Source organism: Nitrospinaceae bacterium (genome assembly GCA_018669005.1).
In the GTDB taxonomy this organism is placed as follows: Bacteria; UBA8248; UBA8248; order UBA8248; family UBA8248; genus UBA8248.
In genome coordinates this window covers 1-57671 of the sequence record JABJAL010000078.1, presented here as the reverse complement: position 1 = coordinate 57671, position 57671 = coordinate 1, and the positions used below count along the sequence as shown (strand labels likewise).

The following is a 57671-nucleotide window of genomic DNA, read 5'->3' as shown; positions in this document are numbered from 1 at the left end:
ATCACGCCCTCCAGGCATGTCATCACACTTGAGGTTTACCACACAACATATTGATATAAATAGACTCAACGTTACGTGCGACATGTTGCACTCTAGAGGGCCTCGACGATGAGCGAAAGGCCCATGCCGCCTCCAATACATGCACCGGCGAGACCATACTTGCCCCCCCTGCGCTTGAGTTCGAGCAGCGTCGTCAGCGTGAGGCGCGCACCACTTGCTCCCACCGGATGGCCCAGGGCTATGGCCCCGCCATTGACGTTGGTCTTCTCTCTGTCGAGGCCAAGTTCTTTTTCGACGGCCAGATACTGCGCCGAGAAGGCCTCGTTAATTTCAATCAAATCCATATCATCAAGCTCGAGCCCTGCCTTTTTAAGTGCAATTCGACTGCTCTCGGCAGGACCGATACCCATGATTTTGGGGTCACAACCCGATACCCCCCATGAGACGAGGCGCCCGATGGGCTTGAGCCCATGTTTATCGGCAGCCTCCCTCGAGGAGACAACCATCGCAGCAGCGCCATCGTTGATGCCGCTAGAGTTGCCAGCTGTGACAACGCCTCCCTCCTTAAAAACTGGGCGCAAACCAGAGAGTTTCTCTGCCGTGGAATCGGACCGAATATGCTCGTCGCGCTCAAAGCTGATGACCTTTTTTCGCTGCTTGACCTCAACGGGCACACATTCCTCAGCGAGGCGACCGCTATCCCAGGCCTCGGTGGCCCGCGCTTGGCTTAACGCGGCGAATTCATCCACCACCTCTCTGTGTAAATCGTATTTTTCCGCCAGATTCTCGGCCGTGATACCCATGGCAATATTGGCTTGCTTGTCACTCAAAGCATTCTGGAGAGCATCTTCCATCGTGTTTTGAAACAACCCGATGCCGGTTCGAGAGTTCCTAATAATGTGAGGCGTGAGGCTCATATTCTCGGCCCCTACGGCGAGGACAAAATCAGCGTCTCCAGTCAAAATCTCCTTGGCTCCACTCAAGACTGCCTGAAAGCCCGAGGCACACATTCGATTGACACAATAGCCCGGCTTATCCTGAGGAACACCCGCCGCAAGCGCCACATGGCGACCGATATAGACCCCATCCGAGGCAGATTGAATCACGTTTCCCACAATTGTGTGATCGATCATCCCGGGCTCAACTCCCGAGCGCTCCATCGCTGCCTTAGCGGCAATTGTTCCCAACTCGGTAGCCGTCAGGTCCTTAAGTGTTCCAAGAAAAGTTCCAAACGGAGTACGCGCCCCGCCGAGAATAACTATCTCCTGATCAGGCATAGAAAACGCTCCTTTCACCCCGTGAATCTATAATTAAGGTCAAATAGCTTCAAAATAAAAAGAGGTACGACCTATCGCTAGCCCCGTTTACATCCAACTAAGCGGTGTTTTCGCATCTCCGGCAAGCCGCCGAGCCGCATCTTTCGCGAAATAGGTAAGAATCAGATCGGCCCCCGCCCGACGGATCGAGGTTAGAACTTCCATAAAGGCCCTTTCTGCGTCAATCCAACCCTGCTGGGAGGCGCCCACCACCATAGCGAACTCGCCCGAGGTATTGTAGGCGGCAACCGGCACGTTCACACGGTCCCTCGTCCGAGCAATCAAGTCAAGATAGGTGAGTGCCGGCTTCACCATTACAATATCTGCGCCCTCCTCGAGGTCAAAATCCACTTCGCGCATAGCCTCTCTAGCGTTTGCCGGGTCCATTTGATAAGAACTTCGGTCGCCAAAAGACGGAGCACTCTCTGCCGCCAATCGAAAGGGTCCATAAAAACAGCTCGCGAATTTGGCCGAATACGCCATGATAGGTATCTGCTGGAACCCTGCCTGATCGAGAGCGCCTCTAATCGCACCGATGCGCCCGTCCATCATGTCCGAGGGAGCAATCATGTCGGCTCCGGCCTCTGCATGGCTCACCGCCGTCCGCTCAAGAAGCTCAAGGCTTGGATCATTGAGAATTTTGTCGCCCTCAACAATTCCGCAATGACCATGGTCCATGTACTCACACAGGCAGACGTCTGTGATTACACACAATTCGGGATATGCCGACTTAAGGGCTCGCACGGCTTCCTGAACGACTCCATTACTATGGTAGGCCTCGGAGGCGACATCGTCCTTTTTGTCAGGAATTCCGAAAAGTATGACGCCCGGAATTTTCAGCGCCACCACCTCAGCACACTCTTTCACCAATTCATCCACTGAAAACTGGTACTGGCCAGGCATTGAGGATATCTCTAGCTTCACACCATTGCCTTCGACCACGAACATAGGATAAATCAAATTATCAACGGTGAAATGGGTCTCTCTGACCATCCGCCGAAGCGTTGCCGTCTCACGCGTACGCCTCGTGCGGCGAGAGACTTCTTCGCGCACACCTGCGAGAAGGGAGTTGGAATCTGCCAATGTTTTGCCTCCTCCTAATGAATTCCCACCCAGGGGGCGGGGTTACTCCAGTCCACAGACGGATTGAATCGGTAAAAATCCACTATTGCACGGGCCAACCCCGGAATAGTCGAAACCTCGGCCTCGACATGGGGCTCAAGCCCCACCTCACGAGCCGTTTCGCTTGTGACTGGACCGATAGAGGCGATCAACACACGCCCCATCGATGCCTCGATAAAATCCTCACCGAGCATTTCGGCAAAATTGCGTACAGTTGAAGAACTTGTGAACGTCACCATTTCAATTCGACCCGAAGCAATTGCCTCACGGATACGCTCGACATCAGAGACATCTGCTAAAAGGGTCTGGTAGGCAGGTGGCACATTAACCACGGCACCCCGCTCGGAGAGGGTATCGGGCAAAATTTCCCTTGCCTCCAGCGCTCTAGGAATAAGCACCCGTTTACCAGAAAGCGCCTCGTTCGACATCATCTCCAAAATTCCTTCCGCAACATAGGTTTCTGGAACCCCATCCGCCTTGAGGCGGAGAACATCCTCAAGCGCGTGTGCAGTTGCGGGGCCTATGGCTAGGATCTTCACACCTTTTGCAAACGACCTCGAATCCAGACCCGACGACAGAAGTCGCTCTGCAAAGAATCGCACACCGTTCGCACTCGTAAAAATCACCCAATCATAAGAATCGAGTTCGCTAATCGCAGCGTCAAGAGGACCCCAATCATCAGGGGGCATGATTCGAATCGTCGGTGCAACAATCGAATCGACCCCCAATTCGTCCAGCACTCGGGCGAAACGATCCGCCTGCTCCCTCGGACGAGTAATTAGAATGCGTCGCCCGTGCAAAGGCCTTCCCTCAAACCAGTTGAGTTCCCACCGGAGACGAGCCACCTCCCCCACTATGACAACACAAGGTGCTGCAGGAATACCCACTTCGCTGGCATCCGGCACAGACCCAAGAACAGATTCGATCACACGCTGCGAGGGCGCACCTCCCCCCTCAACAATAGCAACAGGAACAGAGGCTGAAACACCTCCCGCAATCAGTTCAGATCTAAGACCAACAATTGAATCAGAATTCGTCATAAAGACAAGGGTGCCGCCCTCACTCGCCAATTGACAACAAGCGCTATCTCGCAAACGGACACCATCGAGCAGCGGATATCTTAAAACGGTGATCCCGCCAGCCTCCGAATTTGCTTTAAGTGGTATACCTGCAAAAGTGGCAGCGGCTAGAGGAGGCATCATTCCCGGAACAACCTCGAAAGGGATTCCTTCGCGGGTCAACGCCTTAGCCTCATCAACGCTCCCCCCCCAATTATAGGGATCACCCCAATAAAGTCGCACAACTGACTTGCCTTCCTCGGCGCGATCCACAAGAACGCTGCTCGCACTGCCGTCTCCTGGCTCAAGGGAGATGCGCTCACAACCAACGGGGAAGAGTTCCTGAATGTCGTCAGATAGACTGGATTCGAAAATTATTACTTCGGCACGCTCCAGCACTTCTAGACAGCGAACGGTGAGCATGGACGGATCACCGATGCCGGTACCCGCCAAATAAACAACACCGGTCTCATACATTCCGAATCTCCTGGAGAATTTTTCCTCCGCCCAACTCTAAAAGCTGGCGAGCCAACATCTCTCCCGCGACAATACCTTCCTCTGGTGCACACTCTTGTTCGGCTTGAATCACTCGTTGACCATCAAGGCTCGCAACAATACCTCTTAGGTGCAATACATCGCCCCTGAATTCGGCGAATGCGGCTAGTGGCACCTGGCACCCCCCTTCAAGATACGCCATGACACTACGCTCCGCTGCCACTGCCTGGCGAGTGGGCTCATGGTCAAGCCCCGCAAGCGCCGCCATTGTACCCGAATCGCCCTCTCTCACCTCAAGGCCAAGAGCACCTTGTCCGACAGCGGGAAGCATCAACTCGGGCGCGAGGCGTTCAGTCACACGCTCTCCATGCCCTAGCCGATTCAAACCCGCCGCTGCAAGAATAGCTCCAGCAACCTCACCCTCGGACACCTTACGAAGACGGGTATCGACATTCCCCCTAAGATCGACCACATCAAGGTCATTTCGATATCGCTTGAGTTGCGCCTGGCGGCGAAGGCTACTCGTTCCAACACGGCTCCCAGGGGGCAGACCACGTATAGACTCGCCACCACGGGAGACAAGCACATCCCAAGGCTCCTCTCGCTCAGGAACTGCTCCGAGTTTCAAACCGGCAGGAAGATCACCAGGAAGATCCTTCAAGCTGTGGACGGCAAGATCAATTCGGCCATCGAGAAGCTGCTCTTCTATTTCCGTGACAAACAATCCTTTACCGCCAACCTCATGAAGTGCAGCATCGAGGATTTCATCTCCCCGTGTACGGATGATAATCTCCTCTACTTCAAGACCTGGATTTTCATTCTTAATTCGAGCGGCCATTTGCCTCGATTGGGCGAGTGCAAGAGCACTTCCACGAGTACCGAGGCGAAGCTTTTCTATCATTTACCACCATCCTTTTCAGAGTCCGACTCGTCATCTTCGGGCTCCACACCAAAAAGGCGCTGAACGATCGACAAAGAATCGTCACCCATCTCCTCGTCCGCCATTTTCTTCAAAACATCAAATGGGCGATGAAGTAACTTATTCACGATGGCACGCGACATGGCCTCAATGGCCTGATGCTCCTTCTCACCCATATCCGGAAAACGAGAAAGGGTTTTTGAGACTTCCCCTGCTCGCTGAGCCTCGGCCTCAATGCGGATAGCCGAGAAGGTTTGAGAAAGTGACTCCATTTGAATACGGCGCACATATGACTCAACTTCCTTTTCGATGATGGAGTTTGCTTGAAGGGCCTCCTCTTCCCGGCCTTTCATGTTGGATGCCACTACCGATTGCAGATCGTCGATATCGTAAAGATAAGCATTTTCTAAATCACCCACGGCAGGATCAATGTCACGCGGTACAGCGATATCGATCAAGAACATGGGGGCATCGCGCCTGACTTCCAGCGCTGTTGTCACCATCTTTGGATCAACAACTGTGTGAGGGGCACCGGTTGATGAAATAATAATATCAGCACGAGCCAATTGGCCGGCAAGATTATTAAAGTCCACCGCACTGCCACCGAGATCGGCCGCTAGCGCCTCGGCCCTGGAATATGTGCGATTTGCGACGAGAAGCGTTTTCGCGCCATGGCCTACAAGATGCCTTGCCGCCAGTTCAGCCATCTCACCTGCCCCGAGAAGAAGAACAGATTTATCCTCTAGCGTTCCGAAGATTCGGCCCGCCAGTTCAGCTGCTACAGAACTGACGGAAACCGCTTTTTTACCAAGAGCTGTTTGGTCGCGAACTTTTTTCGCCACCCTGAAAGCCCGCGAGAAAAGACCTGTCAGCGTCTTGCCGGCGTGACCCGCCTCCTGGGCAACTCGGTAGGCCTCTTTTACCTGACCAAGGATCTGCGGCTCACCTAGAACCATCGATTCAAGGCTCGATGCGACACGGAAAAGATGTCGAGTCGCCTCCTCGTCACGCTGAATGTAGAGATGATCGACAAGTTCATCTTGCCGAAGGCCACGCGACTCCTTTAAAAAATCATAAATTGCATCAACACCCTGCTCATAGCTCTCGGCCCAACCATAGAGCTCAACCCGGTTGCAGGTCGATAAAATCACGCGCTCGCTCACCGATGGGAATCGCGACATATGGTCGAGCCACTCTGGCATGTCGCCCTCAGGAAAATAGAAACGCTCGCGCACCTCTAGCGGAGTGGTATGGTGACTAACTCCCGCTAAGATTATCGACACGATTCAGGGTCTCCTGACTTAAATATGAACAGCGATGGCCAAAATCACCGCAACAAAGGAAATCATCGAAAATACGGCCGAGCGATGCCCTTTCCAACTACGCGTTAAGCGACACACCAACAAAACTCCGTACGCCCCCCACACAAGTACAAGGGGCCAAGTTTTCATCGGATCAAGACTCCAGTAAGCCCCATGCCGGGCCTTGGCCCACATGGAGCCAATCAGCATGCTCGCCGTGAGAAATGTAAACCCGAAATAGAGTATTTTGTGGTTAAGATCGTCAAGCACACCAAGGGAGGGAAGACGATGGAGCCAAGCGCTTGGGCGCTTGGATTTAAGTTGTCTAGATTGGGCAACAAACATTAAGGAGAAGCCGAACAGAAAAAAGAATGAGGCACCGCTCAACAAAGCAAGCACCGCATGACCCACGAGAAGGTATCCCTGAACCTCAGTGGAACCAGCTCCCCAAACACCCGGGAACGCTGAAGCGTAGCCCTCAAGGACAAATCCAAATGGCACAGCAAAGCCACCAAGAGTCATATCTTTGTATCTAAAAAACACGCCCAGATAGAGGAATACTATCACCCAGGCAAGAGCGCTCAACCACACTCCCCAGCCCCTGGTGGCTGGACTCGAAAATGAAACACCCAGCATGGCTGTGTGGAGAAGAAAACCACCGATGAGCGAACCAATCCCCAAGGCAGAAACCACAAAATGTTTTTTGAGTAGGTAATAGAGGTGGGCAATAGTTGATATCAGGTAAAGCCCAACAAGTACGGCAACCACGTCGCTCCCCTCATCTTTCATCCGCCAGACTTAGTTCAAAAGCGGATATAATTCATAACAATTTACATATCAATAAATTAAACGAAAAAACCTAAACCAACATATCAAAAAAACAACACCCAAGCCCTTAATTTTAACCAATTCTCTGTTTTTTGGGAAGATAGAGCAATAAAAAAGGACAAGGACACTAATCCCATCCATTCCTACCCTACCAGAAATGTAGCATTTTGACGAAAATGTCTGTAAAAATTGCTTTTCCCGCATTTTAGGTTAATTATACCCCTGCTTAGGGGATAATCAGGATATAGAGACAGCTTAAATTCTCCACCACCGGAGCAAATTGGATTGAAAAACATTCCCGAAATAAATCCTCCGCTAATCAATGCGAGCGGAATTTTAAGTTATCCAGAAGTTTTCCTGGCATTCGAAAAAGCTGACGCTGCCTTGGGTGGATACGTCACTAAATCCGTCGGACCCGATGAGAAACCTGGAAATGAAAATCCCGTAGTGGTCTGCCCCGAAACGAGTGCCCAGCCAGTCCTAAATTCTCTTGCACTTCCGACCCAGAGCCCCTCCGACTGGGAGGCCGACCTTGGAGAGACAAATCTTAGCCACTCTAAACTCATCGTTTCTGTCTACGGCGGAACCCCAGATGATTTCGCCAAGATGGCCCAGAGAATGACCCCTTTTGCAGATGTTATTGAGGTAAACCTAGGGTGCCCAAACAAAATGCCTGGAGAGGCAACCCTTATGGAAAGCATCGGTCAAAAACCTGAATTGTCGGGAGAGGTGATTCAAAAGATTCGACAAGTAACCGAGTTGCCGGTGATCGCGAAACTCTCCCCCAATAGCGATTATTTAGAGGTGGCGGCCGCCTGTATGGATGCTGGCGCCGACGGCCTGGGGTGCGGCAACACACTTGGCCCAGGCCTCGCCCTCGACATTGAGACCCGAGCAGCCATCCTTGCTGGGACCACGGGCGGCATCAGCGGCCCCGCCCTCAAACCTGTCAACCTGCGCTTAACCTACGACTGCTATGCTAGATTCGGGTGCCCGATTATAGGATATGGCGGAATCGAAACCTGGCGAGACGTGATCGAGTATGCCCTGGCTGGAGCCTGTATTTTTGGTATCGGCACAGCTTTCCTCGGTAAATCCACTAGCGAGGCAGCTACTCTGACAAAAGAGATATGGAGCGGTGTTCTGGCCTACCTAGATGGCGCTCCGCTCTCTAGCCTGGTTGGCGGTGCCCACCGCAATGAAGAGCGGGAGCCCGCACGTGCGTAAAATATTTCACATCACCGAGAATCGGACAGAGAGCGCGTGGACAAATACACTTTTTTTCGATGGCGAAGTATCGTGCCAGCCAGGGCAATTCATGATGGTGTGGCTCCCCCGACTGGGCGAAAAACCTTTCACACTTTCCTATCCCAACGCCATAACGGCAAAAAAAGCGGGAAAATTCACCGAAGCACTCACTTCACTGCGTCCAGGTGACGCCATTGGTCTGCGCGGTCCACTTGGGCAGGGTTATCCTGCCCTCAAGAGGCCTGCTCTCATCGGAGGCGGTGTAGGCATCGCAGAATTGCGTCTCCTGGCACTCAGTTCAGAATCACCAACCATTGTTCTGGGCGGCAGGACGGCAGATGAAATACTTTTTTATGAGGAATTTAAAAAAATCGGCACGCTCAAAGTGGTTACCGAGGATGGTTCGCTGGGAAACAAAGGTTTAATTACAGATATTCTACCCGTTGAGGCAGACTCATATGCGGTTTGTGGGCCAGAGCGGATGATGGTGGCGTGTCGCTCCATTTTGCCAGATGAACGAACCTACTACGCCATCGAGCGATACATGAAATGCGCCGTCGGGCTCTGTGGCCAATGCACCTGCTCTGGTCTCAGGGTGTGTGTGGATGGGCCCGTCTTTTCAGGGCAATCCGTTAGCCAGATGGACGATTTCGGCCACCGCAGAAGAAGCAAAAGCGGGCATTGGGAAAATATCTAACTTTCGCATTCAAATTGCGTAACCACAGGATTCTCTTTTCTTATATATATTGATGTGCTAAGTTTTGAAATATAACGACTTACCAGCAATTCACCCTTTGCAGGCATGTTTCAGTGGAGGATGAGTCATTCAACTTCGAGTCCTTGGCAGCTATGGTGGTCGTGAGCCTGGCTGCTACCTACCTTCATTTCTTTTCAATGAGCGCGTCCTGGTGGATGCAGGGAGCGGTGCCTCCACTTTAACCGTTGCCGAGCAATCGAAACTAGAAGGTATTCTCATTTCCCATACACATCTCGATCATGTGGGAGAAATTCCATTTATCGCTGACAATATTTTTGGCACCAAGGACTCTTCGCTCCCCATCGTCAGCCTAAAGCCAGTCCTAGAAGATCTCCATAAGTATTTGTTCAACAATATCATATGGCCAGACTTTACAGCTCTAGCCGTTGGCGACACCCCAATCCTCCAGTTCGTCTCTATCGAGGAGGGCGAATATAAATCAATTGCAGGAATCGACTTCACAGCCTACCGGGTCGATCATTCAGTAAATGCTGTTGGATATATACTAAGGGATGAATCCGGCTCAGTTCTCTACTCAGGGGACACTGGGCCCACCAGCAAAATATGGGAAAAAGGCAAAGAACTTGACGATCTTCGGGCTATAATCACAGAAGTGTCGTTTCCGAATTTCATGTCAGGCATCGCCGACGTGGCAAAGCACTTCACGCCAGAGACGCTCCACGAGGAAGTAAAAAAAATGCCTGCGGATATTCCCATTTACCTCTATCATGAAAAAATAAGGTTTCACGATGAAATCCTCAAAGATCTTGAAGATTTGAATGAACCCAGGCTTCAGATGCTGGTTCAGGGGGAAACCTACACATTTTAGTTGCCGCCCCTGGGCGGGCAGCACAACTTCGAGCAAACCCAAATGGCGTTAAAGAATTTTTTCGGTAAGAAAAAAAACGAGGACGACTGGGACTACGGGGACGATCTCCTTGGCACCAGTTCAACCTCGGATACCTCCGAATCCGTCTCCCCAATCACACCAGAGGAGCAGGAAATGATTCGGGGGGTTGCCATACGTGCACGTGCCTATGTCGACTACAACAAGCGAAAAATATCCACGATAACGTCCAAACTCAACGATCTCGATAAACAAATACTTATGATCCTCCCCTCTCTCGTCCACTTGAATCTGCCCGGCATTCCAGGATACATAGAAGATCCCGAACGTGTCCCGGACGGTATTCTGGATTTCAAACCCGATGACGACATACCCAGGCGAATCGAACGGGAGATTCCGGCGGCTAATGTCAGCATTGGAGACTTCAACACCCGGGCCAGGGGGACAGCCCCTATCTACACGCTCGCTGCGATGGGGAGCCTCGCCACCATCGCTCAAACCTCGAAGAGTGATTTCGATATTTGGGTATGCGTGAAAAAGCACGAATTCAAACCCAAACAACTCGAAGGTCTAGCCCATAAACTCGAAGAAATTGAAGATTGGACGGAGAAAACCAATCGTTTCGAATCACACTTTTTTATCACGGACATCGATGAGGCTCGAAACAACAAGTTCGGCGAATCCGATTCTGAGAGCGCAGGCTCGGCACTTGGAAAACTCTTAAAAGAAGAATTTTTCCGCACTCACACCGTTCTCGCAGGCATGCCCCCTCTATGGACGGTAATGCCTCCCCATATCACTGATGAGGAATACACGCACTACGTTGAGGTCGCCACGGCCCACTACGCCGTCAACCCCAAACTATATATCGATCTTGGTAATGCCCAGCATATTACCGTCGAAGAGTCATTCGGAGCGGCCCTGTGGCAACTCAACAAAGCGCTAGGAAGCCCCTTTAAATCAGCGATGAAAATGGGATTGATCGAAGATTACATGGACACCACATCGGACTCCTCACTTCTCTGTGACGTCCTGAAGCAAAATATCACTGACATGGCAGTTGAGTCCGAAGGCAATCGCGATAAATTTGATTCACTAGGAGAAGGAGAGCAAATCGACGAGCATCCGGAACGATTTTCCCTTGATGGATATCTCTTGATGTTCAACCGTATCCTAGAGTTCTACAAGCGCATGAATCGAAGCGACCTTCAGGAAATATTAAGGCAATGTTTTTACCTCAAGGCGGGCGACACTATCACAGGAATCCACGATCCACTTCGAGCTAAAAACCGAAAAAAAGATATGCTTGCTCAACTCATCGAGCAATGGAACTGGGATAACGAACATCTCCTCGACCTCAACAAATTCAAGGAATGGTCTTTTGACCGAAGCGTGAAATTGGGTAGCGAGGTCAACAACTTCATTATTGAATCCTACAAACGGCTCTCTCAGGCTGGTGCGACATCGAACGCAATGATTAACGAAACAGATCTGACCGTTTTGGGCCGAAAGCTTTTCACTTTCTACTCAAAAAAAGAGCGGAAGGTTGACTATCTCCCAAAAACATTCGAAGAGAGCCTTCACCAGAATCAAATCACCTTCACGATGACATCTCCAGCCGGGGGCGGCACATCGGGAATCTGGAAGGTCTACCGGGGCTCGGTGTCGGCAACCGACATTCAAAACAAAAAACTCGACGGCCAGCTTCTGCGTCAAACCCGAAACCTTCCCGACCTTTTAGCTTGGCTGGTCATCAATGGCGTCTGGGATCGGCGCAGCCATGTCAACCTGCAAGCCAAGGCATCCAGGCTGACCACGGCGAACCTCCAGGATATCCTTGAGTCCTTAGGTGACTATTTTCCACCCGTCGATGTGGGACATTTGCCCAATGAGGACCTGATAAAAGACTCCCAAATCAGAAGGCTATACGCGATCATCAACTTGGGCGACACAAGCCAGGGGGAGGCTATAAATCGCATTGATCTCGTCTATCGCACATCTTGGGGCGAAATTTACACCGAGAGTCCGAAGGAAAAAATTGATGATCTTGGCGCTCTTCGGTTTTGCCTGGACCGCCTACCCTACGCTGAGAAAGGAAAAATTCCCGCCCTGAAGGTCTATGTCCCATCCGGGAAGATTGGCGTTGCAGCGGGAAGGAAAATTTTCACCGACTTTGAAAATCAGCTACAAGGCTTGGCTACTTTCTACCACGCCACGCCACTCCCCCCCCTCACCCAACGTACATTTTTATTTAAAGGTGGCAAGGGTGTCATCACCGCTTCGTGGAACGGAAAAGAAACTACCACTTCGGAATACACCACTTTCGAGGAATTTCTCCACAAGAGAGAGAGCGGCCAACTCATTCGCACGGAGATTGGCGTGGCCTCTTCGGCCACAGAACTTCTGGCTCAGCAGGCCATTGTTGTCAGCTTCGAGCTCAACGTAATCCAAGTGATAATGCTCAACGATGGCGCGCGCGTACGGGTATATATTGCCGATGAGATGGGCTCAACAATGTGCCACAGCATCGGCAAAGACAGCTGGCCTACCTACTCGGTTAAATTGGGCGCATTCCTAAGCAACATCTCATCAAGAATCATGGCCGAACCATGGCGGGCAAAAGCTAAAATGCCCACCGTTAAGCTGGCTTTTTGTCATGTTGACGCCACCGGCACGGGCTCCAACCAGTACAGTGTCGTTGACGAAACCATGAAATACCTACAGGACATTGAAAACAGAAAAGCCGCCTCGGGCCAGGTGAAGTTCGCCGAAATGAAGACTAAAACAGGGAAACGGGCCCTTGTCTTTCAAGTTGACGATGAGAAAATCACCAGCCTTAAGCACGGGGCCAAAATATTTGAGGCCGTAGCCAGACATTTCAAGAACTCCTACCCCAACATCACTTCAATACCCGTTACAGACCTTTCCCTTCCCCTGGATTTCAGAAAAAAGAATTGCCCACGGGGAGCAAAGACCTACCATTTCCTGATGTACAAAAATATGTTGGAGCGCAAATTGAACGAGGCTTTAAAATCCCTTTAATAACACCTCTTCAGTACGACGTCCCAAGTTGTAAATTAGAACCTCAATTCTTGACAAACAACCGGGAGCGGCTCTACGCTGAGGACCCGGAAACAGGTGAAATAGAAATTGGCACCGGCATTAGCGAGGAGAAAATTCATTGAATGATTTGAGCAAGAGGCGGCAACTCGGAAGAGAGATGGCCGAGCGAATAAGCCAACTAGTTACGGAAAAAATACCCGGTATCGACAAAGATATTCGATTTACCTACATCGAGGACAGCTTTCGCCTGTGGTGGGGCGACAGAGGAGATCCAGAAACCACACTGCTCATTACATTCGAGCAACTCCAAACGCTTGACAACAACGAGCTCAAGCAGGTCATCCGAAACTCAGCCAACTAACACTCAACCACTATCGAAAATGCGGAAAACCGTTAATAGCTGCTACGCGTTTCCTCAAGAGGCAAAAGAGGCCTCGATATAGAAATTTCCATGCTCCGTACTGAAAGGAATCATCAAGGTAGTGCCAGATGCGGAAACGTGTCTTATTGTATGGTCCTTTCCCCGCACGACAGTGGGAATGGCCGCAGTAAAATCAAAGCCCAGTTTCTGAAGCTGGGATCGCGCGTCGCCCGAAATCATATTCGTCAACTCGCCAACAGCATCTGCTACATCCTCGTTCATTTCCGAAAATTGCTCGCCAATCATATTTTCTACGATCTTTAGCGCACATGATTCGGAAAAACTTACAGCCAGCGACCCCTCCGAATACCCCGTCAGACCGATGATTCCAGTGATGTCTCCAACGGCGACATCCGTTTCTTTAATTTGGGGCTTACCCGGTTTCGGCGAAAGCATGGCCATGGTGCTCAGCACATTAACCGTCGCCTGAAGAAAAGGATTCAAAAACTCAGCTTTCATCGTTCCCCCCGCAGACAAAACATAACAAAAAAAACGATCTCTTAAAGATCACACTTCTGTAAGAACATCCCAAGATATAACACATAGGTTCTTAACACCAAAGTACAAACACACGACAGCAGAAAAATTCAACGGAGAGAATTTCCACCTAATTCAAAGGTTTATTTAAAAAATTCAACTTTACCATTTACCTGATCTTAACAACCAAATCTTTTTCTGCTCGAACTACGAAAACCGCCAAACCTCGTTCGTATCAAAAACTTACTGCCTTACCAAACGCTATATTTCGCCTTCAATGAGACAATCGAATTCACAACATTTGCTTTATTATGTGCTTTTCGATACAAGCCTGCATCGCCCCAAACAAACACCAAGGAACTACTGAATATTCTCCGTATTTTTTTTCTAACAAAAAAATTACAATCTACAAACAATCTCCTATTCGAAAGGGTTTGACGAATCCGGCCAAATGTAATCAAATAGCCATGTGATATTCTTGATCTAAAGCCTAGGTTTATCTATCACTAGGCTAAACTGGAACCGGAGGCACGTTTTGGACCCTAAGATAAAAGTTCTCGTAGTTGACGACTTTGCAACAATGAGAAAAGTGGTGCGTAACATGCTCCGCCAGATGGGCATTGACAATGTATCCGAAGCCGAAAATGGCGACGAAGGCTTCCGGATGGCTAAAGCTGGAGAATTCGGCCTGATAGTCTCGGATTGGAACATGCCCATCATGACGGGTCTTGAATTCCTCAAGGCTGTTCGGGCGGACGAAAACACGAAAACCACCCCGTTCTTGATGGTAACGGCCGAGGCGCTCAAGGAAAATATTATCCAGGCCATTCAAGCAGGAGCTTCTAACTACATCGTCAAACCCTTCACGCCACAAGTTTTCGAGGAAAAGCTCAGCGCCATTTTCAAATAGACTTGGCAAAGTGGGGGGCGCAACACTTCATCGAGCACTTGTCCGCCTCCCGCTCTTAGAGCTTAGCCGAGGTTGGCCAGTTCTTTATAGATTCTAAAAATCGAGCTACCATCCTCGTCCTGTCGCCCCTTGCTCCTCTGAGCCATATAGAATTGCTCAAGAAGCCCTCCCAGCGGCACAGGCACGTCCATATCCTTGGCCGACTGAATCGCACATTCAAGATCCTTTAAAACGATCCATATCGGCCCCGAGGGCGGATAATTATCGGCAAGCATGTCTTTGCCTCGTACATCGAGGACATTAGAGCCGGCTGCGCCCGCGCAAAGCGTCTCAAGCATGACATCGGGAGAAATACCCGCCTTGAGCCCCAAAGTCATCCCCTCTGCAGCCCCGGCCATGTTGATGAATAGAACCAGGTTCACCACCAGCTTGAGTTGCGCTGCGTGGCCGTTTTCCTCCCCCACAAAAATCGTCTTCTTGCCGATGGCATCAAAGGCAGGCCTCGCCAGCTCGAAAGCGGCCTTGGGACCCGAACTCATGACAACCAGATCCTTCACCGCCGCTTGCTTGCCGACCCCGCTCACGGGTGAATCGAGCCAGTTCATGCCCTTCTCCTCGGCGTGCCCTGCCATCGTGCGTGAGAATTTAGGCGGAACCGTGCTCATATCCGCTATAATCGCGCCCGCCAAGGCCCCCTCGAAAACTCCGTCCGGCCCGCACACCGCCTTCTCCACCACACCGTAATTAGGTAGGGAAGTCATAATTAGCTGCGCCTCCTTGGCCACATCGGCAGGCGAGGCCGCCCGCCGAAGGGCCTTTCCCTTAAATTTTTTGTACATCGCGTCTTCGGGATCATACCCAGCCACCTCGAAGCCAGCGTCTAAAAGGTGCCCGGCAAAGGCGCCACCCATTACTCCCAATCCAACCACACCCACCTTAATGCCCATGGGATTTCACTCCTTTCACAGACTGATTAAATGAAAATCGATTCAAGATGATGCCACTCTAGCCCGGCGAGGCAGAGGCGGTAAAGCAAAGAACAATTATTCCCATACCCTTGGTATCGAGAACAATATCCCCAAAATGTGTATGAGAGCTCCCTCGACGCCCCCGTTTCCTTCCTGACTGCCCATAGCAGTTCCCTCTCCCCTCTGGAATGCGCTAATATCGTTATCTCGTCCCATCGGCGGCAATTTGCCCCGAACCGAACACTCTCAGGGGAGAATACATTTCATGCCACGCCCCAGTTACTCGTTCGAAGGCGTACAGCACGTCGCCCTCAAAGTCGCGAACCTGGATGATTCCATCAAATTTTACACCGAAATCCTCGGATTCAAAATTTCAGAAAAATATGCACCTGGCGAGCATCCGATATTTCCTGTCGGCTTGTGTTTCCTCAGGTGCTCGACCCTTCATCATGATCTGAATCTTATCTCCTTCCCCAAGGATGCCGGAGACATGTCCCATTTGCGCACAGAGGATCAGGGCCCGGTCGCCGATTTGGGTTATCACCATTTTGCCCTTATGGTTCCTGGTCGCAAGGAATACGAAGCCTGGAAGGATTGGATTCTTGAGAACAACATCAATATCGTCCGTGGCCCCGTCGTTCACAGCCCGACCCACCCCGAGGGAGACGGCACCTGGGGCGAGAACCGCGCCTTTTATTTTTGCGACCCTGACGGCCATCGCATCGAAATTTTTTGTGAGATGGCGCTCCTAGATCATGAGACGAATGCCATTGATCCAGAATGGTTCGCCGAGCGACTGAGACAAGAAGGACACGACCCCTCAAAATACGCGCCTGCTCCACCCCAGATGCGTGAGTAAATTGATTCATCACTCACCACGAACCCCTAATCGATTTTTAAGGCACGAAAATGGAAAATAAAAGTTTTAAGCTCAGGCTCCTTGAGTGGATCCACCATTTCAATGTCAACGAAGAGACGATTTTCTTCTCCTTGACGATCGTCGTTGGGATCGTAGCGGGCCTCGCAGCCGTCGCCTTTCATCTCTCGCTCGGCATCGCGCATAAATTCTTTTTCGGCACCTCGGACATATCCGCCGTCCTGAGGCCTTGGTACCTCATCCCCCTCATTCCCGCCGGTGGGGCTCTGGCCGCAGCCCTTTTGCTCCGCCTGATACCCGAGGCGCGGGGAAGCGGAATCCCGCAAACGACCATCGCCTACATCGTTCATAATGGTGTGATTCCAGCGAGAGTCTGGATAGGCAAATTTGTGATCGGCGTCCTCAACATTGGAACCGGATCAAGTCTCGGCCGTGAGGGACCAACGATTCAGATATGCGCGGGCATAGCAAGCTGGTTTGGCCAAATTTTCTCGTTAGGCCGCACGAGTATTCAATCTCTTGTCCCGGTCGGAGCGGCTGCGGGCCTCGCAGCCGCTTTCAACACCCCCATCTCGGCGGTTACTTTTACGCTCGAGGAGTTGGTCGGCGATCTCAACGCCCGAGTCCTGGGCTCCATCGTGGCGGCATCCATCGCGGCCTCAATTGTCACTCGCGCCATACTTGGGAATAATCCGGCCTTCTTGATTCCGCCCTACTCCCTGAACTCCTACCTGGAGCTCATCCCCTACGCCATTGTCGGGGTGGTATGCGCGGGAATCAGTGTGATTTTCAAGCGCGGCCTTCTCACCCTGCGAGGTAGGTGCCTCCATCTTTCGGCCGTAAAAGCCGTGCTCATCACGGCCTTGGGCGGGCTGGCCATCGGCATTATCGGCATCTGGGTTCCCCATATCTTTGCCGTGGGCTACCCTTGGGTTACCAAAGCCCTCACCGAGGGCTACTCAATCTGGTTCTTTCTCGTCCTGCTAGTGCTCAAGCTTGTTGCGACCATCATCTCCTACGGAACGGGCTCATCGGGCGGAATTTTTGCACCTACACTTTTTATGGGCGCAATGGCAGGCGGCGCCGTCGCCACCATTACGGACTTTCTGTTTCCAGAATTAATTATCGGCCCTGGCAGCTATGCCCTTGTCGGAATGGGCGCGGCCTTTGCGGCAATCGTCCGCACCCCCATGACATCGGTCATCATGATTTTTGAATTAACCCAGGACTACAACATCATTCTCGCCCTCATGGTCGCAAATTCGGTTTCCTTTGTACTGTCCAGGTACTGGGAACCCGAGCCGATTTACAGCGCCCTCTCAAGCCAAGACGGCGTCCAGCTGCCAAACCATGAGACGGAACACTTACTTCACGAAATCCATGTGGTTGACGCCATGATCTCGGACGTCTCAACCCTTTGGGCCCGGATGCCGGTGAAGGACGCCCTCGATCAGGCCGAAAATTTCACTTTTACCGGCTTCCCCGTTGTTAACGACGACGGTCACATGGTTGGAATTATTAGCGAGGCAGACCTTCGCCAGGCTCATGCACAGGGCAAGGATGAAGAGCCCATTATAGAGGCAGCGACGACGAGCTACATCCTTCACGCTCATCCGGATCAATCGCTCGACTCGGTGATGGCCAAACTAGGGGACAGACAGATATCCCGCCTCCCCGTCGTAAGCCGTGCCGATCCGACGCGTCTGCTCGGCATCATAACCGCAGAGGATGTAATGAAAGCATTCGGCAAGACGCTGGCAAGAGTTCGCCATGACGACAATTCACACGCCTGAGACTTAACAAGCATCACCCTAATCGGGCGTGGGTAAGCCGGGGAGAAAAATTCTGCCAAAAAAGGTAGAATCTTTAGACATCAGCAAATCACCCTTCGGGTGTGGAGGAAGTCGAACAATGAATAACGAAAGTAGCGTGCGTGCCTGTCTTGTCGGCCTTGGCTGGTGGGGCGGTGAATTTGCCCGCGCGGCTAAAAAGGCAGAAGGAATAGAAGTGACGGCTGGTTTCGCAAGAACAAGAGAAACCCGCGAGGCGTTTGCAAGCGAGCACGGATGCCGACCGGTTGAAAGCTGGGAGGATGTCCTCAAGGACAATGAGGTTGATGCCGTCATTCTCGCCACCCCGCATTCGCTTCATGCCCAGATGGTTGAGGAGGCGGCCTCGGCAGGAAAACATGTTTTTGTCGAAAAACCCTTCGTGTTGAGTGTACCCGAGGGGCAACGCGCCATTGCCGCCTGCGAGAAGGCTGGTGTGCGCCTCGGTGTTGGCCATCAGCGGCGCTATCAGCCCGCCCATCGCCAGCTAAAGCAATTGATCGACTCTGGCAAAATGGGCCAGGCCATACAGGCCGAGGCCAATTTTTCCTACGGTTTTGCCGAAAAACTAGACGCCGCAAGCTGGCGCGCCGGTGCAGACGAGAGCCCATCTGGCTCCATGACTGGTCTCGGCATTCACCACGCCGACAATCTCCAGTATCTGCTTGGCCCCGTGAAAAGCGTGTTCGCCTCAAGCCGCTCTATGAGCTCGCAGACAAATCTCGACGATGTGACGGCCGCACTCCTTGAATTCGAATCGGGCGCCCACGGCTACCTCGGCTCCAATATGCTCACCCCCAAGGTGTATTACATTCAAATCTTCGGGACAGACGCAAACGCTTGCGCCGAGGACGAGGGCAGACGCCTCACGGTCCAGCGCAAAGGCGCTGACAAACCCGAGGTGCGCGACTGGCAGGTCGAGGGCGACCCCACTTCAATAAACGTGGTGGACGAGCTAGCCGATTTCGCCGCTGCCATCAAAGAGGGACGCGCGCCCGAGGTGGATGGCCATGCCGGTCTTCGTGCCGCCGCCGTTGTCGAGGGCATCACCCTCTCGTCTCGTGAAGATCGCAAAGTAGAGCTGGCCGAGCTCTACGAATAGCCCGCCCACGACTAGGCGATATGATGCAAGGAGCGCCAGAGAAACTCCCGCCTAATTGGCAGCCGCCATGGCTCAAGGCGATGTTTCGCGGTTATTTTCAGATGGCCTTTGGCGAGGTGAGTGTGCGCGGCCTAGATCAAATACCCGCCAAGGGACCGCTCATCATCGCCTCGACCCACCGAAGCTACCTTGACCCGCTCATTTTGGGCGGCTTTATCTCCCGACCCTTCTCAGCCATGAGCAAGAGAGAGCTTTTTTCCAATCCGCTTTTTGCCCGCCTCATCACGAAGCTAGGCGCATTTCCGGTGGACCGGGAAAAAACACGCAATTCAACATTCCGAACCGCCGTGCAAATTCTCCGCAAGGGAGATGCCCTGGTCATTTTCCCCGAAGGGGGGATCGTGAATTCTTTGGGAGAACAAGGATTCAAGGAGGGCGTGGGTTTGATCGCCGCAATGACCAGCGCGCAGGTCCTTCCCGTCTACCTCTCGGGGGCGAACACACTCTTCACCTGGCCGGATGGTTTAACAAACGACACCCGGCTAGTCATCCACGCAGGAGAGTTAATTGAGCCTATGGGCACCGGCGGCAAGGAGAGTCGCGTCCGGATAGCCCAGAAGATAGCGAGCGCCCTGGGAGCGCTAGAGCGGGATAACCTTAAGGAGATCGAAGCTGGTTAATCTGCGGGCTGAATCGCTTGCTCGATGGTTCGACGTATAAATACGGGCGTCACCTGACGGCGGTAGTCCTCGCTGGCCCGGATATCGCTCAACGGCTCCAAATCATCAAGAGTCGAGGCGAGCACTTCGTTGATCGCGGGACGAGAAAGCTCTTTGCCTTTAAGCCCCTCTTCCACAGCGGTCAATCTCCTGAACACAGGCTCGACGCCGCCCAGGCCGATCCGGATCTCCCGGCACGTTTTACCATCCTCCTCGGTGAGGACAGCCGCCGAAATCGAGATACAGGGCTTATCTTCTTTCGAGCGCGTGGTGAACCGCGTAAATCCAGTGCGAAATCCGAGGGGCAATGGGTCAATTTCAATTCCGGTGAGCAATTCATCCTCACCAAGAGCCGTCTCGTAGTAGTCTGTCCAGAACTGATTGGCTGGAATTGTCCGCGAGCGGCCATCTACTTTTTTGACCATCATCTTCGCCTCAAGCACGAGAAGCGCGGCGGGCGGGTCCGAGGCAGGCTCAGCGAAAATGATATTGCCGCCAATGGTACCCACATTTCGTATTCGGATGGTGGCAACATTGTGGAACACCTCGGCCAAAAGCGGCATTTTATCTTGAATCAGCGCAGAGGTTTCGATATCGCGGTGCGGTGTTCGCGCACCGATGCGAATCCCGCCAGAGGAACTCTCCTCGACATATACAAGCTCCTCAACACCCGATATGTCGATAAGCGCTTCGGGCTCATATACCCGGGACTTCATCAGTATTGAAAGCGCGATGCCGCCAGCATAAATCTTTCCCTCATCCCCATACTTACGCATCGCGGCAAGGGCCTCGTCAACGGATTTCACTGGAACATATGTAAACGCCACGAAACAACCTCTTAGAAATGTTTAACAGGGCCGATTAGGAGGCCGCAGATTCTTTTTCCTTGAGAGCAGTCAAAACCTTCTCGGGTGTGATGGGAAGGCTCTTAATTCGAACGCCCACAGCATCATATACCGCATTAGCAATGGCCGCCGAGGTGCCGAGCTGAGCCATTTCCCCAAGTCCTTTGGCCCCATACGGGCCAGTCGGGTTCTCCGTCTCGATGAGAATCGTTTCGAGTTCGGGAACATCCTGGGTCGTGGGTAGCTTGTAATCGAGCCAACTAGGGTTCACGGGCTGGCCATTTTCAATTTGATAGTCCTCGGTCAGCGCATACCCAACGCCCATGAGCGCGCCGCCCTCGATCTGGCCCATAGCCCCAGCCGGGTTCACCACCGTGCCCACATCGTTGGCGCAAATTATTTTCTTAACATCGATATTTCCGGTTTCGGTGTCCACCTCGACGATGGCCAGCTTGGCGCCAAAGGCGTAGGCCGCCGACCAGTTGCCGTAGCCCGTAACGGGGTCGGGGTCCTCACTCGGCGAATCGTAGCTCGCAGAAGTGTAAACAGCCTCGCTGCCCTGCTTGTCGTAAATCTTCATGTAGGCCTCTGTGTGCGAGACAGAGTTATCGGGTGCGCTTTTGACGAATATCCGGCCCTCACGGGCATCGAGGTCGTTGGTGTCGCACTCTAAAAGCTGGGCGGCGCCTCGAAAGAGCATATCCCTCGCCTCAAGGGCCGCAAGGCGGGTTGCTTGTCCGTCGATGGTGGTGGTTCGAGAGCCCCTTACGCCCCAGCCATAGGGGTTTACTGCTGTGTCTCCGTTGAGAATCCGCACGTCCTCGACTCGGACACCCAGCGCCTCGGCGCAAATCTGTGATAGCGCTGTGTTCGTGCCGTTGCCCATCTCGATGGTGCCCGAGAGCACTTCGACGGTGCCGTCCTTATTCACCTTGATGAACGCGCCCGCCGTCTCGGGGCCCATCGCTCGAGCCCCGGTAAAATGGACTGCCGCGCTCAGGCCGTAGCCCGTGCACTTGCTGTCATTCTTGGGCCGCTCTTCCTTCCAAGGAACACGCTTAATTGCCTCGGTGACGCATTGGCTCATGCCGCAGCTGGTGATCTTCGCACCAATAATGGTGGTGTCACCTTTCTGGACAAAATTCTTGAGGCGAAATTCAGCCGGGTCCATGCCGATTTCTTTCGCGTGGTGGTCCATCGCCAACTCGGTTCCAAACGAGTATCCGCCGTTGCCCACACCGCGCATGGCGCCGCCATAGGAGGCATTCGTATAGACAACATTGGCATGGTGACGGTAGGCCTTGAAATTATAGAGGCTCCCCCCCATATGCGCGGTGATGGCGCCGACAATCGGGCCATAGTCCGAGTATGCGCCATTGTCCACTGTCATCCGCATTTCGCGGGCGAGCAGCATACCGTCCGCGTCCGTCGCCATGCGGATGATGTGGTGCTGGCTCGATCGAAAGGTCGAGAGGATGAACTCCTCTTCTCTGTCGTAATAAAATTTCACCGGACAACCAAGTTTCTTCGCCGCAATGATGGAGAGAAAGTCAATGTTGAACTTGCTCGTAGCCTTGCCACCGAAACCGCCGCCAACGAAGTTGGTGATTACCCTCACCTTCGATTCGGGGATGTGTAGGAGTTTTGAGAAATATTGATGAGAAAGGCTCGGGCACTGCGATGAGTTATAGACTGTCAGATTTCCGCTCGCCGACCATTCGGCAATGGAAACATGCGTCTCAAAACAGCAATGCGCCTGACGCGAGGAAGAAGTGGATATCTCGCTGACGTGCGCCGCCTCCTTGAAGGCCTTATCAACTTCACCAAATTCCATGTGCTTGGTGAAAGCAATGTTATCCGGTTTTGCCTCGTGAATAACGGGCGCCCCCTCCTGCATCGCTTCAAACGGATCGAAGACGGCAGGCAGGTCCTCGTATTCAACCTCAATGAGGTCGAGCGCATCCTTGGCAACCTCCTCGCTCGTCGCCACGACGGCCGCCACCGATTCGCCGATAAAGCGCACCTTGCCCCGTGCCAGCGGCACCTGGTCGTAGCACACGGGCATGACGCCCCACTTGAGATCATCGGGCATATCCTCGCCCGTGAGGACGAGCCTAACGCCAGCAAGCGCCTCGGCCCGGCTCGTGTCGATATTTTTAATCAGGGCGTGGGGCATTTCGCTAGCCTTGAGCTTGCCATAGAGCATCTTTGGGAGCTGAAGGTCGAGCGTATAGACGGCGCGGCCAGTCACTTTCTCGGGGGCGTCCACACGGGGAACGCTTTTTCCAATGTAAGCTAGCTCTGGCATGGCTCTCCCATCCGCACGGCTCAAGGACCAACGGATAAACAGGCGAAATTATCTTTCAGGAAGTCTAGCAATGAGGGCGAGACGAAACAAGACTTATATAATCAGGTTAGGCGCATCCCGCCCCCCTGAAGTATCTATCGATTGAGCCCAGAGGTGGGGCGTGTTAAGGCTATATTCATACTAAATATCCATCACATGATTTCTCGTATATAAGGAGCCGCACATATGCCCATTCGATTTGAATTCACCGGGCGCAAGGTAATCCTCACCGGGGCCGCTGGAGACATCGGCAGCCGGATTCTCGAAGGATTTCTCGGCGCCGGAGCCCGCGTGTTCGCCACCGATCGCCCGGGAGAGCGCCTCGATGCCTTAAGCGGGTCTGCCGATCAACTAAAAAAAGCGGGCTGCGATTTGACCGATGTTGATGACATTCGCCAGACGATGCGCGGCGCCCTTGAATGGCTTGGCGGCTGCGACGTGCTGCTCAACGTGGCGGGTTACATGCCCATCCGTGAGACACTCGGCCTTACCGAAAAAGACTGGTCAGATGTTCTCGGGGTGAACCTTCTGGCTCCTTACTTCGCTATCCAGGAGACTATCGAGGCGCTCAAGGCCTCGCCCTCGGGACGGATCATCAGCTTCTCCTCCATCGCCGGAAAGATGGGCGGCATCGGCCCCAACATCCATTATTCGGCGGCGAAGGCGGGCCTGCTCGCGATTACTTTCAACCTTGCACGCGAGCTCGCCAAGACCGGCATCACGGTGAATTGTGTTCTTCCCGGCCCGGCAGACACGGGCCTTCACTTCGAGTCGCCACCCGAGATGCTATCCAATGCAACCAAGGCGCATCCCCTTGGGCGCCTCACCGTCCCCGAGGACGTATGGCCGGCGGTGATGTTCCTGGCAAGCGAGGAGGCGGGCCATATAAACGGCGAGGCGCTGGACGTAAACGGCGGATTCTGGACTGACTAACCATACCAAGGAGAATTTAAAGATGAGCACAGATAACCCCAAAGGCTACGAAAATCCCGATTTACTCTGGACCCCTGCACAACTCAAAGAGCGGATGGGCGATCCAAACTTGCGGATAATTGACACCCGGCCCGGCGAGAAATTCGCGATGGGACATATCCCGAACGCGAGGCACTTTAACGTCTACGGCATCAACTGCGATGACTCGGACGAGGCGCCACTCATGTCATTTATGAGAATGTGGGCCTCACTTCTTGGCCAGCGCGGGGTAGCGTTTGAGGACACGATTGTTTTCTACGACGATACGACGGGCAACACCTGTGTACGCGGGTTCTGGTTTCTTGAGCTTTTCGGACATAAAGATGTCCATGTTCTCGACGGTGGGCTCGACGCCTGGACACGCGCCGGCCTTGAAACAACACAAGACGCCGAGACACCATCGCCTGCGGCCTTCAACTTCAAGCTAGAGCTTGATCGAATCGCCACCCACAAGGATGTGCTCGCCGCCATCGACGACGACAACCACATACTCCTCGACACGCGGACCGAGGGCGAATGGCAAGGCACCACAGCGCGAGCCAAACGAGGGGGCGCCATTCCCGGCGCGACATGGCAGGAATGGACCCAGCACCTGACCCCCGAGGGTGAGATGAAGCCTGCCGATGAGCTTCGACGGCAGTTCGAGGCAATCGGCATAACACCCGAAAAGCAAGTCACGGCCTACTGACAGACCGGCTACCGTGCGGCGCACGGCTACTTGGCACTACGTCTCCTTGGTTACCAAAAGGTGCGTAACTATATGTCATCCTGGAGTGAGTGGGGAAACCGAGAAGGCATGCCCATCGAGAAGCTGGAATAGGGACTCCTATCGAAGAACCTTCATAATACAGCATTGTTTTTATTTTACTTACGAAGATAAATGAAAATTTCACCCCTATCCAAAGGCGCCATTCGCATCGCGAATTAATAGCCCATCTGCGCCAAAAATTCTAATTCCCTTTGTGAAATGAATAATCTGAAAATTAGGTTGTTGGACACAGCACGGTGTAGTGCTTTCGGATACGGCTCCCCGAGAGAAAATCTTGAAATCGGGGCCCTTCTTCCTTTATACTAGCGCACCTTAATTAACATCTACGCAGGGCAGTTTTCGATTACCTGGGCGCCGAAGTGCGGAATGATATTTTGGCCCACTAGAACCAGGATATTGCATCCTGGAGGAGACGAATCAGATGAAAACAGCACGAACTTCCATCGCTTTCGCCATGGCAGCAATATTCATGGCGGCGGGTACGGCCATGGCCGCTCCCAAGCTCAACCTCGGCGCCGCCAGCAACAACGGCGGAATGATCGTCTTTGCGGGCGTGGACCGGGGCATCTTCGCCAAACACGGCATCGACGCGAAAGCCGCCGTCCGCAACACCGGCGCCCAGCTCACCAAGTCCCTCAAAGCTGGTCAGATTGACTTTGCCCCGGCGGCGTTCACGAACCTTCCCGCCGCCCTTGAACGCGGCATCAAAGTACGCGGCGTCGTTGGCTATGTGGGCGCCTCATACTCAAAACCGACCACGGACGCCATGGTCGGAATTGCCGTGCGCCCGGGCACGGGCATCAGTTCCATCGCCGATCTGAAGGGCAGAAAAGTGGGCGCCACCTTTGGCTCCACTGGCGACCTTTACCTTCGGACGGTTTTGAGCAAGAGCGGCATCAACAAATCAAACTATCGCCGGATCAATGTGCGCCCCCCCAGCATCGTTTCACTTTTCGACTCGGGCGGCGTTGACGCCATGGTGGCCTGGGAGCCATATCTCACCCGTATGCTCGACAAAGTGAAGGGCGCCAAGCTCGTCTCGCGCGGCGGCGACCACGTTTGTTTCTGCGCTGGCATGCACGGCGATCCCGACACTGTCTATCGCGATAAAAAAGTAACGCAGGCGTTTGTAAACGGCATGGCCGAGGCGGCCGCTTGGGTACGCGATCCCAAGAATGCGGATGAGGTAGTAAAAATAGGCGTCCGCTATGTCCGCGGCGTCTCGCCCAAGCTCTTCAAGCGCACCCTTAAGTATTGGACCTACGATCCTCGTCTCGGGGAAAACACCTTCAAGGCCTTCAAGTTCTCGGTGAAGCAGCTCATCGCACAAAAGAAGATGAAGCGCCCCTATGACCCGAAGAAATATTTCGACCTCACGTTTATCAACCGGACTATGAAAGAGCATCCCGAATGGTTTAAGGATCTGAAATAAACCAAACGTGAGAATCAATTTTCAAAACAGCGGCCGGCGTCTTTAAAGCGAGGCGCCGGCCGCTTTAATAAAACGAAGATGAGATAAAGGCAAAACCCATGCCACCCAAACTGGTCGTCCAAGGTCTCTCGCACCACTATCCAGATGAATACACCGGCGAGGATGTTCACGCGCTCGACAACGTGAGCCTCGATGTCGATGAAGGTGTATTCGCGGCTGTCGTGGGTCCCAGCGGTTGCGGCAAGACAACGCTGCTGAACATCCTGGCAGGACTTCTCCCCTACAGTAATGGGCATGTGAAAGTAGACGGCGTGGACGTGAAAGGCCCTGGCCCCGACCGCGGCGTCGTGTTTCAGGAGCATGCCATCCTCCCCTGGCGGACGGTTGCCCGGAACATTGGACACGGCCTAGAAATACAGGGCATGCCCGGCCCGGAGCGCAAGAATCGGACACAAGAATTTATCGATCTCGTCAACCTGACGGGTTTTGAGGACCGCTATCCCCACGAGCTATCGGGCGGCATGAAGCAGCGCGTCGCCCTCGCCCGCACATTGTGCGCGAATCCGGTTGTAATGCTCATGGATGAGCCTTTCGCTGCGGTGGACGCCCAGACTCGCATAACGCTTCAAGAAGAGCTCAACCGCATCGCCATGGCAACGAAGAAAACCACTCTCCTCATTACGCACAACGTGGATGAGGCGGCTTTCCTTGGTGACAAATGTTTTGTCTTCACCAAGCGGCCCGGCAAGCTAAAGGCCACAGTCAACATCGACATTCCGCGCGACAAGCGCATCTGGCAAGATTTGCTCCACGATCCCGAATTCGTAGCCAAACGGGACGAAATACTCACACTCGTCCGAGAAGAGGTCTCCCCCAATGGCAACGACTAGCCCCAGCCTTTCGCCTCGGCCTAGAGTCGTGCCCTCGGCCCGCTGGCGCCGATTCACAAAAGGTGGGGGAGCCGAGCTTCTAATCATGGTTGTGGGAATACTCGTCCTCTGGTCAACAATTTCGAGTATGATTCCGAACCCCTCGCGTTATTTGCCCGCACCATTGACGGTGATTTTCTCCTCAAGCGATATGCTCTGGAAGGGACTTTTGCCCAATTATGTAGGCCAGACCATCTGGCGTCTCGTATTCGGCAGCATCCTCGGCCTCCTCGTCGGAATACCTTTCGGCATTCTTCTTGGCCTGAATCGCACCGTATCCGATATGTTCTATCCAATCCTCAACTTTTTTCAGTCGATCTCGGGCATCGCCATACTGCCCATCATCGTCGTCTGGTGGGGCAACAGCGAGCAAACTGTTTTTACTGTCATTATCTACACGGCCCTTTTTCCCATTGCCTTTAATGTACTTGCTGGTGTTAGGGGCATACCGATAATTTACATCAACGTGATGCGCTCGCTCGGCGCAAGCCATATGCGCATCATCCGTGACGTTATTATCCCGGGTGCAATGCCAAACATCGCGACCGGCGCCCGGCTGGGCATCGGCTTTGCGTGGCGGGCTGTCATCGCGGGCGAGATGTTGGTTGGAAAGCGCGGGCTTGGCTGGATGATTTTCACGGCCCAGGACACTGACCACACAGACCAGGTAATTCTAGGGATGCTGATGATTGGAACCATCTGGATTCTTATCGATCGCTTTGCGCTTCGACCGATAGAGGCGGACACCATTCAGCGTTGGGGGCTCGTCCAACGATGAATGCCATCCAAACCATTTCGATAACCATTCAAAAACGATTCGGGCGCCAGCGCATCCGAAAAATAATTCTGGGCTCCATTCCGTTCATTGTTCTGCTCACCCTTTGGCGTATGAACACCGTCAACGAATGGCTACCCCCCGTCTTCATACCACCAATGGCCTCGGTCGCAGAGGCAATTGTCATCCTCCAGGACGAGTGCACGGGCCTGGGCGGCATTTTTTCCATGAATCCCGGCTGCCAGTTCACGAACCACGTTCTATCGAGCATGGGCCGTGTCGGTTTGGCTCTAATAATCGGCGTGCCCATGGGAATTGCTTTTGGCGTCCTTGCCGGCATGAATCGGCGCATCAGCAACGCCCTTGAGCCCATAGGCGTATTTGCCAATGCCATCTCGGGCATTGCCTGGGTGCCACTGGCCATCGTTTGGTTCGGCATCGGGGCTATGACGACCCTGTTCATCCTTCTCAATACAATATTTTGGCTTGTTTTTTTCAACACCCTTCTCGGGGTCAGAGGCGTGCCAAGGGTCCTCGAAAACAGCGTTCTCACGCTGGGTGGAAATCGATTGAACATCATCACTCAGGTTTATATTCCGGGTGCCCTTCCGAGTATCGTCACCGGCGTTCGGATGAGCATGGGCTTCGGCTGGCGCGCGCTCATCGCCGCCGAGATGATTGGTGGCACAAGCGGATTGGGTTTCATGATTTTCGTCTCGGCCTCGGAATACAAAATAGAAGAAGTTTTCCTGGGAGTGATCGTCATCGCGGTCATCTGGATGATAACCGACCGCTCGTTGCTCGTGCCGCTGGAAAAATGGACCATCCAGCGCTGGGGCCTTGTCTGGAGGCCATCCTAAATGGCACAGAGCCAGACACCAGCCAAAAGAAAAGAAAATTGGAGCAGCCACCCTACGTTCCGGTTTCTCGTTGCGACATCCCTTATCTTTGGCCTCTACTGGGGCTGGGGTTATGTTACTGGTCCCTCGAAAATTTCTCCTGCCCTTTGGGCCGTGCTTGAGAAAAACCCGAGCGAGGTGGACATCACCGTAACGACAGTGTTTCCGCCCGAAGAATTTCATATATCGATATATCAACAACTGGGCAGCATGCGGGGCGTCAGAAATTCGACCGCCGCGCTGTTTTCAATGAGCGTGTCCGACATGAAAACATTATCTCGCTACTACTGGGTTGATAGCATCGACGCCATCCCAAAGAAAAAATAAGCACCACCGGGGCATCCCCTAAACCGAGCCATAGCCTCCCTTCCCCTTATGTGTGCAGCACCTCCATTTGTGATGCCCTATTCTGTCCCCCATTACTTTATTGGGAATCTCCTCGAACACTACCAGCGGCTTATTTATTGCCCTTGTCGTCAATATTTTTTTCAATTTCGCCGTGGTCCATTTTCCGGCGCGCCATTTCCCTGAAAACCTTTTCATAACCAGGCGGCGAAAAAATCCAAAGCATCTTGATCGGCACCTTCCCTGAGTTATGCACCCCGTGGGGGATGCCGGACGGGAGAAACACACTCATCCCCGGCCCAACCTCAAGGAGCGCGCCGTCAATTTCCACCTCACCTTCGCCCTCGTGAAAGAAAAGAATCTCCTCTTCCACTTCATGAAGATGCACAGGTATTCTCCCGCCAGGCGGAATCTCCTGGGTGCCCATACTAAGATGGGCCGCACCCGTGTTTTTCGGATCAACCTGAATTCGCCAGCCCCGGGGCTCGGCCACATCATCCATCCCGACCCGCTCGCCCTCTCCCCATTTCTTCACGTACGCCATTCGCTCTCCTCCTCGCTCGCCCGATTGTCTTCACGCCCACCACGGTTCATTCTATCAAGAGTATGTACAAAGAGCCGTCACGGATATTCTCAATGCCGTAGAGTGCTCCGGTCCAGCAGGCAACAACAATTACGCTCCTATTGGAGGAATCCACCTTGAAGCGATTTGAGAAACGCACCGTCATCGTCACGGGAGCAGGTGGAGGCATTGGCCGGGCCACTTCCCTTCGACTCGCCAGGGAGGGCGCCCTCGTTATTTGCATGGACATCGCCGACTCAAGGGAAGAAACGGCGCGCCTCGCCAACGAGAAAGGCGCATCAGCGGGCGGCAGGAGTGTGGCTGCGCATCTAGACATAACTGATCCCGAGGGCGTGACGCGGGAGATGGCTGGCGTCATTGAGACCCACGGCCCCATTGATGTGCTCGTCAACTGCATCGGCGGTGGCAAGCCCCTCGCCTCTCTCGACATCGACGAGGCGGCCTTCGAGGCCATGTTCGAATACAATGTCAAAAGCACCTACCGTGCCTGCTGGGCGCTCCTGGCGCATATGCGCGAGAAGAAATCAGGGAGAATCGTGAATTTTTCATCTGTGGCCGGACGCTCGGCCAGTGTGCTCCAAGGGGCACATTACTCAAGTTCGAAATCCGCCGTCATCGGCCTCACCCGCCACCTTGCCCGCGAATTCGGCCCCGAGGGCATCAGCGTCAACGCTGTCGCTCCGGGCGTTATCCTCACCCCGCGCATTCAGGCCCAAATGAGCCCCGAGCAGGAGGCAAACACCATCGCCGCCACACCACTGGGGCGCATCGGCACGGCCGAGGATGTAGCCGGTGTCGTCGCTTTTCTCGCCTCGGATGATGCGCGCCACGTCACCGGCGTGACCATCGATGTGAATGGCGGCTATTTTCTGGGATGAATTTCCCTCTTATAACCAAAGCCTGACTACAAATAAAAAGCCCCGACCGAAGCCGGGGCCTTATGAAAACCAAGTGTCTTTATGTGGCATCCGCTTGTGGCGTGTCTCTCCCGATATCAATAACGGGAGGCTCTACATAAACTTTAGGCCGAGAATTCTGCATGAACAGATTTCCCGCCATCAGTGCGAGCCCCGCCAGTTTAAACCAGATTCCGTTCCAGAAGAGCAAAAGCGAGGCGGCGGAAAGCATTCCTCTGTCCGTCCACGTCAGCAAGCGAATGAAGTAGCCCTCCAGCACCGCCGCCGATGCGATGAAGCCGAGCGACGCCCCCACCCAAACCATAATCACATCGCTCCAGGGGCCGTCCATGAGAATGCTCGTGTAGGCCATGAGCAGCGGGACAACATACAGGGGCTTGGCCAGTTTGAGAGACGTAAAGCCCGTTGTCATCGGATCGCATTGGGCGATGCCAGCCGCGATGAATGCGCCAAGCGCAAAGGGCGGCGTTAGCGCCGCGTCCTGACTAAGCCACAGAACGATCATGTGCGAGGTCAGCATCGAGAGGCCAAGTTCCTGAAGGGCCGGTCCCGCGAGGATGATGATGAGGATATAGCTTGCTGTGATCGTCATCCCCATGCCGAGAATATAGCTCGCAAACGCCACCAGGACGACAGCAAGGAATATGAATCCGTATGAGTAGGACAGAATGATTAGCGTCATCTTTTGGGCAAGGTCGGGGTGCGTCACCCCGGTAAGAACGAGACCCATAACACCTGCCGTGGCGCCGATAACAAGCGAGTTGACCGAGCCTTGAACGAAGGCGCCGGAGATTTCCGTCATGATGCGGCGAGACTCCTCCTGCCGCCAGGCCGCCAGACAAGCCAGCGCCGTGTAGAGATAGAGCATGTCGCCGCCGTAAAGGGTGCTGGCGAGGAATACGGCGCCCTCGATTTTGAGAAGATACCAGCATTTTTGCCTAATTGTGCTGAAAACAATGGCCGCCGCGATTGCCCAGAAACCGGCGAAGAACGGGGAGAATTGCAGAATCAGCAACATGATGAGAATAGCAACCGGGGCCAGAAGGATACCGTCCTTGCGAAGAATTCCCCAGAAATCCGGCAGGTCTTCCTTATCAAGCCCTTGCAGGTTATGACGATTGGCATAGAAGTGAACAGACATGAAGACGGACAAATAATAAAGAAGTGCGGGCACCAGACTGATCAGGGCCACGTGCCAGTAAGGCGTCTCCGTCATGGCAGCGAGTATGAAAGCGGTCGAGGCCATGATCGGCGGCATCAAATGCCCCCCGATGCTGGCCACGGCCTCGGTCGCCGCAGCGAAAGTGGGCTTGAAGCCTGCCTTTTTCATCAAAGGAATTGTAAAAGTGCCGGTGATGACAATATTCGCCGCCCCGCTGCCGACTATCGAGCCGACCAAGCCGCTTGATACGACGGCGGCCTTCGCCGCTCCGCCCTTGTAGCGGCCCACGAGGGCGAAGGAGAGATCAATGAACACATCGCCCACCCGGGTTGCCTGAAGCAAGGCGCCGAAAACAAGGAAAATAAACACGACCTGGGCATAAACCCGTGTAATGACGCCGTATATTCCTTCCTGGCTGTAGAGATAGCTCATTACATAGCCGAACTCGGCGCCCTTGTGGGCAAACAATCCGGGGGCGTGATTCCCCGCCCAGTCGTAAACAAGAAATATCACCGCAATCACGGGCAACACTAGCCCAAGAACACGACGGCACACCTCCCAGACGAGGCAGGCGGCGACGAAACCGAATACCACGTCGTTCCACTCGACAAAACCTGCCCTGTCTCCCCTCACCTCGTAGAAATAAATAAATTCACAAAGAATGAAGAACGAGAGTACGCAGAACAAAATATCGAAACCCGAAGGGCGATCCTGGGGCGAGGCATCCCGTGCTGGATAGAGCATGAATGTCAAACAAGAAGTGAAGAACAGGAACAAGGGCAACGTGAACTGCTCACCATAGTAAGGCAAATATGGATATTCGAGGGTCCGCAACTGCTGAAACATTTTCCAGTCTCTCGGACCAAACAACGTGTAGCTGCCGTTGACGGCGCCAAAGAGAAAATAAACGGCAAAAATAAAAGCTAAAACCCTGAGCGCCCACAGGTAGCCACCTGACAGCGTCCGGGATTGGGAGAGACCCGCACCGAGGAAATCACGTAACTTTTCTAAAACCAATTTCACATTGGACATATATTTATCCAGGAGAAGCCGTGAGGCCCCTTCGGCTTGAGGGTCAATAATATTTTAAGGACAAACAAAAAACCGCATCTTTCCGAGAAGGCCAAAGCCTTCCCGGAAAGATGCAATCAAACAATCTTTATTGAATGTTGGCAGGAATTTTGTGGCCCTGCTCTTTCCAATAGCGAGCGGCGCCCGGATGGACCTTCATGTTGATGGCACCCATCTGGTCGAGCGCGGGCGAAATTTTGAAGCCGGTGGCCCAACCCTTATGCACCCGGAGAAGGAACTGCTTGCCCTTCGCCGAGTAGTTCAGGCGCGTCACTTCATACACCACGTCTGCAGGAACCTTGCAGCCGGCGACCGTCCAGGCCGTGTAGCCGATGGTGGGAACAGGTTTGTCCTGCCCATCATAGGAATTTGCCGGAACGGTAATCGGGAAATAGGCCTTGTTCATGGTCAGCATCTTCTTGAGGACTTCGCCGTCCACAGGAAGAAGCGAAATAGGCTGGGCGGTGGAGAATTTAACGAACGCCGGCGAGGGCACCGGGTTCGGAATCGTGAAGGCGTCGAGCCGGTTGTCTTTCACGGCGTCGGCGGCGACGTTCCAGCCCAGATTCTCCTCGCGCACCTTGATGCCGGCCAGCTTTACGATGGTCCGCGTCATGAAGTGCGTGCTGCTGCCCTTCTTGGCGAAGCTGACGCGCTTGCCATTGAGATCCTGGAGGGTCTTGATGCCCGAGCTTTTCTTAACCCCGATATGGAACAACGAGGCGGTTCCGGGCCCAACACCACACTGGTTTTTATAGGGCTTTTTGAACATTTTCTTGCCCTTGATGGCCAGGTCCAAGAGCGTCGCGACGCCGAGCGCGAACTCGGCCTTGCCGGACTCAACCAACCGGATGTCCTCGACCGCACCACGCGTTGTGAGGTTGCTCATTTCGACCGTCTTCGATTCCTTGGAAATCAATGCGGCCAGGCCGCCCCAAATCACGTAGGCCGCCGCACCGGGGCCGGCGCTCGCCACAGATGTCTTCACTCGAGCCGCCATGGCACCCGGGGCTGCCAGGGCCACAACGACAAATACTGCGGTCAACATAACCACCGCTTTACGAATTCCACGCATCTTGAATCTCCTCTAGTAAGAGCAGGGATATACCCCACCAAGTAGCAAGTCCCATCCAAAATGGATGAGAGGCAATTAACCCCTTGACTTGAAATTCAACCTTTCAGTTTAACTTATGGTTTTAAAATGATAACGAAACGAGCGGTTGAAATCAACAATCTTTGTCCGAAATGATGAAGGTTTTCTAAAATGATTAGACCAATAATGCGCCTTATTTCAAGGATTTTACTTATATATATATAGTCGCGCAGGTCATTCATTTCGCCTGCCGCCACTTGCCCCATGGATAATCTTGAGTCCAGAATAGCGCTCATCCCGCCCCTGGGACGCCCGAGACTAATACAAGCGGAGAGAGCATTATCAAGCCATTCAAGTCGTTGTTTATACTGACATTTACTCTGGGGCTGTTCTCGGTCTCAGCCTCGGCGCAAAGAAGCGTTCTCCTCTACACTTCAGTGCCAAGTTCTCTGCTCAAACCACTCAAAAAGAGCTTTGCGAAAGCGAACCCGAATCTGGCGCTCCGTGTTTTTCGCGCCAGAGCGAGCACGGTCAACCGAAGGCTCACGGATGAATGGAGCGCGGGCCGCCCTCTAGCAGACGTCATATGGGCAGGAGACACCTCCCAGTTCATCGCTTATAAAAAAGCCGGGCGGCTTGTCCCCTACTCGCCGCCCGGCGCGGCATCGATACCGACTGATCTCAAGGATTCGGGAGGCGCGTTCCATGCCATTCGAATCATGCATCTCATTATCACCTATAAACCCCGTCCAGGATTTCGGTCACCGAAAAACTGGGATGACCTCACCAGCCTTTCCACCAGGAGGAATGCGCCACTTCGCCTCGCTATGCCATCTCCAGAAAAATCAGGTGCTAGCTTGGCTGGCATCTTTGCCTGGCAACAAACTCCTGCCCTGGGATGGCGCTTCGTAAGCCGTCTACTTGCAAGCAGCCCCCTTTTGACCGACTCCTTTGGCGAGGCAGCCAAAGCCCTCGACGAAAAAATAGCGGCCGCCACCATCCTCGCCGACTTCATCGCCTACCCTCTCAAAAAACGGGACCCGGCCATCCACATCACCTGGCCCGCCGAGGGCGCCGTCACCATCACGGGACCCGCTGGCATCCTGAAAAAAGAGAACACGAATCTTGGCGTGGGTCCCCTACGAGGCGCGAGGCGCCTGATGGATTTCCTTACCTCAAGACAAGCGCAACAGATTATTCGCAGGGGCGGACTCTACGCAGCGCGGGGGGACATCGCCCCACCCGAAGGGCGCCCTGCCCTGGGTCAGCTCAAGCGGCTCGCACCCGACTGGGGGGCACTTCTTGCTAACGAAAAAAAAATATTGTCCCGGATACGGGCAATGGTTTCGATGGCCAAAAAAAAGAAAGAACATTTAGAATCAGAAAATTCTAAAAAGAAGTGAGTAAAAACCCTCACATTACCTTGGTCCGTCAAACGATGACTCTCGCAAGAGGCTGACAGCCGTCAGACATTGAATGCTGCCAAATACTGACTGGTGTCAGATACTGACTCTCGTCAATTGACCGACTCGTCTCCGATGTCTCTTTCGTCCAGGACAGCACTGCTTTGTCCCCGCGAGTCTTGGCCCCGCCATTTTTCAAAAAGATTCTGCTCAAGACCAAGGGCGTTCAGCGTTTTGCCCACGACGTGATCAACGAGGTCATCGATAGACGCGGGATGAAAATAAAAACCGGGCGAGGCCGGCAAAATCATCACGCCCAGGCGTGAGAGCTTGAGCATGTTCTCGAGATGAATTGCCGAGAGCGGCATCTCGCGCACGAGGAGCACAAGCTTTTTCCTCTCTTTAAGGATGACATCCGCAGCCCGACCTACAAGCGTGTCCCCAATTCCGGCGGCGATCTGCCCAAGGGTTTTCACCGAACAAGGCGCAATTACCATGGCGTCGAAACCGGCGCTGCCACTGGCAGGCTCGGCTCCAATGTCGGCCTCGGGATGCGTGAAGTCGGCCCAACGGGCGAGATCCTCAAGATCGTAGTCGGTCTCGTGCCGGAGGACCCGGCGCCCGGCCCGGCTAACAACTAGGTGGCTCTCCACCTCCGGATATGCCTCGCCCAGAACCTTTATCAGGCGCGCGCCGTATATCGAGCCCGAGGCACCCGTAACGCCGACAATAAGTTTCACTTGGGGCTCCTCTTGCGAATTGACATTTGCCCTACCCAACTATAGCTCCGGTATACTACCCTTCCGCCTGCGGTGGTCCAACCCCAAATACCTGGACATCGCGATACCATGGCGCAGACAGTCATATGTGGTAGAGGTATTGCAACTTAAGGAGCAGGAAATGGAGACGATCAACACCCCCGCCCCCGAGGAGCAGCCTCGCCTTGAGATGCGCCAGTTGGGTAATCTCGGGGACCTGTTCCTCATCCATCTGGTCAACACCGCCCTCAAGTGGGTGACGCTCAGCATTTATCATTTCTGGGGGAAAACGCGGATAAGAGAATATCTCTGGAGCCATCAAAGCCTAGAGGGCGACCGGTTTGAGTACACGGGCACGGGCGGAAATCTTTTCGTTGGCTTCCTCAAGGCGGCCATCGTCGTCATCCTGCTCCTTATCCTGGCCCTGGCTCTCTATCTTGGAACCGAGGGGCCCGTCGGCCTTCTCTTTATCTCCTCGACCTTGCTCGTTTACCTGGTAAGCCAGTTCCTTGCCGCCGTCGCTGGCTACACCGCACGGGGCTATCTGTTGAGTCGAACAAGGTGGCGAAGCATCCGCTTTGGCCAAGGGGGCTCGGCCGTTGGCTACGCCGTACGCGCCATGGGGCTTGGTTTCATCGTCATCCTGACATTAGGGCTCTACTGGCCCTACCGGCGGCACATCCTCCTTAGCTACAAAATCAACCGCACCCACTTTGGAACAACGCCCTTTGCCTACAACGGCTCAGGGGGGGAGCTATTCGGCCAGTTCCTTCTGAGCTATCTGCTCACAATACCCACCCTCGGGCTCATCTGGTTTTGGTACGGAGCGCGGGAGGCCGCCTATGTCGCCGCGCACACCCAGCGCGAGGACTTAAAGTTTACGATTGGGTATACCTGGGGCCAACTTTTTTGGCTCCGGTCCGGCAATTTTCTCATCTCGATAGTTACCTTCGGGCTGGGATATCCCTGGGTGATTCTCCGAAACTTCCGTTTCCTCTTCACGCACCTCGAAATACGGGGCGAGATAGACTACGAGAGCATTCTCCAGAGCCAGGAGGCGGCCCCGAGTTCGGGCGAGGGGCTGGCCGAAATATTCGGCATGAGCGGAAGCTTCCTCGGTCTTGGAAGGATTTAGAAAAATTGTTCGAGGGAACCTATAACGACGGAAAATCGGCGGCCCGGCGCGATGTTCGCGTGAGCGTGACGATGAACCGCCTCCTCATTGTCGATGAAGGTGGCGCGGTCGGTGGTGCGACCGGCGGTGCCACCGTTGACGAGTGGCCCATCGAGGGGCTCCGCCTCGCGGGAGAGATTTACCGAGGCGATCAACCGGTGCGCATCTCCCACACTGCAAGGGGCGAGGCGCTGCTAACCTTCAAAGGCCAGGAAATCCTTGCTGCCCTTCCGGGCCTTTCGGGCACTAGCGGGCGCTGGTCCTGGCGGCGGCGCATCGCCACCTGGGCGGGCATCCTTGTCGCCATCGTCGGCATAATGATCGCGGCGCTTGCCGCCGCCCTGCCCTGGGCGGTGGACCGCCTTTCCGAATATATCCCGCCCAAGGTCGAACGCACCTTCGGCGCCGGGGTGATGGCTGCTCTCGGCACGCAGTACGCCACCTGCCGCTCTCCTGAGGGCGATGAAGCGCTGGCCTTTCTTGTGGGTCGGCTCGCCGCCGGACGAGAATTTAAAAATCCGATAAGAATTCGCGTTTTCCGCTCAAAGATTTCGAACGCCTTCACAGCGCCGGGCGGCTATATCGGCATTTTCGATGGCCTCTTCCGCAACACCCGGACGCCAGAGGAGTTCGCAGGCGTTCTTGCCCATGAGATGGGCCATGCCCGGCTGCGCCACCCCGAGAAATCGCTGCTTCGCCAGGGAGGGCTCGCCATTTTATTCGCCGCCATAACCGGTGATCCCTCGGCACTGGCTGCCTCGGGCGGTGAGTTTGCAAAAAAACTTCTTCACCTCTCCTTCACCAGAGAGGCCGAGCTTGAATCAGACGGCGAGGCCGTCGACATGCTCAACCGAGCCGGTATGGGTTCAAAGGGGCTCTCTCGATTTCTAAAACGCCTCGAAAAAAACGCCCCGGATCTCGCCAAAGGGGGGTACTTCTCCACCCATCCGGGAGCGAGCAAGCGCATCGCCGCCATGCGGAACAAAACCCGCCCGGGTCGCCCCCCAATGAGCGCTGTCGAGTGGACCGCCGTCAGACGAATGTGCGCGAATACCGGTAGCTGGTAGGAAAATTCAAGCGGCACTTTTTAACACAAAACTAGAACAACCGAATCCCCAGCACTTTGACCTGGAGCATGTAGATCGGGGTGCAGGCGCCAATGAAAAGCGTTTTCATATTCGCCCCCCCTCACCCCCCGGCGATGACGCGAAGGATATCGCTTTCGCTCAGGAGGCCAACGAGTTTCACTCCGGCCAGCACGGGTAGGCAACCAATATTTCTTGACGACATGATACGGGCGGCCTTCTTCACATCCGCATTCTGATCAATGGTGATCACGTCGCTCGTCATTACCTCGCCCACAAGCACCGTGCTAAGGAACCGCTCCTCGGTCCTTTTACTGAATCCCATCGCCATGGCCAGTCCCGCCTGCAAGAGATCCCTATCCGAGACAATTCCCACCAGCTCGCCATTATCCATAATCGGCAGGTGGCGAATTCTCCGGATAACCATCAGATCGTCGGCCAGGGAAAGCGCGTCAGAGACGTTGAGATATTCAAGTTTCCGAGACATGATTTCTTTCACCCTCATGTGGCTCCACTCCTCCGCCGCCGCGCTCAGAACAACCTGATTCCCGCCTCTTTCACCCTAACACGATAGATCGACGTGCAGGCCCCGATAAAGTTGCCGGCAATCTCAAGGGTGCCGATGACGCCCAGACAGGCGGCATCGGGGCCGAATACTCGCCCTCCCGCCTGGATACTTCCTAGAGTTGATATCAAATACTAGTGGATGTCTGGATAAGCAACAGCGGGCCGGACATCGAACTCCAGCTACAGTTCTTTATGCGGGTAGCAATAATCAGATATTTTACTCTAAAATAGATTTTTCTGTCTCGATCACATCGCCGCAAGATTTAGAAATGATAACAACCCGGAGGAATTAACAATGACCGACAAATCCCGATACCGCTTCCTACTCATTCCCCCGTTTCGCCTGCCCGAAAAATCTCGCTACAACGCGAGCATCACCGGGGTGCCAATCGATTTGCCCAAGGAAGAACGCCTGATGAACTCCAAGTTCATCGTCCCCCACCTTGAGGATGTGGAGTGGGATCTTCATCCCGGCGAGCTGGCGACTTATGGCGATTGGCCGGTCGAGACCCGCGAGGAGTTCACCTACGCCGCAGCCGCGCGCCTTCCCAACATTCGAAAGGCATGTGAGTCGGGAAAATACAACGCCATCATCCTCCTCGGAGGCGGCGAGCCCGGCTTCGCCGAATCAAGAGAAATCGCCCGCGCCTACGGCGTCGTCGTCACCGCCAACGCCTTCTCGCAGATTCATCTGGCCACCATGCTCGGCAACAAGTTCACTGTCCTCGACGTCGCAGGGGTGCACAACATGTACTACCGCGATGTGATCATCGGCCACCAGCTTCAACACCGCTGCGCCTCGATACGCAACATCGACTACCACCTGCCCCGGCCGGGGCAGGATGACCTCCCCCAGCTCAGCGGCGAGCTTGCGAAGAACCGCGCAGGCGAGCCTACCCGGGCGGCCGAAATCGCCGTTGAGCAAGCCCACGAGGCTATTCTCCACGACGGGGCCGAGGTAATCACGCTGGGCTGCTCAGGGGTCTTCTGGCTTCAGCCCCACATCAAGAAGGGGCTCAAGGAACTCGGATGGGACGTGCCCGTGCTTGAGGGCTACAGCGCCTCGATTCGCCTGGCGAAACTCATGATTGACCTGGACATCAACGCCAGCGGGGTGACCTACATGTCGGACAGCTCAAACCGCCGGCCGCCGAAATTGACGATGTAGTCGCACCGGGGCGCTCGTTTTTTCAAGGCACTTTAATGAAAATTAGCCAGGAGAGTGATGCCACAAAATTTCGATATCAATCTAACCCCAGGACCAGATCTCGAAACGGTCCCTTTATAAGGAGAGATGTCATGAAGATCGCTTTGTATTCGGATATCCATGCGCAACTCGCACCGCTCAACGCCGTCCTGGAGGACATAGACAAGGAGAATGTTGACCACGAGGTCATCATCGGAGACATGATAATGGGAGGACCGGAGCCCTCCGAGGTGCTCGAGCGTATCCGTGGGCGCGAAAAAGCCATCCCCCTCCTGGGGAACTTCGATCGATGGGTAATGAATCGCGTCGACGAGCAGGAAAACCCCTTTCCCCACAGAAACGAGAGTATTCGACTGACACGCGAACATCTCGCAGATGGGCAGGTCGACTGGCTCAAAACCCTTTTTTGCTCCATCACCCTTTCCCCCGAGCCCGGACACGACTTCCTCATTTTCCACGGAACACCGAACGACGACAATGGCGCCCTTCCGCTTCGCCTCACAGACGATGAAGTGAGGGAAAGGCTCGGCGGCGTCACCGCCGAGATTATGGCGTTCGGGCAGGTCCACGCCCCCTACATCCGGCAGGTCGGGGATCAGACCCTCGTGTGCTCTGCGGCGGTGGGGGCGTGCTACGACGGCGATAGTCGTCCTGCATACTCCGTCGTCGAATATTTGGGCGACGGTAATTGGAACGCCGAGATCAAGCGGGTGTCGTACGACAACGAGGCCCAAGCCAAGTTAAACGAGGAGGGCTGGCACCCCGGCGGCGAACGCCAGGCGATAACAATCCGCACCGGAGTGCACTGGAACCCGGACGGCCCGCCTCATTAGGGTAAAATCACTATCAACCTTGACATAAATGCCAGCGGGGTAGCCTTCATGTCGGACAGCTCGGGAATCCTGCCCATCAAGGTGACGATGTAGTCGCCACACTACGGGAGGCACAGCCTCTCAGAGGCGTAGTCTCTCAAGCCCAAGGGTAGCCTCGGCCTCTATTTCGACGAGAAAATCCGGGTCCGCCAGGCGCGAGACGCCAAGGAGGGTGCTCGTCGGGGCCGGATGCGAGAAGTAATCGAAGCGCACCCCTTGGCAGCGGAAGTACTCGTCCACGTCAGTCGTATAGGTCACCGTGCGCACCACATCGGCGAACGAGGCGCCCACATATTCGAGCCCGGCGCGAATGCACTCGCACACTTGTTTGATCTGAGCCTCCATGTTGCCCTTACCGATGACTTCGCCCCCGGGGCCGGCCGACACTTGGCCCGCGATGTGAATCCGCGCATGATCGGCGGACTTTACAACTACGACGGAGGAGTAAATCGGCTCGCCGTCGATGACGCGGGCGAACATTCCCTCGGGCATGAGATGGTGTACCGAGAACATAGCGGCCTCCTTACAAAGATGGTGGCGGGGATGAGGGAAAGTGTAGCACTAGGGACTAAGAAAAATGCTAGTATTCAACCTGGCGGGCTCGACCCGCCACAACTACGATCATTCCCGAACCAGGAGACGAAACATGGCGAAGATACCTGAATTTCTGCACGAGCCCGTGAGCAACGCATTTCCGAAAAACCCCTGTTTTATTGGCACCGTCCAGCCCGACGGCTGGGCACAGTTTAGCCCTCGGGGGAGCGTCGTCGTGCTGGACGAGGAGACCATCGGCTACTGGGATAGGGGTAGCGGCTCGACCCACGATGGTGTCGAGGACGGCTCGAAGGTCATGGTATTTTTCAGGAGCCCAGAGCTGGGCGCGAGCCGCGTTTTGCCCTTGGGCGGTATTGCACGCTTTTACGGCATCGCCACCGTTCACAACGAGGGAGCCGGGCGAGAACTGGTGTGGAACAAGATGATAGAGCACGAGCGGGACAAGGACCCCGAAAAAAAGGGGCGCGCCGTAATCCTCAAGATTGAACGTGCCGAGGACCTGTATCGAAAACCGCTACAAGGGTAATTCCGGCGGGAAGACTTTTAAAATATGGATGGTGGAGTATTTCGCACCCGATTAACCGTTTTCCATCAGGCTGTTGGGGGCCTCAACCATGCTCTAAAACCACTCCTCGTCGCCAGATTCTTCAATTGCCATGCCGGCCAAGTACGATGAAGAGGAAGAGTCGAGGGGCCTCGACCAGGCAACACATAATTTACCGTTCTCGAATACTTCGCCAAAATGTGTATCTCTCAGGCTGCGGTGCCATCAAGTGACGGCTCCTTTTCGAGAACGGCCTTAAAGCCGCCCCCGCTGATATCGATGGGGACGATGCACAGATCTGTCAATAACGGGGCGTAGATTACGGCAGGGACCCCATGGCGATTGAATTTTCTTTTCTGGATACTCATCACGGCATCTCCTTTGGTCATGGAATACTAGTTCACCTTGCCAAAATGATATCGACCGATATTCTCGATGCCCCCCTCAAGAGTAGGTTGTCCTGAGTTGAGCCCCCGCGCCAGCGGCGAGCCTATTTGCTCGCCCTCCACACTGAGAAACACCCTCCCCCCTTCAAGCAGAATTCGGCCATTCGTCTCCCGATAAACCGAGTCGAAGACATATGAACCATCGGCCTTGATGGTGATTGAGACAGGAAAAGTCTGCGAGCCGTCAAGCCAGGCAAAATCTCCCATCCAGGTGCCAGTGAGCGATCCGATGTCGTGCACGCCATCTGTTGCGCGTGGCGGGAAAAACTGGGTAATGAGAAATACCAAAAATACCGGCGCTACCAGAAAAAAAGCAGCTCGAAGTATGCGTGGCAAGGACGCGGCACCTCTTTATTGGCGGCAAACCGAAATAATCGCAAAGCAAAGATATTGCGTAGCGAATTCTGTTTCAGACTATAGCAAATCCCGGCCCCGGGGTGGGACGCCCCGGGCGGGGGATGCCAGTTTACCTTGAAGCAGGGTCTTGAGATATAATCTTAAAAAAAATTCGCCTGTTACTATTGTGTAATAATACCATGAAACCTCGCCCACGGAGCGGGACTGGGAACGTTCGTGAAACTTCTCTACCGGGGAGCCTTTGATGATACCACGCCGGATATGCACGACAGCCATGCTGCTCATGGGAATTTTCCTGCTTCAACCGATCGCCGCCTCGGCCAACCGGTGCGTCAAGGAAGGCGCCCCCAAGCGGGTTCACTACCGCGAAATCGAGGCGATGGTAAAATCCTCATTTGCCGAAGATCCTAAAATCAAACGGAATCATTCCTACGACGCGCAGGTTTTGAGGTGCAACCGGAAAAGGGACAACCACGAGGCCAAGCTCAAGAAATATATCAGGAAAAACTTGACGGCCTCGGGCTTCCAGAATTCCCCCCCCAAACTGCCCGAAAAACGCGTGGCCGGAAAATTTTTCTACACCGGAAAATTCTGGATGAAATACGGCTACTATCTTTCGCGGGATAAAGAGATTTGGAAGGTCATCGTGCCCATTTTCTTCGAGTTGCCGAAAAAACGGCCCCGAAAGCTCGATATTCCCTATGCGCTGGCGGTTGAGAAAAAAATCGCCGGAAAATGCGAAAAACCCCTGATCAACATTCCCTTCACGAAAGATGAAATCGCCTGCCGGGTGCCGCGCTCGCTCAAGGTGAGGGGCAAACCCGTGGCCAAGGTTCTCATGGCCTACTGGAAGGCGGGCATCGAAAAACTATGGAGCAAGCCCGAACTCGGGTTCGCCCTCGAGGTGGAGGTGCTCAACCTGGGCCAGGGGCCGGGCGGGCGAAAATTCGCCAAGGGCGTCTGGCACGTGCCGATGAACGCCCGCCGCAAATCGCGGGCGATGTACACCCCCTTTTGGGCCAAGCCCCGGCCCATTTACTCGGGTACCCACATCGGCGTCGTCTCGCATGAATTCGGCCATCGCCTCGGTCTCGACGATGAATATCAGACCAACACATGCGCTCAGTATAAAACCTACGATTACGCCATGTGCCACTCGGTGGCGGACAATGCGAACAACTACAAACCCATCTACATGTGGCTGATCACCCGGCGCTACGCCGTCGGTAAATAAGCGGGGAACAAGCGGAGTTCCCGCTCAGGAAGCCGCAATTGGCCCGGACGCCAGCCAGGCTTCCGGGGCGGGCCAGGGCTCGGGGCCAAAGCGCTTTTCGAGCACCTTATGGCTCTCGAACCACTCGCCGAAACTGAGCCGACCCTCCATATGCTCCCTGAAATTGCGGGCAAAAACGTGTTTCGCCTCGGATCCCGCTACGGCCTCGCTCATATCGAACCTCCCAAGGGCTGCAAATCGCGCTGTAATATTTTGAGATTCGGGCCGAAATCGAAAAAAACTTTCACCCGACAGCGTGAATACTAGCCGGGCTTTGTTAGCGGGAAATTACCGGAATGTTACGGGAAGATTAATTAAAGACGGGCTTTTCACTTACCCAAGGGCTAAAGCCGCGACCAAATTTCATCGGAGCCCAAAATCGTTTCAAGCTTGTAGCCGTTTTTTTTCATGATCGCGGTGACGGCGCCCTCGGTGTGGCCGTTATTCTCGACCGATAACACATGGATGTTAAATTTCGAGAAATCAAAGCCCGAGAGCACCCCCTCCTCGGCCCCCTCGACATCTATTGAGCAATAATCGACATCTTTTATGCTGTGGCGCTCTAAAAGCGTCGCCAGCCTCAGCACCGGGATTTTTCGGATCGCTTCGCGGTGCCCGGGGTTGCTGCGCACATTCGCGTTCAGTATTTCCTCATCGTAGAAGCGAAGCAGCCCGCCCATCTGGAGAAAACCCGCCTCGACAGCGACGAAATCCTCTTCCCCATCGGCATCGCTCAGCGCCGCGCACTCATAGGCCCCGGTGCGGTGTCCCCGAATCGTATCGGCCAAATTCGCGTCGGGCTCGACAATGAGCCCCTGCCAGCCCAGAAATTTTTCGAAATACAGGCAATTGCTTCCTCGCACCCCGTCAAAGGCGCCGATTTCGACAAAAACGCCCTCACGCTTGGAATCCAAAAGCGACTCGGCAATGTACTTATCCTGTCCTGCTTGTGAGAAAAACGGCGCATGGAGCCCGAGTTTTTTTTCCGTCTCCCAGACGCTCTGCTCCACCATGCCCCGCAAATATTCCCCAATCGAGGGCTCGGCCACCACCGCCCGGTAGACCTGAAGCGCCTCCTCAAGCGAGCCTCCCCCCGCAACTACCCGCTCCTCGGCAAATGCCAGAACCTCTGATATCGGTTTTCCCTGGAGTTGGTCTAGGGGGTTTGGCATGGGGGTGGCCTTTTAAAAAATATTAAAAATTCATTCACAAATAATAAATCTATAGCTACCGCTTTTTCGTCTTCCTGATCTTCTCAAAATCCCGATACAGCAGGGCGTAGTCTTTCTCCTGCATCCCCAGGGCCATGGCTTTTTTGAGGAATGAGAGGGTGGCCTCGCCGTGATTGACCTCGGCGCCGAGTTTTTTGCCGAGCTTGACGGCCATCCCTAAGTCTTTGTGGAGGTTGTAGACGCGGGATTTGGCGTCCCATTTTTTCGAAAGAATGTGTTTGGGAAAGCGAATTTCAGAGGCGTAGCTTCGTGCGTTGGCGACGTTGAAGACCTCGACCATGTCGGCAAGCTTGATGCCGGCGCGCTCGGCCATTTGGCCGCCCTCGACGGTGGCCATGAAGACGGAGTGGCAGACCATGTTGTGAATCAATTTCAAGGTGTGGCCTGCGCCCACGGGGCCGAGGTGGAAGATTTTTGAGGTGAAGGGGGCGAGGTAGCGCCGAGAGCGCCCAAAGGCTTTTTTGTCGCCGCCGAGCATGAGGGTGAGCGTTCCGGCGGCAGCGCCGGTGGCCCCTCCCGACATGCCGGCGTCAAGATAGGCAACGCCCTTTTTGGCGGCACGAGAGCTAAGTTTTTTGGTGTAGGCCGGGTCCGAGGTGGTGAAATCGTAGAGGGCGAGGCCTTTTTTAGCGTTTGCGAGAACCCCGGTGCGCCCTTTGAGCACCTCATCGATTTCGGAGGAGCCGGGGACGACGAAGATAATGACGTCGCAGCAGGCGGCCATCTCACCAGGGGGCATGGGGGCGGCGTTTTTCACTTTATCGAACGCCTTGACCGCTTTTTTGGACGAGTCCCAGACGGCAAGGGGGAATTTTGATTTCGCAAGGTTGCGGGCAATGCCGCCGCCCATGTTGCCGAGGCCAACGACGCCGATTTTTGGAGCTGGCATGTGGTTCTCCTTTGGATACTTGTGGGCCTGAAAATGAACACAGGCCAAAGATGAAGTAATAAACAAAGTTAACAATGCAAACAATTGATATATATACGGATACCTCGTTAAAATATCCTATCATTTCCCCGCCAGGCCATGCCCGAATGGGCCCCCAAGGAGCGGCATGTGGCACTCAAAAGCCGCCGCCCGGCCTCATGCCTACCCGGGCTAGCCGGACACTGCCACAAGACCTCCCCCTTACATCTTGACCGGGTCGGTGTGGAATGTGATCCCATCGCCCTCACCACGCTCAAGCCTTGTAACGACACGCCAGGCGGCCTCGTCAGGCTCGGGATGATCGAGGCGAAAATGCGCCCCCCGGCTCTCAGTGCGATTCAGGGCAGCAGTGCCAAGAAGGCGGCCTAAAAGAGCGAGATTACGCACCGAAAGGGCGCTTTCAAGCTCCTGGCCGCGTATCTTCGCCGAGCCCCGGGCCTCGTCTGCGAGACGCATGCGGGGAATTTCCTCATTCTCTATGCGCTCGAACGCGGCGATGGCTGCGGAGATTCCTCCAGAGTCACGGATGGGACCCAATTTTTCGTGCGCCAGCATCCTGCACTCCATCCGTAGATCGCCCTGCAGTGGGCCCTCTTGGCGCTCAAGTAAATCGGCCAGCCAAGCGCGCTCCTCGGCAGGAATGCTTATCTCACCCTTAGATGTGTCACCCCCAGCCGCCTTCACCGCACTAGCCGCCGCCCGACCCGCACTTCTGCCGAAAACCAGCGAGGCAGAGAGCGCAGAGCCACCAATTCGGTTTCCACCGTGTATCCCGCCGCCTGTTTCCCCCGCCGCCCACAGGCCATCTACGGTAGTTTTGCCCATCGTATCTATCCGGAGCCCGCCCAACCAGGTGTGGCTCCCAGGCGCAACCTCAAGAGGGGTTTTCATGATGTCTATCCCACGCGAAAGGCAGGTTTTGTGAACATGGGGAATCTGTTTTTGGATTATCTCCTCAGGCACCTTCGTCGCGTCCATGAAGATTCCCCCTGTCAGAGCGGCCCGGCCAGCGTGAATTTCCTTGGCCATGGCGAGGATTACTTCGCTCCGCGTGCTTTTTTCCGCCGTATCCGGAAAATATCGCTTGAGAAACTCTTCTCCATCTCTATTCCGAAAAACGGCTCCGGCGTTAATGAACCCTGTCGGATGGGGGGCGAAACCAAACAATTCTTCCGGCGCACAGCACATCGCCTGAAAATCGATCATCTCGATATCAATAAGCGGCACCCCTGCACGAAAGCCAAGCACATAACCATCCCCTGTCACTTGCGGCGGATTGTCGTTCACGTAGAACAGACCGCTCCCCCCACCGGTTGAGAGAATAATTTCCTGGGCCCGATATGCCACTAGAGCGCCAGTTGAGTAGTTAACGCCCCAGGCACCCGCCACCCGGCCATCCTCGAGGATAAGGTCCACAATGGCAGTGTGTGGATGTTGGTCTATACTGGAATCGGCGCGAAGCTTTCGGGAAAGCGTTTTTGTCACCATGTTACCGGTTGTATCGTAGTGATGAACCGCTCGCGGGAAGCTATGGCTTGGGAACATCTTGAGATCGAGTTTACCTTCATCGTTCGTAATGAATTCCGCCCCCCAGGAGCGCAAGTCATTCACGACATCGATAATGCCGTAAACCCAGACCTTTGCCAGCTCGGGGTCTATCAGCTCCCCACCATATTTTAGAACCTCTTCCAGGTGAAGCTCGGGACTATCTCCCTCCGCCATGGCGGCGGCGAATCCTCCACGAGCGACCGTTGTTGTCCCGCTCGTAGCGCGTCCCTTTGTTGCCTGAATGACCCGGACCCCTGCCTCGGCACACTCAAAAGCGGCCATGGTGCCTGCGGCGCCGCCGCCGACGATCAACACATCCGATTCGAAATGCTCTACTGGTATTTCAAAAGCCATTAATCATCTCCACTATTTATTCATAATCTAAACTACGGTTAATCGTCCCTCGGCATCAGCTTCAAAAAATATTTCAAGCATTCAACATGTCAAAAAATGCTTCCACACAGGCATCGGCGAATTCCGAATCATTGATGTGCAGATCAAGCTCGATTAGTTTCCCCTTTTTCAAATGCGCCTTTAGGGTCAAGGCAAAGACATCATCCACATCGGGCTGGGCCCAATTGCCGAGATCATTACCCTCAAGGTCCTGGGTTTTTCGCTTCGTGTGCTCGCTGTAGCCTTTGTTCGGAATCAAGACGGAAACAGGCCCCCGAGCATCGTTAAGGCGCTCGGCAACCAAATGGCCAAGCGCCTTGAACTCCTCGGCATTCGTGCGCATCAATAGATTTTGCTCGTTGTAGCGAAAAAACTCGCGGCCTTTGAAACACTCGGGCACCATACCGACCCAAAAATTAGAATGATCAATTGCGCCGGGCACAACCACTTGAGGAAGAGCGGCGGCTCCCGCCCCCCGGAGCCTCCCGTCTCCTGAACTGTAGACACCATCGACAACCAAATCGGCTAGCTCATGTGTCGTCACATCAACAATACCGGCCAGTTCTCCATGCGATGCCAGCGATTCAAGCGCCTTGCCGCCAGGCCCTGAGGCATGAAAATGGATCACTTCATAGCCTCGTCCGACAAGTTTTTCCGTCACCCGATCCACACACGCCGCCGTTCCTCCGAACGAGGACACACCCACCAAAGGCGGCGACTCCTCGGAGCGCTCCTTTCGATCGGCATGCGTCCTGGCCATCGCCACAGCCGAGCCGACCGCATTTTCCATCACGGAGCGCGTAATTCTATTCAGGGACAAATCGCCAATCGATGGGAACATGACGATATCGCTTTCCGCCACATACCATTGAACAGCAGCAGTCGCTGCAACGGGGCTGACCATCACTTTTGGGAATATCGGAGGTAGCCCCCTCATCAAGGAGCATGCCATTGAGGAGCCATTAGCGCCCCCAATACCGATAACACCTTCAATTTTTCCATCATCGCAAGCTTCACGGAGGATTCTCTTGCCACCCGCCACCATAGCCTCGGCGGCACAGGAGCGATCCATTTTCGCAAGTGAATTCCAATCCGAGCCGCCAGCCTCAGCAAGAGCGCCACCCGAAACCACAGCCCCAGTCACCCCGTGCGGGCGAAGGGACAAATCCACAAGCCAAGGCCGTGCGCCAAGCGCCGCAATCGACTCGCAAACAAAGAGCGCCTCTTTTTCCTTACTATTCAAGGTCGCCAATACACCGACAACAGTTTCAGACACGCGACAATCCTCTGCCCCTGAATTCAGGATGATGCTAAATATTCAGTTATTTTTTAAGTCCAACCGACTTGAAAGCCCTGACTGCAGAAGGTACCGAATTTTCAACAGGCAGTCTCTCCGCCGATGAGCCCCCGACATAACCATCAAATCGGGGCTCGCGCTCAAGAAGTGCCTCGACACCCGACGCGTCCTCAATTGAGCCCCCATGGCAAGTGTAAATCAGGTCCACATACTTTGAAGAGAGAGCGTCGAAAATTGGCGCCGCGTGCCCGGCGGATTCATCCGCACTCATCACCGTCTTCGAGCCAGTCGTGCCCCCTGAACTATTTCCAAAATGAATGATGATATTATCCACGCCAGCCTCGGCCATCGAGAGCGCCTCATCCGGTGTCGTACAAAAGGCCTTTGTAAACATGCCGATTTTGCTCGCATACGCCAAAACTTCAACCTCAAGATGAAAGCCCATTCCCGTCTCCTCAAGAGCTTCGCGGTAGCTTCCATCGATAAGGGCAACTGTTGGGCAGTTCATTACGCCATCAAATCCCGCTTCCTTAAGACGATCCACGAAACGGTGCATGTCCCTGGTCGGGTCCACCCCCAGCACACCTGCCACGACGGGACATTCTTTCACGACATTGAGAATGTACCGCTCGCCAAGTTCAAGCGTAATGGCATTCGCATCACCGATGGGCAGATATCCCGCCATCGAACTGAGGCCTTGCATCCGGTAGTAGGCAAGATTAAAGGTGGTGACGAGATCCGCTCCCCCCCGTGCAGCGAGTTTTGCCGTTATCCCGCTTCCGCAAAGTGCGTCGAAAACCGCCCTGGAAGCGTCGCGCTCCGCACGAAGGCGTGCAACTATTTGATCTTTAGTGAATTTACCAGACATGCAACATGCCGCTCCTTCCTCGCCCCGACGGGACGCAACAACTTAACTCGTATTATTTCAATTAGATAACAAACTATTTAGCCAATTCGACCAGCCACAAAAACCCACCCTGCTTGCGATTCAAAAAGCCTTTGTGGGAAGATCATTGATCTCGTTGATGGATTGAACATTCACGAGTATCTCGTTTTAATTCAACACGATTGGTGGTCCCAACCGCCCGAGCCGTCCCAACCTTCGGGGTGGGGCGGCACGGGGCCACCTCTCGTTCAAACCTCGAAAAAATTTAATCCGATCCTCATTACGCAAGAGCCGCCTACCGATTTTTATTCTGTGGTCTCCGCTTTGCTTCCCGCTTCAGATTCATTAGAAACACTTGCCGCACTCTTGCGCTGAGGGCGCCTCATGCCGCCGATGCTTGAGCGCTTCGGGTTGGCATCGCGTTTGGGCGCTGCCACGCGCTCGGGCAAGGGCTCTGGGCTTGCCGCAGGGCTTGCCGCAGGGCTTGCCGCAGGGGTAGCCGCAGTCGATGATTTTTTTGCGGCAGCGGATTTTGATCGCGGTGGCCGCCGAGAAGATTTCCTTTTGGGCCGCTGCGTCTTGGGGGCCGCGCCATCATCGTCCGCTTTCAAATTCCCTTGCTCGAACTCCACAATGATGTAGCTTCCGCTCCGCTCATCCTTCCTCAGCTTAATGAGCCCCTTCGCCTGAACATCCTCAAGCAAGGCGCTGAAACTTTTATATCCGTGACTGCCCTCCGAGAAAGATGGGCGCTTTCTTTTCATCGTTTCCTTAACGATGGACGACCATATGATCGACACGTTTTCGCGCTGAAGCGCCTCGACCGACTCAAAAAGCAGAGAGAACGCCTCTTTTTTCTCCTCAGGCACATCGCTGCCAACTTTCGATTTTTGGCTCGCGTTGGATTCCAGATCTTCGTAAAAAATAAATTCATCGCAATTATCGGACAGCAAGTTCGATGTCGAACCACGCATTCCCAGGCCGATGACATGCTTGCCATTCTCCTTGAGTTTCGAGACAAGTGGCGAAAAATCGCTGTCGCCCGAGGCAATCACAAACGTGGAGATATGCTCTTTGGCGTAGCACATGTCCATGGCATCGACGACAAGCCTGATGTCGGCCGAATTCTTCCCGGTCACCGACCGCCGGGGCACCTCGACAAGCTCGATGCCTTTTTCATGCAGTGCATCCTTGGCCTTCAAAAAGCGAGACCAGTCGCAATAGGCCCGCTTCATGACAACCTTGCCTTTTTCAACCAGGCGATCCAGCACTCGCTGAATGTCAAAGTCAGTTCGATCCGAGCGCGTAAATCCTCTCGCCAAATTCTCGAAATCTATAAAAAGCGCAATACCTTCGTTCAATTCACTCATCTTTCACCTTATGGGCGCTGCTTGCGCCCTGTAGCAACAAAAAAACAGGCGGCACATTTCTTCTAGGCAATCGCCGAAGAAAATTTACATTCCATAAAATAATCTCTCAAAGCCGTATGCCCTTAACTCCGATCGGCCAGTGCACCCTCGGATACCAGAATAACTGCCATGAGAGCAAACAAATAAATGCCTAAATCCAGCCTACCGCCAACGGATCTACCAGAGCGTTCATCCGTCGCCTGCATTTCCTTCACCACAACATCGAGGCCCGGAAGCCGCTTCCTCAACTCCTCATCACTCATTGGGTCGAGTTGCGCTTCGGCGGCGGGCACATTGGCCGCCACCAGTTCATTCCCCCCAGGTTTTACAATCTCATAAATACCCGCTTCATAAGTATCGGCATAAACCACCAGGGAATCACCAGACTCATTGCCGGCAACCGAGCCCGGAGGCACGCGGGAAGTAGCAACTCCCTGCCCGGTGCTATGGCGAAGCCGTGCATTTCCCCCCGAGGGAGAGCGTACCTGTATCTCCTCGCCAGATCGAGTCGCAGGGACACGCAACTCAATGGCATTGCCTGCCTCTAGCCCGGATGCCTCTCCTCTGGAACTAGATCCCAGGTAATTCACAATCCCTCGTAGGAAAGGCACAAATACCGGACGAACCGGTATGTCCGTCCACGCACGGTCGCAGGTCGATCCCCACACTGCCGCCTTCCCCGCTCCAGCCTGGCCCACCACGAGTATTGGCGTCCCGTCCTTGAGGGATAAAAGAGTTTTTCCCCCACCCGTGGGTGAAAGCGGAATCACTCTCCTGAGGCGCGTCTTCGATAAAAGCCGAGAAGGATTGCCCCCCATCAGCGAGAAGATAGGATGCCCCGAATCTGGTGCAACCGCACTTTGAGAAGGCTTAACGCCTCGGGCCGCACCCAGAACCGCTGGTAACCAACCAGAACCGGGCGAGACCCCAGCCGCCAGATGCCCGCCGGCGAGGAGAAATCCGCCCCCCTTTTCCACATACCGACGCACAGACTCGGCCACCCCTGCAGGCCATGCGCCCACGTTACAAGCAATAACAAGATCATAGCTGTCCCAGTTGAGTCGACCCATTTCATAAGAAGCCACGACCTCGGCGAGTATCGGGGAATCCCCTCCCGGCGCCGACGCCCTCAGAGCGTTTGAGACATAAAACGACTCGCTGTCCACCAACCCCCGGCGCGGATCGCCGTCGATGATAAGCACACGGTTCCGGCTCCCCATCTGGGCGGAGAAAAAATAGCGGTCCGTCGCCGGAAGCGAATCACTCGCCAATTCGATACGCCCACGAAGAGCGCCCTCCTCGGGCGCGAGAACACGAAAGCTAACCTCTTTTTCCTCCATCTCCCCGAGCGACAACTCGGTTGAGTTGGCCTTCCTTTCATCCACATAAAGCGAAACCGGCAGATTAGCCCGTGCCTGCCCGCCACGGTTGAGAACCTTGAAAACAACCGCGAACGTCGAACCTGCGCGAGGCGGCCAGGGCCTAAAGCGCACATCACGTATTACGAAATCGCCAGTACCCGCCTCGGGCGCCACCCGAACGAATTGCAGAAGGGTATGAGGACTCAGGCGGCGGATGCCCCTGATCTGAAGGTCTTGCCAATCGGCCTTGGCCATATCGCTGAACACGACAATCCGGCGGCGATCAAGACGACCCACGGAGCCCTCGATGGCGTCCTTGAGAGTTCGCGCGGCCTCACCGGCTGCATCCGTCTGCCTGATGGCATCAAGGCGAGCGAGCGCCGCCTCTTTGTCCATCGCCCCCGATGGCTTCACATCCCTATCGCCCACGGTGGCCAGCACTCGGGCCCGATCATAGGAAGCCAGCGAGCTTAACTGGGCCGCGGCCTCCCGCTTCGCCAAATCAAAGCGCGAGCCTGCCTCCGAGCGATACGACATGCTCGCCGAATTGTCGATGATGATCGTCAGATGAAGAGGCGACCAGCTATTGCCTCCCGCCCAACCTTGCCCGGAGAGCAATGGACGAGCAGCCAAAAAGACGACTAGCGAGACCGCCGAAATTCGAAGCGCAAGCAGTATCCAGTTCTTCAACTGGCTCCTTCGGGCAATACGTCGCTGGGTGCGCATGAGAAATTCATAGGTCGGCAGGCGTACGGTCCTGATCCGTCTTCGTCTTAGAAGATGAATCAGGATCGGGAGCAGAAAAAGCCCGATTCCCCAAAGTAGATAATTATGAAAAAACTGAAGAGCCAATGGCTTATCCTCAAAAACTCAACTTCGAGCGCCACGCCAAAAAACGGACAAGCGCCCGATCAAGGGGCTCGGCGGTGGAGAGGAGCACATAATGAATCCCCTCCTGGCGGCAATTGTCTCGTGTGGAATCCAGGAACTCTTGAAGAATGCCCAAATACGGTTTTCGAACGACTTCACACTCAACCGTCATGTTCCTGTCCGTCTCAACGTCCTCGACTCGGGCGAGGCCTTCGAATGGAAAATCAAGCTCCAGTGAATCAAGCACATGAAAAACGATGACGTCATTGCCCTTGAGGCGAATCAATCGCAGCGCGTGGGCAATGGCCTCCGGGTCATCGAGCAAATCAGAAAAGATCGCCACCATTCCCCGGCGCTTCAATCCCTCGGCGAGTCGCACAATCGTATTCGCCAGGCTAGTGCCTCCCCCGGGGCGCTCTGAGTCCAGCGAGGCCAACAGCGCCGTCATGTGCCGTCGAACGGCCTTGGCAGGAATATACTCATCGTCGGATTCCCGGGACAGAAGCAACCCGACGGCATCCGATTGCCTTAGCTGGAGATGGGCAAGCGAGGCGGCAAGTGTCGCCGCGTATTCCCATTTCGTCAGGGGGCCTTCGCCAAAATCCATCGAGGCACTGGCATCGACAATAAGATGAGAGCCGAGATTCGTCTCGTTCTCGAATTGTTTGATGAGGTAGCGGTCGAACTTCCCGTAGGCCTTCCAGTCGATGTGCCGGAACTCATCGCCAGGCGTATAGGGGCGATGCTCCTCGAACTCAACGCTGAAACCGTGGGTTCGACTACGATGGACGCCGCTCATCAACCCTTCAACGATATGCCGGGCGCGCAACTCCATACTCGAGATGCGCGCAACAACTTCGGGGTCGAAAAAACTGGAAACGCCTTGGGTTTTGCTAGCTGCCTTCAAGTTCTGGCTCCAGCGGCCTCCATGGCCTCGGCGGGAGGTTGGACCGCTTCCAATAACTGCTTCACGAGCGCCAACGAATCATAGCCCTCGGCCTGCCCCCTGAAATTCACGAGCAAACGGTGGCGCAGAACCGGCTCGGCGAGCTCGCGGACATCCGCAATAGAGGCCGCATAGCGTCCATGGAGAAGCGCCCGCGCCCGCGCGCCCAGGATAAGATACTGGCTCGCCCTGGGACCTGCCCCCCACTCCACGAATTCGCGGATAAAATCGGGCGCGCTCTCATCGGTTGGCCGCGATGCGCGGGCAAGCGAGACCGCGTAGTCCACGACGTAGGGCGCCGCCGGCACCCGGCGAACCAGAGCCTGGTAGGCGAGGATTTGCTGGCCATCGAGAACTTTTTCAAGCTGCGGGGAGTAATCCGATGTTGTCTGAGAAACGATGTCCGATTCCTCATCGAAGCTGGGATAGTCCACCCCAATCTCGAACATGAACCTGTCGAGCTGTGCCTCGGGCAGCGGATAGGTGCCCTCGTGTTCAATCGGGTTCTGTGTCGCGAGCACAAAAAAGGGCGGCTCAAGCTCGTGGGTCGTCCCCCCCGCCGTTACCCGGTCCTCCTGCATGGCCTGAAGAAGCGCCGCCTGGGTTTTAGGGGGCGTGCGGTTCACCTCGTCGGCGAGAAGTATCTGGGAGAAAACCGGCCCCTTGATGAAACGGAACTCGCGGCCCCCGCTGCTCGTCTCATCGAGGATGTCCGTCCCCGTGATGTCGGATGGCATGAGGTCCGGGGTGAACTGAATTCGGTTAAAGTCGAGCTGTAGCACTTCGGCAAGCGTGCGCACGAGCAGCGTCTTCGCGAGACCCGGCACACCCACGAGCAGGCAATGGCCTTTAGCGAGCAGCGAGATCAGCACGAGTTCGAATACATTCGACTGCCCGACGATGACCTTGCGCACCTCATGGAGAATGGCCTCCCGTTTTTTTCCTATTTCACGGGCCACCTCGACATCAATTTGCGCCAACCCACTTTCAACTTCATTTCCCTCATCTTGAATTTCGCTCATAACCCTCAGCTTCCTCTCAATTGTCTGGACAATTCGAGCTCTCGCCTCGCCTTCTCTTTCAAACCCTCATTTTCATAAAGGACAGCCAGGCGCTCGTGCGGCAGCGGATTAAAGGGGTTGATGTGAATCGACTCCTCCCAGGCTTTTCGAGCCGATTTCGCATCCTTGAGCATTTCGAATGCCACCCCTCTGTGAATATATGAAACGCCGTAATCGGGATTCACGACGACGGCTTTCTCTAAATTCAAAAGCGCCTTGCGCGGCAAGCCTAGCCTAAGTTCAACTCGGGCCAGACGATTCAGGAGCGCTGGCGAGTTCTCCTCATCCCGCAGGGCGCGCTTGTACTCCACCCAGGCGGCCTTGAGGCGGCCCCTGAGCCATAGCCTGTCCGCCAGACGGGTGCGACGTCTGGCCACGGCACTTTTCAGGGCCGCCAGATCCTCGCCGCTCTCATCCACCGGCCCCGTCGCCTTGAGGCGAAACGATCTCACCCGGGCGCCCGACTGGGCACGAAGCGTCTGGCTGGCAAGATCTTTTTTCCACATCTCTTCAAACTTAGAGAGCCCGACCCCGAACAAGGCTTTTAGCCCGGGCTCTGCGCTCTGGGGCGGGCCCGTGGATTCAAGCTCAACCAAGCTCGGCCGGCTTACGCGCCCCACTGACTGTGCCAAGACGGGCACATCGCGAGAACCCGGTGTGGCGGCAGAACCCGGCGCAGCAGGTTTGGGTTCAGTAGGTTTCGTTACGGCAGGCACGACCTCGCCCCCGGGCTCGGCCTCCCCGTCCCGAATGGCACGGAGCATCCTCACCAAAGCTTTTTTCCCGCCCCGGCGAAGGATGAACTCGGACACCGAGGCGCCCTCGGCATAGGCCAGTTGCACAGCCTCTGCCGTCTTGAGGTAAATCAGGCTCGGCTCCATGCTTTTAAAAGATATAAACGCCCCCTTCTCTTTGGCCCGATAGAGAAGCGCCTCGTCAATCGGATTTAGATGCGGCAGGCCACTGTCGCGCCATTTTTTTTCAAATAATTTCGCCAGCCCCTCATGGAGCCAGATGGGCGCCTTGTTCCTCGTTGCCTTCGTTATCAGATAATGAACAAATTCGTGCGCCGCCGTGTCGAGCCAACGATAGCCCCGCTGGAG

At 54.6% G+C, this 57671-nt stretch carries 56 protein-coding genes; 25 read left to right on the top strand and 31 right to left on the bottom strand.

The features are described from left to right. Positions 1-92: 92 nt before the first annotated feature. The 6 genes from HOJ95_12435 to ccsA form a co-directional block, all read right to left on the bottom strand. Positions 93-1277, bottom strand: coding sequence for an acetyl-CoA C-acetyltransferase (locus tag HOJ95_12435; GenBank protein ID MBT6395508.1), 1185 nt, complete (start codon positions 1275-1277; stop codon positions 93-95). 87 nt (positions 1278-1364) lie between these two features. Continuing rightward, on the bottom strand, positions 1365-2399 hold the full coding sequence (gene hemB / locus HOJ95_12430) for a porphobilinogen synthase (protein MBT6395507.1): 1035 nt from the start codon (positions 2397-2399) through the stop codon (positions 1365-1367). Positions 2400-2413: 14 nt separating this feature from the next. Continuing rightward, the gene (locus tag HOJ95_12425) at positions 2414-3973 is read right to left on the bottom strand and encodes a HemD protein (protein ID MBT6395506.1); all 1560 of its coding nucleotides are present in this window, start codon (positions 3971-3973) and stop codon (positions 2414-2416) included. Continuing rightward, positions 3966-4892, bottom strand: a complete 927-nt coding sequence (gene hemC / locus HOJ95_12420; protein ID MBT6395505.1) for a hydroxymethylbilane synthase — start codon at positions 4890-4892, stop codon at positions 3966-3968. Before hemC ends, HOJ95_12425 begins: the two co-directional genes overlap by 8 nt. Continuing rightward, a complete protein-coding gene (locus HOJ95_12415; GenBank protein ID MBT6395504.1) occupies positions 4889-6193 on the bottom strand; it encodes a glutamyl-tRNA reductase in 1305 nt (434 codons plus the stop codon). Before HOJ95_12415 ends, hemC begins: the two co-directional genes overlap by 4 nt. A gap of 18 nt (positions 6194-6211) precedes the next feature. Continuing rightward, a complete protein-coding gene (gene ccsA, locus HOJ95_12410) occupies positions 6212-6979 on the bottom strand; it encodes a cytochrome c biogenesis protein CcsA (protein ID MBT6395503.1) in 768 nt (255 codons plus the stop codon). A gap of 345 nt (positions 6980-7324) precedes the next feature. Between ccsA and HOJ95_12405 the strand changes: the two genes are divergently transcribed. The 5 genes from HOJ95_12405 to HOJ95_12385 all read left to right on the top strand — a co-directional run bounded on the left by HOJ95_12405 (position 7325) and on the right by HOJ95_12385 (position 13315). Beyond that, positions 7325-8266 (top strand): dihydroorotate dehydrogenase, encoded by a 942-nt coding sequence (locus HOJ95_12405; GenBank protein MBT6395502.1) that lies wholly within the window; start codon positions 7325-7327, stop codon positions 8264-8266. Next, positions 8259-8984, top strand: coding sequence for a dihydroorotate dehydrogenase electron transfer subunit (locus HOJ95_12400; protein ID MBT6395501.1), 726 nt, complete (start codon positions 8259-8261; stop codon positions 8982-8984). Before HOJ95_12405 ends, HOJ95_12400 begins: the two co-directional genes overlap by 8 nt. Positions 8985-9195: 211 nt before the next feature. Further along, entirely contained in the window at positions 9196-9873 is a 678-nt protein-coding gene (locus tag HOJ95_12395; GenBank protein ID MBT6395500.1) for a 3',5'-cyclic-nucleotide phosphodiesterase, read from the top strand. A gap of 42 nt (positions 9874-9915) precedes the next feature. Then, positions 9916-12933 carry a hypothetical protein gene (locus HOJ95_12390; protein MBT6395499.1) on the top strand — a complete coding sequence of 1006 codons (3018 nt, stop codon included), beginning with the start codon at positions 9916-9918 and terminating at the stop codon, positions 12931-12933. 139 nt (positions 12934-13072) lie between these two features. Next, a complete protein-coding gene (locus HOJ95_12385) occupies positions 13073-13315 on the top strand; it encodes a hypothetical protein (GenBank protein ID MBT6395498.1) in 243 nt (80 codons plus the stop codon). Between the two features lie 54 nt (positions 13316-13369). Here the strand turns inward: HOJ95_12385 and HOJ95_12380 are convergent, their stop codons facing one another. Next, the gene (locus HOJ95_12380; protein MBT6395497.1) at positions 13370-13834 is read right to left on the bottom strand and encodes a chemotaxis protein CheX; all 465 of its coding nucleotides are present in this window, start codon (positions 13832-13834) and stop codon (positions 13370-13372) included. A gap of 598 nt (positions 13835-14432) precedes the next feature. On the opposite strand from HOJ95_12380, the gene HOJ95_12375 reads away from it, so the two are divergent. After that, entirely contained in the window at positions 14433-14762 is a 330-nt protein-coding gene (locus tag HOJ95_12375) for a response regulator (GenBank protein MBT6395496.1), read from the top strand. Positions 14763-14824: 62 nt separating this feature from the next. Here the strand turns inward: HOJ95_12375 and HOJ95_12370 are convergent, their stop codons facing one another. Continuing rightward, positions 14825-15709, bottom strand: coding sequence for an NAD(P)-dependent oxidoreductase (locus HOJ95_12370; GenBank protein MBT6395495.1), 885 nt, complete (start codon positions 15707-15709; stop codon positions 14825-14827). Positions 15710-15995: 286 nt separating this feature from the next. On the opposite strand from HOJ95_12370, the gene HOJ95_12365 reads away from it, so the two are divergent. The 4 genes from HOJ95_12365 to HOJ95_12350 all read left to right on the top strand — a co-directional run bounded on the left by HOJ95_12365 (position 15996) and on the right by HOJ95_12350 (position 20218). Further along, the gene (locus HOJ95_12365; GenBank protein ID MBT6395494.1) at positions 15996-16589 is read left to right on the top strand and encodes a hypothetical protein; all 594 of its coding nucleotides are present in this window, start codon (positions 15996-15998) and stop codon (positions 16587-16589) included. 50 nt (positions 16590-16639) lie between these two features. Beyond that, positions 16640-18400, top strand: a complete 1761-nt coding sequence (locus HOJ95_12360) for a chloride channel protein (GenBank protein MBT6395493.1) — start codon at positions 16640-16642, stop codon at positions 18398-18400. Between the two features lie 118 nt (positions 18401-18518). Continuing rightward, positions 18519-19538 (top strand): Gfo/Idh/MocA family oxidoreductase, encoded by a 1020-nt coding sequence (locus tag HOJ95_12355; GenBank protein MBT6395492.1) that lies wholly within the window; start codon positions 18519-18521, stop codon positions 19536-19538. Between the two features lie 20 nt (positions 19539-19558). Beyond that, positions 19559-20218, top strand: a complete 660-nt coding sequence (locus tag HOJ95_12350; GenBank protein ID MBT6395491.1) for a 1-acyl-sn-glycerol-3-phosphate acyltransferase — start codon at positions 19559-19561, stop codon at positions 20216-20218. Here HOJ95_12350 and HOJ95_12345 read toward each other — a convergent pair. Beyond that, on the bottom strand, positions 20215-21084 hold the full coding sequence (locus tag HOJ95_12345) for a xanthine dehydrogenase family protein subunit M (GenBank protein MBT6395490.1): 870 nt from the start codon (positions 21082-21084) through the stop codon (positions 20215-20217). The two genes, HOJ95_12350 and HOJ95_12345, sit on opposite strands and share 4 nt — an antisense overlap. A gap of 34 nt (positions 21085-21118) precedes the next feature. Next, on the bottom strand, positions 21119-23410 hold the full coding sequence (locus HOJ95_12340; GenBank protein MBT6395489.1) for a xanthine dehydrogenase family protein molybdopterin-binding subunit: 2292 nt from the start codon (positions 23408-23410) through the stop codon (positions 21119-21121). Between the two features lie 225 nt (positions 23411-23635). Here HOJ95_12340 and HOJ95_12335 point away from each other — a divergent pair, with 225 nt between their 5' ends. The 7 genes from HOJ95_12335 (at position 23636) to HOJ95_12305 (ending at position 29552) form a co-directional block, all read left to right on the top strand. Then, positions 23636-24382 carry an SDR family oxidoreductase gene (locus HOJ95_12335; GenBank protein ID MBT6395488.1) on the top strand — a complete coding sequence of 249 codons (747 nt, stop codon included), beginning with the start codon at positions 23636-23638 and terminating at the stop codon, positions 24380-24382. Between the two features lie 22 nt (positions 24383-24404). After that, positions 24405-25109 (top strand): sulfurtransferase, encoded by a 705-nt coding sequence (locus HOJ95_12330; GenBank protein ID MBT6395487.1) that lies wholly within the window; start codon positions 24405-24407, stop codon positions 25107-25109. Positions 25110-25611: 502 nt separating this feature from the next. Then, positions 25612-26622, top strand: coding sequence for an ABC transporter substrate-binding protein (locus HOJ95_12325; GenBank protein MBT6395486.1), 1011 nt, complete (start codon positions 25612-25614; stop codon positions 26620-26622). Positions 26623-26720: 98 nt separating this feature from the next. Then, on the top strand, positions 26721-27512 hold the full coding sequence (locus HOJ95_12320; protein MBT6395485.1) for an ABC transporter ATP-binding protein: 792 nt from the start codon (positions 26721-26723) through the stop codon (positions 27510-27512). Beyond that, entirely contained in the window at positions 27499-28329 is an 831-nt protein-coding gene (locus HOJ95_12315) for an ABC transporter permease (GenBank protein ID MBT6395484.1), read from the top strand. Before HOJ95_12320 ends, HOJ95_12315 begins: the two co-directional genes overlap by 14 nt. Beyond that, the gene (locus tag HOJ95_12310; protein MBT6395483.1) at positions 28326-29186 is read left to right on the top strand and encodes an ABC transporter permease; all 861 of its coding nucleotides are present in this window, start codon (positions 28326-28328) and stop codon (positions 29184-29186) included. Before HOJ95_12315 ends, HOJ95_12310 begins: the two co-directional genes overlap by 4 nt. Continuing rightward, positions 29187-29552, top strand: coding sequence for a hypothetical protein (locus HOJ95_12305; GenBank protein ID MBT6395482.1), 366 nt, complete (start codon positions 29187-29189; stop codon positions 29550-29552). It abuts the gene before it with no gap. Positions 29553-29682: 130 nt separating this feature from the next. Here the strand turns inward: HOJ95_12305 and HOJ95_12300 are convergent, their stop codons facing one another. Continuing rightward, positions 29683-30114: a cupin domain-containing protein gene (locus tag HOJ95_12300; GenBank protein MBT6395481.1), complete on the bottom strand. Its 432-nt coding sequence runs from the start codon at positions 30112-30114 to the stop codon at positions 29683-29685. A 155-nt stretch (positions 30115-30269) separates the two neighbouring features. Here HOJ95_12300 and HOJ95_12295 point away from each other — a divergent pair, with 155 nt between their 5' ends. Then, positions 30270-31031, top strand: coding sequence for an SDR family oxidoreductase (locus HOJ95_12295; protein ID MBT6395480.1), 762 nt, complete (start codon positions 30270-30272; stop codon positions 31029-31031). Positions 31032-31110: 79 nt separating this feature from the next. Here the strand turns inward: HOJ95_12295 and HOJ95_12290 are convergent, their stop codons facing one another. From HOJ95_12290 to HOJ95_12280, 3 genes are all read right to left on the bottom strand, one after another. After that, positions 31111-33264 carry a TRAP transporter fused permease subunit gene (locus HOJ95_12290; protein MBT6395479.1) on the bottom strand — a complete coding sequence of 718 codons (2154 nt, stop codon included), beginning with the start codon at positions 33262-33264 and terminating at the stop codon, positions 31111-31113. 127 nt (positions 33265-33391) lie between these two features. After that, positions 33392-34378 (bottom strand): TAXI family TRAP transporter solute-binding subunit, encoded by a 987-nt coding sequence (locus HOJ95_12285; GenBank protein MBT6395478.1) that lies wholly within the window; start codon positions 34376-34378, stop codon positions 33392-33394. A 113-nt stretch (positions 34379-34491) separates the two neighbouring features. Continuing rightward, positions 34492-34692 (bottom strand): hypothetical protein, encoded by a 201-nt coding sequence (locus HOJ95_12280; GenBank protein ID MBT6395477.1) that lies wholly within the window; start codon positions 34690-34692, stop codon positions 34492-34494. 63 nt (positions 34693-34755) lie between these two features. Between HOJ95_12280 and HOJ95_12275 the strand changes: the two genes are divergently transcribed. Next, a complete protein-coding gene (locus HOJ95_12275; GenBank protein ID MBT6395476.1) occupies positions 34756-35799 on the top strand; it encodes an extracellular solute-binding protein in 1044 nt (347 codons plus the stop codon). A gap of 113 nt (positions 35800-35912) precedes the next feature. Here the strand turns inward: HOJ95_12275 and HOJ95_12270 are convergent, their stop codons facing one another. Continuing rightward, complete coding sequence (locus tag HOJ95_12270; protein MBT6395475.1) at positions 35913-36539, bottom strand: UbiX family flavin prenyltransferase; 627 nt, start codon at positions 36537-36539, stop codon at positions 35913-35915. A gap of 160 nt (positions 36540-36699) precedes the next feature. On the opposite strand from HOJ95_12270, the gene HOJ95_12265 reads away from it, so the two are divergent. Further along, positions 36700-37692, top strand: a complete 993-nt coding sequence (locus HOJ95_12265) for a DUF898 family protein (GenBank protein ID MBT6395474.1) — start codon at positions 36700-36702, stop codon at positions 37690-37692. A 5-nt stretch (positions 37693-37697) separates the two neighbouring features. Next, positions 37698-38798 carry a M48 family metallopeptidase gene (locus HOJ95_12260; GenBank protein MBT6395473.1) on the top strand — a complete coding sequence of 367 codons (1101 nt, stop codon included), beginning with the start codon at positions 37698-37700 and terminating at the stop codon, positions 38796-38798. A gap of 121 nt (positions 38799-38919) precedes the next feature. Here the strand turns inward: HOJ95_12260 and HOJ95_12255 are convergent, their stop codons facing one another. After that, on the bottom strand, positions 38920-39303 hold the full coding sequence (locus tag HOJ95_12255; GenBank protein MBT6395472.1) for a CBS domain-containing protein: 384 nt from the start codon (positions 39301-39303) through the stop codon (positions 38920-38922). A 44-nt stretch (positions 39304-39347) separates the two neighbouring features. Further along, positions 39348-39512, bottom strand: coding sequence for a hypothetical protein (locus tag HOJ95_12250; protein ID MBT6395471.1), 165 nt, complete (start codon positions 39510-39512; stop codon positions 39348-39350). Positions 39513-39678: 166 nt separating this feature from the next. Here HOJ95_12250 and HOJ95_12245 point away from each other — a divergent pair, with 166 nt between their 5' ends. Next, a complete protein-coding gene (locus tag HOJ95_12245) occupies positions 39679-40551 on the top strand; it encodes a hypothetical protein (GenBank protein ID MBT6395470.1) in 873 nt (290 codons plus the stop codon). 131 nt (positions 40552-40682) lie between these two features. Further along, on the top strand, positions 40683-41423 hold the full coding sequence (locus HOJ95_12240) for a hypothetical protein (GenBank protein MBT6395469.1): 741 nt from the start codon (positions 40683-40685) through the stop codon (positions 41421-41423). 120 nt (positions 41424-41543) lie between these two features. On the opposite strand, the gene HOJ95_12235 is transcribed toward HOJ95_12240, so the two are convergent. Continuing rightward, a complete protein-coding gene (locus HOJ95_12235; GenBank protein MBT6395468.1) occupies positions 41544-41975 on the bottom strand; it encodes a RidA family protein in 432 nt (143 codons plus the stop codon). Between the two features lie 133 nt (positions 41976-42108). On the opposite strand from HOJ95_12235, the gene HOJ95_12230 reads away from it, so the two are divergent. Continuing rightward, on the top strand, positions 42109-42543 hold the full coding sequence (locus HOJ95_12230) for a hypothetical protein (GenBank protein MBT6395467.1): 435 nt from the start codon (positions 42109-42111) through the stop codon (positions 42541-42543). 227 nt (positions 42544-42770) lie between these two features. Here HOJ95_12230 and HOJ95_12225 read toward each other — a convergent pair whose 3' ends face one another. Further along, complete coding sequence (locus tag HOJ95_12225) at positions 42771-42929, bottom strand: hypothetical protein (GenBank protein MBT6395466.1); 159 nt, start codon at positions 42927-42929, stop codon at positions 42771-42773. 27 nt (positions 42930-42956) lie between these two features. Further along, on the bottom strand, positions 42957-43343 hold the full coding sequence (locus HOJ95_12220; GenBank protein ID MBT6395465.1) for a hypothetical protein: 387 nt from the start codon (positions 43341-43343) through the stop codon (positions 42957-42959). A gap of 265 nt (positions 43344-43608) precedes the next feature. Between HOJ95_12220 and HOJ95_12215 the strand changes: the two genes are divergently transcribed. After that, positions 43609-44598, top strand: coding sequence for a hypothetical protein (locus HOJ95_12215; protein MBT6395464.1), 990 nt, complete (start codon positions 43609-43611; stop codon positions 44596-44598). A 24-nt stretch (positions 44599-44622) separates the two neighbouring features. On the opposite strand, the gene HOJ95_12210 is transcribed toward HOJ95_12215, so the two are convergent. The 11 genes from HOJ95_12210 to HOJ95_12160 all read right to left on the bottom strand — a co-directional run. Further along, positions 44623-44811, bottom strand: coding sequence for a hypothetical protein (locus HOJ95_12210; GenBank protein MBT6395463.1), 189 nt, complete (start codon positions 44809-44811; stop codon positions 44623-44625). A 170-nt stretch (positions 44812-44981) separates the two neighbouring features. Then, entirely contained in the window at positions 44982-45809 is an 828-nt protein-coding gene (locus HOJ95_12205; protein ID MBT6395462.1) for an FkbM family methyltransferase, read from the bottom strand. 55 nt (positions 45810-45864) lie between these two features. Next, positions 45865-46758, bottom strand: a complete 894-nt coding sequence (locus tag HOJ95_12200) for an NAD(P)-dependent oxidoreductase (GenBank protein ID MBT6395461.1) — start codon at positions 46756-46758, stop codon at positions 45865-45867. A gap of 240 nt (positions 46759-46998) precedes the next feature. Further along, the gene (locus HOJ95_12195; GenBank protein ID MBT6395460.1) at positions 46999-48699 is read right to left on the bottom strand and encodes an FAD-dependent oxidoreductase; all 1701 of its coding nucleotides are present in this window, start codon (positions 48697-48699) and stop codon (positions 46999-47001) included. 73 nt (positions 48700-48772) lie between these two features. Then, complete coding sequence (locus tag HOJ95_12190) at positions 48773-50014, bottom strand: Tm-1-like ATP-binding domain-containing protein (protein MBT6395459.1); 1242 nt, start codon at positions 50012-50014, stop codon at positions 48773-48775. A 46-nt stretch (positions 50015-50060) separates the two neighbouring features. Beyond that, positions 50061-50903, bottom strand: a complete 843-nt coding sequence (locus HOJ95_12185) for a phosphoenolpyruvate hydrolase family protein (protein ID MBT6395458.1) — start codon at positions 50901-50903, stop codon at positions 50061-50063. A 323-nt stretch (positions 50904-51226) separates the two neighbouring features. Further along, a complete protein-coding gene (locus HOJ95_12180; GenBank protein MBT6395457.1) occupies positions 51227-52291 on the bottom strand; it encodes an NYN domain-containing protein in 1065 nt (354 codons plus the stop codon). A gap of 122 nt (positions 52292-52413) precedes the next feature. Next, a complete protein-coding gene (locus HOJ95_12175; GenBank protein MBT6395456.1) occupies positions 52414-54543 on the bottom strand; it encodes a hypothetical protein in 2130 nt (709 codons plus the stop codon). Between the two features lie 10 nt (positions 54544-54553). After that, positions 54554-55468 carry a DUF58 domain-containing protein gene (locus HOJ95_12170; protein MBT6395455.1) on the bottom strand — a complete coding sequence of 305 codons (915 nt, stop codon included), beginning with the start codon at positions 55466-55468 and terminating at the stop codon, positions 54554-54556. Beyond that, positions 55465-56529 carry a MoxR family ATPase gene (locus tag HOJ95_12165; GenBank protein MBT6395454.1) on the bottom strand — a complete coding sequence of 355 codons (1065 nt, stop codon included), beginning with the start codon at positions 56527-56529 and terminating at the stop codon, positions 55465-55467. The genes HOJ95_12170 and HOJ95_12165 overlap by 4 nt, the downstream gene beginning before the upstream one ends. 5 nt (positions 56530-56534) lie before the next feature. Beyond that, a partial coding sequence (locus HOJ95_12160; GenBank protein ID MBT6395453.1) for a hypothetical protein occupies positions 56535-57671 on the bottom strand: 1137 nt, incomplete at its 5' end.

Excerpts from the sequence above, each read along its gene's own strand:
- HOJ95_12200 (MBT6395461.1), bottom strand. The coding sequence starts at position 46,758 with ATGCCAGCTCCAAAAATCGGCGTCGTTGGCCTCGGCAACATGGGCGGC.
- HOJ95_12375 (MBT6395496.1), top strand. The coding sequence starts at position 14,433 with ATGAGAAAAGTGGTGCGTAACATGCTCCGCCAGATGGGCATTGACAAT.
- HOJ95_12425 (MBT6395506.1), bottom strand. The coding sequence starts at position 3,973 with ATGTATGAGACCGGTGTTGTTTATTTGGCGGGTACCGGCATCGGTGAT.
- HOJ95_12265 (MBT6395474.1), top strand. The coding sequence starts at position 36,700 with ATGGAGACGATCAACACCCCCGCCCCCGAGGAGCAGCCTCGCCTTGAG.
- HOJ95_12370 (MBT6395495.1), bottom strand. The coding sequence starts at position 15,709 with ATGGGCATTAAGGTGGGTGTGGTTGGATTGGGAGTAATGGGTGGCGCC.
- HOJ95_12380 (MBT6395497.1), bottom strand. The coding sequence starts at position 13,834 with ATGAAAGCTGAGTTTTTGAATCCTTTTCTTCAGGCGACGGTTAATGTG.
- HOJ95_12300 (MBT6395481.1), bottom strand. The coding sequence starts at position 30,114 with ATGGCGTACGTGAAGAAATGGGGAGAGGGCGAGCGGGTCGGGATGGAT.
- HOJ95_12210 (MBT6395463.1), bottom strand. The coding sequence starts at position 44,811 with ATGAGCGAGGCCGTAGCGGGATCCGAGGCGAAACACGTTTTTGCCCGC.
- HOJ95_12280 (MBT6395477.1), bottom strand. The coding sequence starts at position 34,692 with ATGAGCGCTATTCTGGACTCAAGATTATCCATGGGGCAAGTGGCGGCA.
- HOJ95_12365 (MBT6395494.1), top strand. The coding sequence starts at position 15,996 with ATGCCACGCCCCAGTTACTCGTTCGAAGGCGTACAGCACGTCGCCCTC.
- HOJ95_12310 (MBT6395483.1), top strand. The coding sequence starts at position 28,326 with ATGAATGCCATCCAAACCATTTCGATAACCATTCAAAAACGATTCGGG.
- HOJ95_12360 (MBT6395493.1), top strand. The coding sequence starts at position 16,640 with ATGGAAAATAAAAGTTTTAAGCTCAGGCTCCTTGAGTGGATCCACCAT.
- HOJ95_12320 (MBT6395485.1), top strand. The coding sequence starts at position 26,721 with ATGCCACCCAAACTGGTCGTCCAAGGTCTCTCGCACCACTATCCAGAT.
- HOJ95_12340 (MBT6395489.1), bottom strand. The coding sequence starts at position 23,410 with ATGCCAGAGCTAGCTTACATTGGAAAAAGCGTTCCCCGTGTGGACGCC.
- HOJ95_12205 (MBT6395462.1), bottom strand. The coding sequence starts at position 45,809 with ATGCCAAACCCCCTAGACCAACTCCAGGGAAAACCGATATCAGAGGTT.
- HOJ95_12330 (MBT6395487.1), top strand. The coding sequence starts at position 24,405 with ATGAGCACAGATAACCCCAAAGGCTACGAAAATCCCGATTTACTCTGG.
- HOJ95_12235 (MBT6395468.1), bottom strand. The coding sequence starts at position 41,975 with ATGTTCTCGGTACACCATCTCATGCCCGAGGGAATGTTCGCCCGCGTC.
- HOJ95_12165 (MBT6395454.1), bottom strand. The coding sequence starts at position 56,529 with ATGAGCGAAATTCAAGATGAGGGAAATGAAGTTGAAAGTGGGTTGGCG.
- HOJ95_12355 (MBT6395492.1), top strand. The coding sequence starts at position 18,519 with ATGAATAACGAAAGTAGCGTGCGTGCCTGTCTTGTCGGCCTTGGCTGG.
- HOJ95_12285 (MBT6395478.1), bottom strand. The coding sequence starts at position 34,378 with ATGCGTGGAATTCGTAAAGCGGTGGTTATGTTGACCGCAGTATTTGTC.
- HOJ95_12245 (MBT6395470.1), top strand. The coding sequence starts at position 39,679 with ATGACCGACAAATCCCGATACCGCTTCCTACTCATTCCCCCGTTTCGC.
- HOJ95_12240 (MBT6395469.1), top strand. The coding sequence starts at position 40,683 with ATGAAGATCGCTTTGTATTCGGATATCCATGCGCAACTCGCACCGCTC.
- HOJ95_12350 (MBT6395491.1), top strand. The coding sequence starts at position 19,559 with ATGATGCAAGGAGCGCCAGAGAAACTCCCGCCTAATTGGCAGCCGCCA.
- HOJ95_12435 (MBT6395508.1), bottom strand. The coding sequence starts at position 1,277 with ATGCCTGATCAGGAGATAGTTATTCTCGGCGGGGCGCGTACTCCGTTT.
- HOJ95_12305 (MBT6395482.1), top strand. The coding sequence starts at position 29,187 with ATGGCACAGAGCCAGACACCAGCCAAAAGAAAAGAAAATTGGAGCAGC.
- HOJ95_12290 (MBT6395479.1), bottom strand. The coding sequence starts at position 33,264 with ATGTCCAATGTGAAATTGGTTTTAGAAAAGTTACGTGATTTCCTCGGT.
- hemC (MBT6395505.1), bottom strand. The coding sequence starts at position 4,892 with ATGATAGAAAAGCTTCGCCTCGGTACTCGTGGAAGTGCTCTTGCACTC.
- HOJ95_12195 (MBT6395460.1), bottom strand. The coding sequence starts at position 48,699 with ATGGCTTTTGAAATACCAGTAGAGCATTTCGAATCGGATGTGTTGATC.
- HOJ95_12180 (MBT6395457.1), bottom strand. The coding sequence starts at position 52,291 with ATGAGTGAATTGAACGAAGGTATTGCGCTTTTTATAGATTTCGAGAAT.
- HOJ95_12325 (MBT6395486.1), top strand. The coding sequence starts at position 25,612 with ATGAAAACAGCACGAACTTCCATCGCTTTCGCCATGGCAGCAATATTC.
- HOJ95_12225 (MBT6395466.1), bottom strand. The coding sequence starts at position 42,929 with ATGAGTATCCAGAAAAGAAAATTCAATCGCCATGGGGTCCCTGCCGTA.
- HOJ95_12315 (MBT6395484.1), top strand. The coding sequence starts at position 27,499 with ATGGCAACGACTAGCCCCAGCCTTTCGCCTCGGCCTAGAGTCGTGCCC.
- HOJ95_12185 (MBT6395458.1), bottom strand. The coding sequence starts at position 50,903 with ATGTCTGGTAAATTCACTAAAGATCAAATAGTTGCACGCCTTCGTGCG.
- HOJ95_12215 (MBT6395464.1), top strand. The coding sequence starts at position 43,609 with ATGATACCACGCCGGATATGCACGACAGCCATGCTGCTCATGGGAATT.
- HOJ95_12230 (MBT6395467.1), top strand. The coding sequence starts at position 42,109 with ATGGCGAAGATACCTGAATTTCTGCACGAGCCCGTGAGCAACGCATTT.
- HOJ95_12255 (MBT6395472.1), bottom strand. The coding sequence starts at position 39,303 with ATGTCTCGGAAACTTGAATATCTCAACGTCTCTGACGCGCTTTCCCTG.
- HOJ95_12335 (MBT6395488.1), top strand. The coding sequence starts at position 23,636 with ATGCCCATTCGATTTGAATTCACCGGGCGCAAGGTAATCCTCACCGGG.
- HOJ95_12390 (MBT6395499.1), top strand. The coding sequence starts at position 9,916 with ATGGCGTTAAAGAATTTTTTCGGTAAGAAAAAAAACGAGGACGACTGG.